This window comes from Parapedobacter flavus (assembly GCF_035818675.1).
Taxonomy (GTDB): domain Bacteria; phylum Bacteroidota; class Bacteroidia; order Sphingobacteriales; family Sphingobacteriaceae; genus Parapedobacter; species Parapedobacter flavus.
The window spans coordinates 748261-805931 of sequence record NZ_JAYKZZ010000001.1; the positions used below are offsets into that span (position 1 = coordinate 748261).

Sequence of the window (57671 nt, forward strand, 5' to 3'; positions counted from 1 at the left end):
CAGGATACATGGTGTGACTGAAGGTCGACTGGAGAACCGAGATATTACTTGGGAGACTTCACAGAAATTAAATCTGAGTGCGGAGATAGGCCTTTTTAATATGGCTAATCTTGTTGTGGATCTGTACAAAGAGCATCGACAAAATATCTTAATGACCCGGGCGCATACGCCGAATACGATGGGTGTAGCTGTTTTGCCGCAAGCGAATGTGGGCGAAGCAAAGAGTAAAGGTATAGATGTTTCCTTGGAGGCGAACAAAAATTTTTCCAGTGGCTGGTTTGTTTCCGGCCGGGGGAACTTCACCTACGCGGAAGGTGAATATGTCAAATATGAAGAACCGGATTACAGTGCGGTTCCTTGGCGATCCCGTGTGGGCTTACCTCTCGGGCAGCAGTTTGGTTTTGTGGCCGAACGCTTATTTGTCGATGATGAGGAAGTCTATAATTCACCACAGCAGTTTGACGAGGTATTAGGCGGCGACATCAAGTACAAGGATATTGATCAGGATGGTGTGATTACGAACCTGGATATGGTACCCATCGGTTATCCGACAATACCCCGGATGACCTATGGTTTTGGATTCTCATTGGGGTATAAAGGTGTAGATTTCTCTTCTTTCTTTCAGGGGTCGGCCAAATCTTCCTTTTGGATAGATGCAGCCGCAACAGCTCCTTTTGTTTCACAGGCTTTAGGACAGAAAAATCAGCTGCTCCAAGCCTATGTGGACGATCATTGGTCTGAAGATAATAGAAATTTGAAAGCACTTTGGCCACGATTGAGTGATATCGCCAGTACAAATAACACCAGAGTGAGTACTTGGTTTATGCGTAACGGGTCGTTTTTGCGTGTCAAACAGGTTGAATTGGGGTATACTTTCAAAGAAATTTTGACGCAAAGAGTTGGAATAGAGAAAATAAGAATATATATAAACGGAACCAATTTGTATAACTTTTCCAAGTTCAAGCTTTGGGATGTGGAAATGGGAGGTAACGGTTTAGGGTATCCCTTACAACAGGTGTACAATTTTGGAATTCAGTGTTCAATATAATTACGTGTCAGTTATGAGATCATCAATAAAAATAGTGTTACTTCTTATAGTAGGCATTTCGTTGCACAGTTGCCAAGAATACCTAGATATTGTTCCGGATAATGTTGCGACGATAGATCATGTGTACAAAGATCGTGTCAGTGCCGAGCGGGCTTTGGCAACTTGTTATAGTCAGATTCCCCGCAATGGAACACGTTATGATCCCGGATTTGCCGCCGGAGACGATCTCTGGATTCACCAATTTATTGATGGTGGTGTCCAGGAACGTTGGAGACAATATTACCGAGAGTTAGCGATTAATGGGAATAATGTGACGAGGCCGCTGTATAGTTATTGGCATAATATTGAAGGAGGGCGCCCATTATGGAAAGCCATTCGGGATTGTAATACATTTATTGCCAATGTGCACAAAGCAAGGGACTTGGATAGTCAGGAGCGGGAACAATGGATTGCAGAGGTAAAGACATTAAAAGCCTATTATCATTTCTATCTGATGCAACTCTATGGGCCCATTCCTATTGCAAGGGAAAATATAGCGGCCACTGCTCCTGAAGAAGCAACAAAGGTTTTTAGGGAGCCTATTGACGATGTGGTGGCTTATATTGTACAACTATTGGATGAAGCCATACCAAATTTGGATTTGGAGGTGGAGAACACGGTGGCTGATGCAGGCCGTATTACCAAAGCTGTTGCGGCAGCGATTAAGGCCAAAGTATTGGTTACAGCTGCGAGTCCGTTTTTCAACGGTAATCAGGATTATGCAGGCATGGTCGATAAGCGTGGAATTGCGCTGTTTAATACGGTCGAAGATCCCTACAAATGGACATTAGCGGCTGAGGCTGCCCAAGAAGCTATTGATATCGCACATGAGGCCGGGATTAAATTATATCATCATCAGACGACTTTAGGTGTCAGTGATGAGACGCTCGGAGTCATACAGGTAGGCCAGATTATAGCCGATAAGTTCAATGAGGAACGGATCTGGGGTTTATCCGATTTTAATAGCAGCAGCCCAAATCTCCAAGATCTTGGATTGGAATTGCGCACGATACCCCGGCTGCATGCTGACCATCAGAATATAGTATACCAGTGGTTTATACCAACGCTTAAGATGGCCGAATTGTTTTATTCGAACAATGGGGTGCCAATAGAAGAGGATGTGGATTATGCCTATGACGACCGTATGACCTTGACGTTTGTTCCGACAGATCAGGAAGCATACATGCAACCGGGTTACCGTACGATCGGTTTGCACCTGAACCGTGAGCCACGGTTTTACGGTTCCTTGGGTGTCGATGGCGGTTGGTGGTTTGGTTTGGGAAGAACGGATGAGGATGCACAGTGGCCTTTGAATCTCAGATTCGGATCCATGACTGGAGGTATGATCGGTAACCAACGTTATTCGACCACAGGTTATTATATCAAGAAGCTGTCAAATTATCTATCGGCATATACAGGTAAGGATAGGTATGTCGGTAAGCCTTTCGATTTTCCATTGTTTCGTCTGGCAGATCTGTATTTACTCTATGCAGAGGCATTGAACGAATCGTTGTCGGCACCTAATGCTAATGTATATCATTATATCGATCTTATCCGACAACGAGCCGGCCTAAATGGTGTTGTAGACTCATGGGCGCAGCACTCCCGGTTTCCTCAAAAACCAACTACAAAAGAAGGGATGCGGGAGATTATCCATCAGGAACGGAATATTGAATTAGCCTTTGAAGGGCAACGCTTTTGGGATCTGCGACGGTGGAAGAAATCAATCGAGTATATGAACCAACCTGTTCGGGGATGGAATATTCAAGGTGAAACGCCTCAGGAATTTTATCAGGTCATAACACACAACCGCAGTCAGTATACATTGCGGGATATCCTGTGGCCGATCATGCAGGATGAGATGTTGCGGAATACCAACCTGGTGCAGAATCCAGGGTGGTAAATAGGAAAATAGAAATCATATAATACCAATAACGATGAAAAAAAATATATTATACCTGATCTTGCCGCTCCTGATTTGGGGATGTGGAGAAGATTATATCGGCCAGTATGGGCTGGACGATGTTCCGCCAGGACCGGTGTCGGGAGCTTCAGTGGAGAATATTCCGGGCGGAAGTGTCATTAGCTATACCATACCGGATGATAAAGATTTTTCTTATGTCAAAGCTGTGTATACGATCAATGGCCAGACGAAAGAGCAAAAATCATCTGTCTTTAATCGGAAAATAGCATTGGATGGCTTTGGTAGATCTCAAGCTCAGCAAATTGAACTGATTGCTTATGATAAAAGCGAAAATGCCTCTACTCCGGTAAAAGTCGATATCCACCCATTAGACGCACCGGTATTTGGTCTGGTCGAGGATGTGACCGTCATCGATGATTTTGGAGGTATACATATCGAATGGCAGAATCCGCACGAATCGGAGGTGGTGTTGACTGTGCTGACGACTACAGATGAGTTTGGCGTAGAAGAGTGGTCGGAAGCGGATCGGTTTTACTCGGGTGCCCTGGAGGGAAGTGCCAATGTAAGGGGGTTCAGTCCTGATGAGCGCATTTTTGGGTTATATTTTAGGGATCGCTGGGATAATTTGTCCGATACGCTGTATGTAAATGCGACGCCGTTGTTTGAAGAGCAGCTGGACAAATCGAAATTTACCCGCTGGAATCCAACGGGAATACCCTATAATGCTTATCAGGCTGGCGAGTGGGCGATAGAAAACCTGTGGAATGGTACGATTGCACCGGGATCAGGAGGGTATGCCAGCTATACACACGATCAGACGTTCAATATGGGGCAATTGGCCAAGCTCAGTCGTTTCAAAATTAACAACAGACTAGAGCCTAACTTGCTCTATAACTTCGCACATCCGAAGAAGTTTCAGCTATGGGGGTCTGCTTCCCCGAATGTAAATGAGAATTTCGATACATGGATATTGTTAGGTGAGTTTGATTCCTTCAAGCCTTCTGGATTGCCTTTGGGCGAATTAAATGACGACGATCGGAATTATGGACATTACAACGGAGAAGAATGGAACTTTCCTCCCGGTCTCCCACCTGTACAATATATACGTTGGTATGTGATTGATACATGGGGCGGATCCCAAAATACGCAAGTGATGGAGATGACCTTCTGGGGAGAAGTTCAGGACTAAAATATACAAGATATGAGAACGATTATAACTAAATATATGTCATGGCTATGGATGGGTGTCTTTGCTATGCTCTTCTCCTGCGACAGCATGAATGACCTCCATGACGAATATCTGCAACGAGGAGAAATAACGTACTTGTCAAAAATAAATGAAGTCAAGATCCACCCGGGGGATAAAAGGGCAGAACTGGTGTTTTTGAATAATGATTCAAAAGCCAAAACCATGACGGTGTATTGGCGATCAAGAACAGACTCTGTTGTATATACCATTCCGGACAATAGTGTGGGGCAGGAACTCAAAATACAATTGCCAAACCTGCCTGAAGACTTTCTGACATTTGAGCTGGTAGCTACCACCTTAGACGGTAACAACAAGTCACTGCCTACTGAACTATCAACTAGGATATACGGAGATAAATATCGGGAGAGTCTAAATAATAGATTGATCGATGTCGCCACATACATCGAATCTTCCAATGAGCTTGATATCACCTGGAAGGGCGTTTTTGAAGGAGCGGTTAATATTGAGCTTGAATATGACGGGACAGATGGCGAGACCCGAGTGATCGAACTCCCCATAGAAGAAAGATCTATAGTCTATCTCAACAGGTTCGACGGGAATCTAAAGTATAGAACGGCGTACGTTCCTGCTGAGAATGCTTTAGATACATTTTATACGGCGTACGGCGATTTGGAATTCTCTGAAGTCATAGAAGGGTTGGTATTTAATGGTACGTCCAGCCAGTATGTGCTTATTCCTCATCATGCTGACTTTGATATCGCTGCCGGGGAGGCCATGACGGTGACATGTTGGGCACGGACTCCCACTATTGCCAAGACGCAGCGTATTTTCGCAAAACGTTATACCGTTGGCTATGGAGAGTATGGAAATACGGGTTATGGATTAGCATTTTTAGGAAACTCTGGAAATATTTATCCGGATTTGGTATACAAGGGCAGTACGCAGGCCATAAACGTGCCCGCTGCTTCTACAAATACATGGATGCATATTGCCGCAGTTTTTGATATAGCAAACAAACAAATGCGCGTGTATAAGGATGGCGTGCTTCTGGGGACAAGAACGCTCCCTGCCACGGTGTTGTCAACGGCCAATATCGCTGATCTGGGTATTGGGGGGCATAAATCATCGTCGGCAGATCGTGCTGGACAGTCTTTCACTGGTGAGATAGCGCGTTTGCGTTTCTATAAAAAGGCATTCAGTTCGGAAGAGATCGTAGGGGATATGTTGTCACCTCGGGTTACCGCGGAAACTCCCGGCCTGTTAGCCGCCTATAATATGGCAAAGGTACTGGGTAGTGGTACGGATCTGACGATTGCGGATATAAAAGGAAATCATCCGGCGGTATTGCATGGCTTTAGCAGACCGTAGAATGAATTGTAAAATAAAAAGTACGTATATGAAAGCTATTTTATTGAACTTGCTATGTATGTTTGTCCTTTTGGACGTGACATCATGTGCAAAGAAAACAGTAGATCCGGGCGTTAAGGAGAATGCGTTATCGATTAATTTGATATTACCGAATGTAGCAGCAGTCGGCTCTATAGTAAAAATACAGGGAAGTGGATTTGGTAGCAGTCCGGAAGGGATACAGGTAAAGTTTGGAGAGGTAATGGGCGAAGTGTTGGACCTGTCAGATGGTGTTATTTCGGTGAAAGTTCCGGAGTTGGCTGAGGGATCAAAGATCGATGTATCGGTCTTGCTAGGAAGTAATACCTCTAACGTAAAGTCCTTCCGTGTGCGAAAAATAGGAGAGGTTGTTCTCACACAAAAAGATACCGTAGAATGGATAGAAAATAAAAGCCCCAATATCGTTGCTATTAAAGCAGGCATACCGGCTTATGATGAGCAGGTGGTGAAGTATATCCGCAACGGGCAGCAATTGTTGGAGGTAGAATTGAGTGAGCCGGTTATTGTTGCAGAGGCTGACCGGGAATTGCCGTGGGGTTTTTTCAATTTCCCCAGTATACGACGCGCCGTGTCCGGTCAGATGTCTATCAGCTGGAGCATGAGCCCCGACAATGCCGAGAGTTACGGGCAGGCAACGACCGGTAATAGTGCTGTATCGGACGATGAGGGCAAAACATGGACACGCGTGGAGCGGGCCCCTACCGGCGGGGGAATCGTGTTAAGTAATGGTGATCGTATTACGATAACAACCCCTCCAGCCATTCCCTTAGCAGATCTTGAACTTCCTGCTCCTTTGGCCACGTTGCAGGACGGATCGAACTATGACCGTATTTTTCGGATTTACGACTACGATGATTTGCCTTTGCAGCTGCAAGGTACCTATCAGGCCCGAATCAAGAAAGGACAGACTTCCTGGGTTGCCGAACGGGGCACCTTGGTCCATCCCAATTTAGCACGCTACGCGGATGGAGATCTTTTTCCGGTGGTATGGTGGGGTGATATGGAAGAATTGTCCGATGGCATATACAGAGGGACATATCCTACTTTCGAGACAAAGCCAGGTGGAGGGGTAGATGCGTCCGGCGTAACCTTTTATAAATCTACGGATTATGGGTTAACATGGGTTAAACAAGGGAACATCCCTTATCAACCTGACCTGATGTTAGACCCGAATGGCAGTAAGCGTAATGCATTTGGATGGACCGAACCTGCATTTGTAGCGCTGGAGAACGGTACGTTTTTGTCGGTGTTACGCACACAGGATGGTTTTGGTGAAAGTCCCATGTACTTAAGTACCTCCACAGATAAAGGAATAAACTGGTCCACACCCAAGGCATTTACGGGTGCGGGTGTATTGCCAAGGCTTTTGGAGCTAGACAATGGTATCGTGGCATTAGCCTCCGGCAGGCCGGGTGTGCAGTTGCGTTTTATGCTGAATGATAATACCAACGATTGGTCTGAACCTTTTGAGATGTTACCATGGGTACCCAATGAGGTGTTCTCTTGTGGGTACACACAGTTTCTGAAAGTAGATGCCAATAGCTTTTTGGTCGTGTATTCGGATTTCTGGCACCGGAATCCGGAGGGCAACAGACGTAAGGCAATTAAGGTAAGAAGGGTGACAGTGAAAAGGATGTAAACTGCTTGTTCGTGTTTTTCCGCTCGGAGAGGGTCATTCGAAAATAAGGTTTAATAAGCCTAACAAGGTGCTTATGAAAGGGCTACAATTGACAGTTGCTTTAATGGGATTAATCTGGCAGCCAGATGTCTATGCACATATTCAGCAGGAGTCCATTCCGGTAGCCAGTAAAATTAAAGACGTGGTAATCTACGCAGATTCGATGTGCCCTAATGCCTTTCCGTCCGTTATCAAGAAGCCAGATGAGGAGCTTCTGGGGGAGCAAAGTCCATTATCAGACTTGCACTCGCTGTTGTACACAGAAAGGGAATGGATTAAAGTACACGTGGCTGAATTCTTGATTTGGAAAAACGAATATGTCGATGAGGTAAAAGCTGTTTTTTTGGAAGAAGCGCGTCAATTTGGAGACATTCCGAAATATCGCGTTGGTATTTGGCGGGTTTTGGCACAGGTAGCGCTAACATCGGAAGAACGGGAATCGTGGATAGGCAGAATTGTTGCGGTTTATAACAATCCATCCAGTGTCGATCGTCTCCATGCAATCGAGACACTCGCTAAACTCGGCGTACCTGTTGAGACGAGCCCTGAGTGGGTAGCAGGGATTACGGTCGATCATGTGGACGCGTTTACCATCTACAAACTGTGGAATGCTGCACATCATCCGGATGTGGAACCGGACCATGTTAGAGCGACCTGCCTACTGTTGTTGAATCAGTTAATTAATCAAGATAAGATCAATCTCATTCCAACGATCTCTTATGTGCTCCGCTATCTAAAACCATTTACGCTTAATGAATGGTTGCAGTTTCCAGATCTTCAGGTAATGATGTCGATGCCAGTCGTCGTACGCGCTAATTTACTAGCCACGGCATGGATGACGACCCCTCTCATTGGAGATCAACGGACTCATTCCATTAAAAATCAGCTGATGTCTATGGAAGGGGACCCGGCCGGATTGCCGCAACTGCTCCAGGGATTGGCGGAACAAGGTGACGTTGATGACCGAGAAATCTTATTTCGATTATATAATGAACTGAGAGATATCCATAAGGCTACATATGATGCAGATCTGCATGCAGTAGCAGCATATGCCTTGCTGAACTTGAAAATATCAGCGCCAGAATAATAACTAAACACATTGATGATGAAGACAAATGAATCACACGTTTTAGCGTATTCGGGCGGACCCGTTATTTCCTTGGTTACTACCACTGCATTTGAATTTAAACAATTAAGTATGATACAGCAAATTTTGGTTAAATTTTTAATATGTGTTTTTTCTTTTTTTGCATTAGACACGACAGTTGCTCAAGAACGTATGCCTTTGAGAAAAATAAAGGATATTGTGATTTATGAAGATTCGTTGTTTTATAACGCCTTTCCTTCCGTTATAAAGAATAAAAAAGAGTTTTTGTTAGCTTTCAGACGAGCTCCCAATCGTCGTATATTCGGTACGGAGAAGATTTCACATGTAGATCATAATAGCTATTTGGTTACGTTAAGGTCTAAAGACGGTGAACAATGGTCTGAATCCCCGGAGCTGCTGTATGCCCATCCATTTGGTGGGTCGCAAGATCCTTGTATGATACAACTGAAAGACGGTACATTGCTTTGTGCCAGCTATGGCTGGACAACTGTTGATAAAGGTTTAGAAGATCCGGAAAAGCCCTTTTTTAATGCAGGCGGTTTTACTTTTCTGGGTGGATATGTCTTGCGATCAACTGATAAAGGGAAGAGCTGGCAAGGTCCTTATTATCCACCCACCGTGCCTGATGAGCGACATTATAACCCCTTTGGACAGCCTATGTCTGCTTATAATCGCGGAGCGATGTACGAAACAAAAGACGGTCGTGTGTTGTGGGTAGTGGCGGCGCATGATCGTGCGGGTAAAACGTCTAATTACTTGCTGATCTCTTACGATAAGGGATTAACCTGGGAGTATTCAGGAGTGGTGGCTAAGGACGACAACATCTCGTTCAACGAAACATCGGTTTATGAAACGCCGAAAGGGGATATTGTGGCATTTATGCGCACGGGTGGGTATGATGATCAGGCCTGTATCGCGCGTTCTATCGATGGGGGGAAGACCTTCAAATGGGAAAGCATGGGATTTAAGGGGCACCCGTTGCACGCTTTGCAGTTGCCAGACAACAGGGTGTTGGTTGTCTACGGATACCGTCATAAACCTTACGGTATACGCGCGCGTATATTGAATGCAGAATGTACAGATTTTGCTACGGCTGAGGAATTTGTAATCCGGGATGACGGTGGGAATTGGGATATCGGTTACCCCTGGGCGGTGATGATGGACAAGAACAGAATTTTGGTCGCCTATTATTATAATCAAAACGATGGGCCGCGATACATTGCAGGTAGTATTCTGGAAGTGGAATCTCAAGAAGATAAATAAATATTACAGCGGAGTTATACTTTTTCCGATAAATACCATATGATAAGCAGATACTTAAAATATAGCGTATTGCTAGCGATGGCCGTCTTCCTTACAGGGTGTGAGAAGGGTCGTATACCGGATAATAAGGAGGAAGCCCTCCCGGATCAGGAAGGTGACCCAAAGGAAGAAGAGGTTACAGGCAAGTATACCAATCCAATTTTTGAACCGATATTGGCTGATCCGACGGTTGCCCGGGATCCAGCTACCGGAATTTTTTACGCAATTGGTACGTCAGACGATTGGGGTGACGGCGAAGGGCACCGGCTGATGCCGGTACTGAAGTCTACGGATTTGGTGAACTGGACAATAGTGGGCAATGCCTTTTTGTCCAAGCCAACATGGAAAACCGAGCGGGCAGCGGAAAGTTCGCTTTGGGCAGGAGACCTCGCCAGGGTCAATGGCATGTATCATCTTTATTATTCTTATTCCGCATGGGCAGACGCTAATCCTGCAATAGGCCTAGCTACGTCCCCCAGTCCATCGGTGCCATTTGCGGATCAGGGTAAGCTGTTTTTCTCCGGCGAGATTGGCGTGCCCAATTCCATCGACCCGCTGTATTGGGAAGAAGGAGAAAGAAAATATTTGTTTTGGGGGAGTTATAGTAATGCATTCAATCAGGGAACGTATGGTATAGAACTGTCGGCAGATGGCAAATCGGTTCCTGACCTTAGCAAAAAGTTTAAGATTGCCGCAGGAGATTTTGAAGGGGTCGTGCTGCACAAGCGGGACGGGTATTACTATTTCTTTGGGTCAAGAGGACACTGCTGCAATGGAGCAGCCAGTGACTACCATGTCAGGGTTGCCCGGTCCACGACACTCACAGGGCCTTATCTGGACAAAAACGGAAACGATATCCGGGAACGTGGAAGGGGAACAGTGTTTCTGCAGGGCAATGCGGTGTATGCCGGCCCCGGCCACAATGCACGCTTGATCACGGATGATGAGGGTACGGACTGGTTTATATACCACGCAATAGATAAAGAAAAGGAAAAAGTTTCCAGCGGAGCCTCCCGGCGGGTACTGATGCTTGACAAGGTAACATGGGCAGGTGGATGGCCTGTGATTGAAGGGGGCTCACCCAGTGTGACCGAAAGACCGGCACCGGTGTTCAAGAATAAATAAACAAGTCCACAAGGATACTGACCGTTGTAGAAAAACATCGGCAAATCGTAAAATCATATGGGGGATAGCTTGGACTATTCTTTTACCTTTGCTTTATGCATGTTTTCTTTTAGCGGTTCGGGGCGCTAACCAGCTTCAGGTGAATTGCCAAATAAGGGTTAGTTTATAATATGAGAAAGAGTAACGTACTAAATAAGTTGCGGGCTGGTGGCACCGTCAGTTGCTTCAAGGTAAACCTTAAAGATGCCCAGGTTAGTGAGATTGTCGCCCTCAGCGGATTCGACTGTGTATGGGTTGATCTGGAGCATATCGGGCAGGATTGGTCTACCATTGCAGCCCATGTTTGGGCCACCAAGGCACACCATGTTGATTTAATAGTTCGTGTGCCACGGGGTTCCTATAGTGATTACATCAAGCCTTTGGAGATGGATGCAACCGGTATTTTGGTGCCCCATATCATGGGGGTCGAAGACGCAAAGGAAGTCATCCACATGACCCGATTCCATCCCGTAGGCCGCAGGCCCATTGATGGTGGCAATGCTGACGGTGCTTACACCTCCATGGATTTTAACGAGTACCTAACATCAGCAAATAAAGAGCGCTTCATCGCACTGCAAATTGAAGACCCCGAGCCATTAGATGAACTGGAGGAGATTGCCCAATTGGATGGTTTTGATATGTTGTTTTTCGGGCCTGGCGATTTCAGCCAAGGCATCGGTGCCCCGGGCCAGTGGGATCATCCCTTGCTTATCGAAACGCGAAAGCGCGTGGCTGAAGTAGCGAATACGTATGGCAAATTTGCCGCTACTGTGGGGACGTTAGGCAATGTCGATGAGTTGAGGGATATGGGCTACCATTTTATTAGCGTAGGCGCCGATGTCGTGGGATTGGGCGAGTATTGCCGCAATATAGCCGATGTTATATCGCCAAAGTCCAAACATGCCGGCGGTTCGTCTTACTTAAGTAACCAATAGCCAATGCGTAAAAGACCACTGGGAAGCACCGGAATCCAAGTCTCGGAAATAGCCTTCGGTGGTGTCGAGATCGGGATGCCATACGGAATCGGGAAAAACGAAATGCCGCACCCGCAGGAGTCGATTGGACTACTCCGTGAAGCCTTCGCATCGGGCATCAATTTTTTCGATACCGCACGTTTGTATGGGCAAAGTGAGCAACTAATGGGAAAAGCTTTTTCGGGCATTCGTAACGATATCGTCTTATGCACGAAATGCGTCCATTTCAAGAAAGACGACGGTACGATCCCGAAAGTCAAGGAATTACATCGGATTGTGCATCAATCGCTACAGGAGAGCTTGGCGGCCTTACAGACCGACTACATCGATGTCTTTATGTTACACCTGGCCGATTTGGAAATCCTGTCGAATGAAGATGTCCTGCGAATTTTTTCCGATCTACGTACAAGCGGGTGTGTGCGAACAATAGGCGTATCGGTATATACCGCCGAAGAAACGCAATACGCCATCCATTCGGGTGCGTGGGATGTGATCCAACTACCATTTAATTTACTGAACCAGCAACATGGGCGCTACTTCCGCGATGCTTATGAATTAGGGATCGGTATAGTAGTGCGTTCCGCGCTTATGCAGGGGTTGTTGAGCGATGGTGTGAGCCCGTCACACGAAGCGTTGCAACCGGTCAACGAACGCATATTGCAGTACAGAGAAATAGCACGGGCTAATCAATGGGGCTTGGCAGAAATGGCTACGAAATTTGCGTTAGACGTCCCGCAGGTCTCCGCGGTGCTGGTGGGTATCGACCGTATGGATTATTTGCAAGAGGCATTGGCTGTTGCCAATGGAAAAGAGATGCCGGCAGCGTTGCATGGGGCGCTAGCAAGCCTGGCGTATGAAACCCCTGATTTTATTAATCTTCACCATTGGAAACAGCAAGGCTGGATTTAATACCGCAAACGATATGATGCTTCTACAGATTGACACACCGGGGTTGGCGCTATTAGACTGGGCGGTAATCGGTGCATATATTATGGGTATGCTCTGGATTGGTTGGCATTACAACAAGAAGAACAAAACCCAAGAGGATTATTTACTGGGTGGCCGGCGCATGAATCCCATAGCGGTTGGCATTTCATTATTTGCTACCCTATTGAGTACGTTAAGTTATTTAGCGTATCCTGGTGAAATGATTAAATACGGCCCAGGGATTTTCGTTGGGATGTTGGCTTTCCCATTAGTGTATTTTGTCGCCGGGTGGTGGCTGATCCCGCGTATCCGGCAGATGGGTGTGACCAGTGCATACGAGATACTAGAGAAGAAGCTGGGAGTTAAGGTGCGGATGCTGGCGACGTTTATGTTCCTGTGTTTGCGTTTCTTTTGGATGGCGACGATTATCTACGTGACGGTGGATCTTGCGTTGATGTCGGTCATACCTATCGATCGCATGTGGGTACCCGTAATTGGCATCATTATGATTTTGATTACCATTGTCTATACTGTTATGGGAGGATTGAGGGCAGTGGTGGTGACCGATGTGGTGCAGGCTTCCATTTTTCTGGGAGGCGCCTTGTTGAGTGTCATCGTTGTCATGGTGAGCTTGGAATCGCCTATGGCATTGATTCCCGAGAGCTGGCCCGCCCATTGGAGCGCACCGAAAATAGGTTTTGATTTACACGAACGGATTACGTTTGGCAACGCTATGTTGATGCTGTTCGTTTGGTATGTGGCTACAACAGGGTCGGATCAAATGGCCATACAGCGGTATATTTCTACGAAAGACCTCAAAACAGCGCGTCAATCCCTTCGGGTCTCCTTGTTTACCGATTTTACGGCAAAGTGTATTCTTGCTTTCGTTGGATTGGCGATGCTAGCCTATTTTTCACACCATACTGATCTTTTGCTTCCCGGAAAATCACTTGGAGAACAGGCCGACACCTTGTTCCCACGTTTTATCTTACTGGGGTTGCCTTCGGGAATCTCGGGCCTGGTTATTGCAGGATTATTAGCTGCGGCCATGTCAAGTATATCCTCGGGCCTCAACGCGGTTTCTTCGGTGATTTCCGAGGACCTAATCAATCGCTTTCGTAAAAAGCCAGAAAGCGAAACGAACAAACTCAGGCAGGTGAAAGCGCTGACGCTAGTGGCGGGGGTAGTAGTTCTGGTGTTGAGCTTGTTGATTGGTTATGTGCCGGGTAATTTATACGATGTGGTAATGAAAGTTGTTAATTTATTGGTTTGCCCGCTATTTGTATTGTTTTTTATGGCTTTGTTTATTCCGGTGGCCACCGAGTGGGGGACCTTCATCGGAGGCGTGGCAGCTGTTGCGGTTGCTGTGGCCATTGCCTATTTTGGGTGGTTAGGAATCACCGTGTTATGGATTGCTCCGAGTTCTTTTGTGGCAGGAGCGTTAGTTGGAATAGCCGCAAGTTACGTTAATCGTGTTCTTGTAAATGATCATCGTATAAAATGATAAAAATCGGCATAATCGGCATGAGTGTGGGAAACGCTCATCCTTATTCATGGTCGGCTATTATCAATGGGCAATATAATGGCGCGGAAATCGCTCGAGTCGGTTACCCAGCTGTCACGACATATCTCGATGCCAATCAAGATACCTTGGGAATACCCGGCGCCGAGGTTACGCACGTGTGGTGTCAAGAACGTGAGATCGCAGATAGCATCGCGCGTTCAGCTGGAATTGATACGATAGTCGGTCAATTGGCCGATATGGTCGGGGAGGTGGACGCGGTTATTTTGGCTCGCGACGATCCTGAAAACCACGTTACCATGGCCAAGCCCTTCATCGAGGCGGGGATACCGCTCTTCATCGATAAGCCCTTGGCCTATTCGCATGAAGACTTGGAGTGGTTTGCTTCAAAAGCGGCGATGGGCAAGTTTATCATGTCCTGCTCCTCCATGCGGTACGCCAATGAGTGTCGTATTGCCAAACAGGAATTGGGCTCGCTTGGTCCCGTCAAGCTCGTAATTGCCGTGGGCAAAAAGGACTGGAAGAAGTATGGTATTCATTTATTAGAGGCTGTATTTGGTGTGTTGGATGATCCCACAGTCGAAAGCGTACAGCATATCGGCGAGTTGGATCGAGAGATTGTCCATGTGCGTTTAGGTGGCGGTATCGATTTGTTGCTACACCTGTTTGATGCTATTTCGGGGACATTCCAGCTTACATTTTTCGGGAGCCAAGGATGGAGAAATGTAGATATACGCAACTCCTATTCCATGTTTAGGGACAATCTCATTGAATTTGTCAGGTCTGTTGAAGAAGGAAAGCCGCGGTTGGATTTTGAGAAGACCTACCGGTTAATGACAGTTATCATTGCAGCCAATGAAAGCCGGTTACAGGGAGGTAAACGAATATCATTACCAGCATGAACGTAAATGAATTATTGAGTTTAAAGGATAAGGTAATCCTTGTTACCGGTGGCTCCGGCAAATATGGTCAATGTATCGTGGAAGGATTGGCAGAAGCCGATGCGACGGTCATTACCACGTCACGGCGAATGGATAGCGCGGAAGAGACGGCCAGTTCGTTTCGATCTAGAGGCTTCAATGTCCATGCGATGACGGCTGATCAAGCACGGCCAGTAACCGTGCATGCATTGAAGAAGGAAATTATGGAGCGATTCGGGAAATTGGACGGCTTTGTTAATAATGCTGTATCGCGGCCGATGAAGGGTTATGATGCGCCGTTAGAGCAATTCGCCCAATCCATGGAAGAAAATGCCACGGGCATGTTCCATCTGCTGCGGGAAATGACGGCTTTAATTACACAGTCGGGTGGAGGCAGCGTCATTAATATCGCTTCTATGATGGGCATGAAAGGGCCGGATCTGTCTAATTATGACGACACGGACATGGGCAATCCACCACCAGATTACTTTTTTCATAACGCGGGACTCATCAACCTGACGCGCTACATGGCAAGAATACATGCAGGTAAAAATGTACGCTTCAATTGTATAAGCCCGGGTGGGTTATTCAACAACCAACCGGAGCAATTTCTTAAAAATTATTGCAAGAAAGTTCCGCTCGGCCGTATGGCCAATAAAGATGACATTAAAGGATTAGTGGTACTACTGGCATCCGAAGCAGGCGCCTATATCAATGGTGAAAATATCCTGATGGATGGCGGGTTGAATGCTTAATACGAAAACAATGCCGGATCATTGATATGACATCGATCAATTAATGGCGTTTGTGCCGTACAAGGGTATGTTGGTCATCCACGCTTCTTTTTTATAATCCGATAGCGAAATCCGTATGGCCGTTTTGGGCTTGTTCTTTTGACAAAAAAGCCTGAAACTGTTTGATTTTAGGTTTTCGCCCGCTTTCACCTCGATAGGAATAACTTCGTCGTTTTCGGTCTGTATCAAAAAATCAAGTTCGTATTTGCTGTTTTCAAAAGTATGGTAACAAATGGAAAGTGTTTCATTCTGGTTAAGTTGCTGAAATACAAATTGCTCTGCCAAAGCTCCTTTAAATTCGCAGAATATGGCATCGCCATCAGCAACGGTTTTAGCGTTCAACCGTGACATTGCCCCTAACAATCCAACGTCGTTATGAAAAAGCTTAAATGCCGATAATTCCTGGTAAGCAACCAAAGGTAAGGCCGCTTTTGACGTGTTATACACTTTGTGCAACAGCCCTGCATCCGTAAGCCATTGGATGGCTAGCTCAAAATCTTTTGCTCTTGCACCCTCTTTGATTACGCCGTAGATGAATTTTTTATTTTCTTTCGATAACTGGGCAGGCATACTATCCCAAACCATGTTGATACGAGGCAGGATTTCCTTTGGGGCGTGTTTTGAAAAATCGCTCCGATACGACATGATGATTTGGTTTTGGATACGACGTACACTTTGCCAGTCACGGTTTTCTGCAAAATCGCTTACAGCTTCGGGCATTCCACCCACAAACAGGTAATAGCGTAAATAATTGATGAGCTTTTGGTGGAAAAAACTTAGGCTCTCCAGATCTCTTTTTTCCAAAATTTCTGCCATTCCCGTTTCTTCCATTGCCAATAAAAACTCATGAAAATTCATCGGGCAGAGCTTCATGAAATCCACTTTCCCGACGGGAAAAGACTCGTCGGGATGAATATTTACGCCCAAAAGCGAGCCTGCTCCGATAATATGATATTCCGGAGCATCTTCATAAAAATATTTAAGTGCCGTAAGCCCTTTGGGAGCTGCCTGGATTTCATCGAAAACAATCAGTGTGTCTTCGGCGTTGATTTTAACGTTGCAATATGCATTCAACACCGTCATGATCCTACCGGCATCAAAGTCTATTTGAAAAAGGCTTTTCGGAGCGTTGGGATGTTCAAAATTGATATAGGCCAATTGCTTGTATTCCACTCGTCCAAATTGATGCAACAGATATGTCTTACCGACTTGTCTTGCACCCAACAAAACAAGAGGTTTCCTTTTTTTTGATAACTTCCATTTTATCAGCGATTTAATGTTATTTCTATGCATTTTTTCCGGCTATTTCCAATTCAAAAATACACTTTTCTCCCAATAATTAAATAAAAAAATACACTTTTCTCCTGTTTTTCTGATGATAATTTACGCTTTTCTCCAGCTAGCGTTGCCTGCATTGCGACGTCGACTTAGCATAATCCTACCACATTCCTGAAATATCCTACCGGCACCTCCAGTTCCACTTCATTACTTTTGCCGTACCGAAAATCCGTTTGCCTATTAAACGGACGAATACGAACGAAATGACAGATGAAGTATGGGTATTCAAGTAGAATACTTCGACCGATGGATTTTGGTTATCCTTGCCTTTTTTATAGGTGCCTTCATGGTACTTTACACCGGGCCGGAGGGATTCGGCGATGCCATCCGTGATGGGGATTTTTACAAAGCGGCCATCCCAAGCTGTCTGGTTGCCTACGTGGTACTGAACCTCGTGTCCCGGAGCTTTAAACAATTGGATCGCTCAAACCCGTGGCATACAAATTGGCCGCGTAGAGCTGTCCTGCAACTTTACTACGGTGTGGTCATCCCGTCACTCGTTCTGATGGGATTCTTTGCTATTTACTTCATCGAGCGGGGACAGTCTGATATCATTCCGAAGTATTACCGTATCGATTATCCGTTCGCTGTGGCGATGATGGTGGCCATCAACATCATCTACTTAAGCTATTTTCTGCAGAAATCCCGCGATGCCCAGCGGGCCATGCCAGAGCGGCAACGCGTGAACATACCGCATTGCAGCGGGATACGCTTATGAGGCAACAGGAAATTGGTGTCTCGCCGCTATGGAAAATCCCTTGGTGGGTGTGGCTTGGTGCAATCGGCGTGGTTATTTATCTCTTCCGGCGTTTGTGGATGAGGTAATCCACCGGCAGACAGCCTGTTCAGCAACCCTGGTTTCGGCCGGGGTTTGCTGTTTTAAAACTATGCAGACTCCAATACAAGCATTTTGCGGTATTCGCTCGGCGACATGCCTTTAAGCCGCTTGAACTGCCTGTTGAAGTTGGCTAGGTTGTTGAAGCCGCATTCATAAGCGATCGTAACCACATTGTCATCGCTATCCGCGAGCAACTTACACACATGGCCGATGCGGATCGTATTGAGGTATTCCACAAACGTCATCCGGTAGTGTTCCTTAAAGAAATTGCAGAAGGTGGTGATGGCCATGCTGGCCTCAGAAGCTACCTCGTTTAAGGTGATGTCGCGGTGGTAATTGCGCAGGATGTAATCGGTGATTTTGCTGAACCGATCGGAATAATAACCCTGTGTGTGCTGCATGTAGGTAGGGCTGGCGAGCGGCTCGTACTCGGTGCTGTGGGCGAGGATATCAAACATGGCGAAAAGCGACGATAGCCGGCTCAGACCGCTCTCCCCAATCATGCCATTCATCCGCCGGTTAATCTCTATTTTGGTTTTGCCGGTGATAACCAGCCCGCGCTTGGATAAGTCCAATATTTTTTTGAGTGGCTCCAGTTCCGGTAGGGAAAGGAAATTATCGCCCAGGAAATCTTCTACGAAATGCACAACAATAGCATCGGCTTCTTGCTGTGCGTTACCCTGTAAAAAAATGGCGTCGTTTATCCACACGTGGGGTAGGGAAGGTCCCATGAATACCAAATCGCCCTCATTGAAGTGGCCAATATGGTCACCTACCATACGCCGGCCGGTACTTTTGTTTACCAGCACAAACTCATACTCCGGGTGATAGTGCCACGGGCACGGGAAGTGCGTGCCGCGCTCTGTAAAGACGATAAACGATTTGTCAAACTCTTTAGGTAACCGGTATTCGACAGCTTTCATAATGCGGTGCGTATTGTTAGTGATGCTAATTTACCGTAATTTGATATGAAAAACAACTAGTTAGGTGATTTATCGTAAAATAGTATCGGTATTATGGAATTAGGTACCGTGCACCCGCTTGCTTCACGACCCTATTTTTATAAATTTCGTAAAATTCTGTACATTGCCGGTATTCCGAAAGCTATAAATTGATGACCGATGATGGATCAACTAGGTAAATTTGGGATGGACCGCAGGCAGTTTATCGCCGCCAATACCACGTTAGGTGCACTCCTTCTTCTGGGGAGGCTTCCTGCACCTCGAAGACTCCATTGCCCAGATTATCGAACGGGCGCCGTTGCTTTCGGGTTTCTTTTCGATCACGGCCTCAGAAAACCCTACGCATTGTTGGTCGCACGGTCAGGGCAACCAATGTCCGCGCTGCGGGCAACTGGGGGCGCCCAAGGTGGTTTCATCGCTTATTAATACCTATAACCGTGGGATAGCCAGGGGCTTTTCAGCGGCCGTCCACGCCAAATCAGTTGATGCCGACGCCAAACGGCCCCAGTTGATTATCTGGGATTGGGGGTGGCCCGGCGAATGGGCGCTGGCCATTATCCCACGCTTATCTACCGAACATACGTTGCTGATGAGTGTCAGCGAATGGGAATTGGAAATCGAGCGGGGTGGCGTGAAAAGCCAGGTCGGCGAGTATTCCATTTCTGCTGTAGGTCCTGGCCCCAGGGCGAAACGGCATTGGAAAATCGCGCGGGACCACGGCCTGAAAACCATGGCCAAGATTCAGGCCAACAACACCTGGGAGATCAGTGCTGTGCCTTATATACCAGCGGTTTATAATGTAGCCAAACATATAGAGCATCTTCGGGCCGAAGGTATAGAAGGAATGATGTTGAGCTGGACATTGGGCGGATACCCGTCCCCGAACTTGGAGGTTGTCTCACTGATGGGCAGCGATGGAAATCTTTCGGCGGACGATGCGATCCGAACGGTTGCCCACCACCGTTTCGGCAAAGCAGCAGGTGCGGTTGTCAACGCCTGTCAGCCAGCATTTCAGTAAGTTTCCCTACCATATCGGTGTGGTTTACAACGCCCCGCTGCAATGCGGCGCTTCCAACTTGCTGTGGCCCAAGCCCACGGGATATAAAGCGACGATGGTTGGGCTGCCCTACGATGACCTCGCCAGTTGGCGCTCCATCTATCCATCCACCGTTTTTGCGGGATTGCTCCGTGAAATGGGCAACGCCTTCGCCGCAATTGCCGATCGCTTGGCAGACGAGGGCGGCGCCTTGAAGCTGGACAAGCGAACGCGCACGGCGGTACATCGCGAATGCAACATTATCGAAACGATTTCCATTCATTACCGGAGCATAGCCAATCAGGTCGACTTTATCGAGCTGCGCGATGCGTTGGCAACGATAGCTCAAAATCGTGAAGCAGCGAAAACGAAGGTGGCCCGTGTGCTTACCGATGAAATAGCCCTGGCTAAGCGATTGGCCTTACTCCAAACCGGCGATTCGCGCTTGGGGTATGAGGCCTCCAACCATTATTTCTATACGCCAGCAGACCTGCGTGAGAAGGTGCTTAATTGCCGCTATCTGCTAGATAATTGGTTAATGGACGCCTAAAAAGGAGAGGCCAGCCGCATCAGCGGCTGGCCTCTTCCAGATTTTCTCAATCCGATTGATTAGTTTACCAACGAATCCAATGAGTCGATAGCAGCGTCACCGAGTGAATCGATAGAATCGGTAGTAGCTTCTACTTGCTCTTCGATTTCAGTTGCCAACGAATCAGCGGTGTTTTCACTTTCAGAAGTGGTGGTGTTGCAAGCAGCAAAAGCTACAACAGCGAACAATCCTAAAAAACCGAATTTGAATGCATTTTTCATGTTAATTTCTTTTTTGTGTTTAAAACAAACCTGTTTAATTACGTTTTAATACGTGGTACAGTAAAAGGTAACCCAATAAATGAAAAAAATATCGAGATAAAAAAGAATGCCTATCTTGTGAACCATGATAAACCTTGAGTTTAACCAAAATGAAGATCTGAATAAACAAGCGGTGTCTACACTCAGGCACCGGTTGAAGAACGTGTACCAAGGCGGCGGAGCCAAAGCTGCAGAAAAGCAAAAAGCCAAAGGGAAGATGTTGGCCCGCGAGCGGATAGCACATCTGCTCGATGCCGACCAGCCTTGGCTCGAAATCGGTGCTACAGCGGCCGACGGTATGTACACCGAACACGGCGGATGTCCGTCGGCGGGCGTGATTGCGGGCGTGGGCTACGTTTCCCGCCGCCAATGTGTGGTGGTGGCCAACGATGCCACCGTGAAGGCAGGGGCGTGGTTTCCGATGACGGCCAAGAAGAACCTGCGTGCACAGGAAATTGCCATGGAAAACCGTTTGCCCATCATTTACCTCGTAGACTCCGCGGGCGTGTACCTGCCCATGCAGGATGAGATTTTTCCCGATAAGGAGCATTTTGGGCGTATTTTCCGCAACAATGCGCGGATGAGCAGTGAGGGGATTGTACAACTTGCTGCCATTATGGGCTCTTGCGTTGCGGGGGGCGCTTATTTGCCTGTTATGAGCGATGAGGCCATGATTGTGGATGGTACGGGCTCGGTATTCTTGGCGGGGTCCTATCTGGTCAAATCGGCCGTCGGCGAGTCGGTAGATAACGAAACGCTGGGTGGTGCCACCACACACTGCGAGATATCGGGTGTAACGGACTACAAGCACCCGGACGATAAAACGTGTTTGGATGCCATCCGCCGAATCATGGATAAACTAGGCAAGCCGAAAGATGCCGGTTTCGACCGGATAAAGCCAGCCTCACCGAAGTTGGATGAACAAGAAATCTATGGCATATTGCCCGCGTCGCGCGAAAAGCCGTATGACATGAACGACATCATCCACCGGCTGGTGGATGGCTCCGATTTTGAGGAGTATAAGGCCGGGTATGGTCAGAGCATCGTCTGCGGCTTGGGCCGTGTGGAAGGATGGGCCGTGGGTATAGTAGCCAACCAACGTAAGGTGGTGAAAAGCAAGAAAGGGGAGATGCAGTTCGGTGGCGTAATCTATTCGGATGCTGCCGACAAGGCTACCCGGTTCATCATGAACTGCAACCAAAAGAAAATACCGTTGGTATTCCTGCAGGATGTAACAGGTTTCATGGTGGGTAGCCGGGCGGAGCACGGCGGCATCATTAAAGATGGCGCTAAAATGGTCAACGCCGTAGCCAATTCCGTAGTGCCCAAATTTACCATCATCGTCGGCAATTCCTACGGTGCGGGTAACTACGCCATGTGCGGAAAAGCGTACGATCCACGGCTTATTTTTGCGTGGCCATCGGCAAAGATTGCGGTCATGGGAGGCAGCCAGGCGGCGAAGACGCTGCTCCAAATCCAAACGGCTTCGTTAAAGAAAGCGGATACGGAAGTTGACACAAAACAACAGGACACACTGCTAAAGGAGATAACGGAGCGGTACAACGAACAGACAACACCCTACTACGCCGCGGCGCGCCTCTGGGTGGATGGTATTATCGACCCGCTGGATACGCGGAAAGTCATCGCGATGGGCATCGAGGCAGCCAATCAGGCGCCCATTGAAAGGCCGTTTAACGTAGGGGTTATTCAGACTTGAGATGTGAGACGATAGACAACAGACGATAGACAACAGAAAATAGACATCCCGAGAATGAAGTGAATCGGGACAGCAAAAAAAACAAAAAATTATGTTTTCAAAAATTAAAAAGGCATATCAGCTATTCAAGCGCATCGATTTCGAACAATTGGACAAGCTCTCGCAGAAAGTGGACCTGCCAAAAGTGATGGATGCGTTTGCCAAATTGGATGACAAGCAGTTCAATGGACTGATGAAAATGCTTCGCGGCGGACAGCCCAAGCGCGAACTGCCACCCATCAATGGCGACTTCTACGAGCTGCATATGCGGCTCAGCGAGGAAGACCGTGCACTGCAACTGAAAGTGCGCGATTTTATGGAACGCGAAATACGGCCGCTGGTCAACCACTATTGGTTGCGCGATGAGTTTCCCTTTGAGATCATCCCCAAGCTGGCAGAATTGAACGTCTGCGGCCTCACCTATGATGGCTACGGCTGCGCAGGTAAATCATCGCTGATGGAAGGGATCATCGCGATGGAAATTGCTCGTGTGGACGCGTCGGTAGCTACCTTCTTCGGTGTGCAAAGTGGCTTAGCCATGGGGTCGATCTATCTTTGCGGCTCCGATACGCAGAAAAAGGAATGGCTGCCTGCTATGCAGCAGATGAAACTGATTGGTGCCTTTGGCCTTACCGAACCCGAAGTGGGATCGGGCGCGGCGGGTGGACTTACCGTTACGGCCCGTAAAACGGAAAATGGGTGGCTGCTCAATGGCCAAAAGAAATGGATAGGAAATGCCACCTTTGCCGACGTCACCATCATCTGGGCCAAGGATGTGGCAGATGGCGAGGTGAAAGGATTTCTCGTGCGGAAAGGTACCCCCGGGTTTGAGGTGGAAAAGATAAAAGGAAAGATGGCTCTGCGGATTGTGCAGAATGGGCTGATTACGATGACCGACTGCCTTGTAGACGAAAATGACCGGTTGCAACATGCCAACACCTTTAAAGACACCGCCAAAGTGCTGCAGCTTACCCGGGCAGGTGTGGCTTGGATGGCGGTAGGCTGCGCAAGAGGCGCCTATGAGAATGCACTCGACTACACCCGCAAACGTAAGCAGTTCGGCAGGCCCATTGCATCGTTCCAGCTGATCCAAAACCACCTTGTGGAAATGTTATCTAACCTCACGGCCATGCAGACGTTGGTATACCGCCTGTCCGAATTGCAAGATGAAGGTATGCTGCGCGATGAGCATGCATCGCTGGCTAAAGTATTCTGCACACTCCGTACCCGCGATATCGTCAGCCAGGCCCGGGAGGTGATGGGCGGCAACGGCATCTTGCTGGAATACGATGTGGCGCGTTTCCTGGCCGATGCGGAAGCTATTTATTCCTATGAGGGAACCAAGGAAATCAATTCGCTGATTGTGGGTAGATCCATTACCGGCTTCAGTGCGTTTGTGTAAGTATCCATCCGATACAAAATAATAAAAAGAGTTTTTTATCTTTTATTGATACTTTGTATATTTGCACCGCAATTGGTTTGATAGATGTTTTCAAAAACTTGTGAATATGCCATCCGGGCGATGATTTTCGTCGCCAAGCGGTCTAAGGCCGGCGAGAAAGCCGGTATAAAGGAAATCAGCAAAGAAATTGATTCGCCGGAGTCGTTCATCGCCAAGATACTGCAAGATCTGAGTCGCAAGGGGCTGGTGCTGTCTACCAAGGGCCCCAACGGCGGCTTTTTTCTCGATGAACATTTACTCGAAGGCTCGTTGGCCGACATCGTAAAGTCAGTAGATGGCGAGAAGATTTTTTCGGGTTGCGGGCTAGGGCTGAAGCAATGTTCGGAAGCAAAACCATGTCCCATCCATTACCAGTTTAAGGTAATCCGCGAAGAAATACGCGGGATGCTCGAAGGGGCAAAGCTCGGTTCATTCACCGAGGAGTTGGAGAACAAATTGACGTTCCTGAAACCGGCCTGACAAGCGGGTTGGTTTTTTTTTGCATGTATAAAGGATAAAAGGTATTAATATATTTTAAAGTTGGGTATGGTAAGGATTTCGTTATTGTTTGCGCAGGAGATAATGCGCCCATTCAGCTTCACATTCAATCGCACAGAAGTGATCATCTTAATCTCACTGTTAGCGGTGGTCGTTCTATTGCTCTTTGCTATATGGCTGTTGCACCGTATCGAAACCATCAAACGGGTAGCCGACCGTAGGCATGCCGACGGACAGGGGGGATATAGCAAATACCTCCAGCAGTTGGACGCCCATCAACTTGGGCGACTCATCACGCTGATCCGCAACCGGAACAATAAACCCGCTGCTCGCGGTGGCGACACGCAGCGAAAAACGCTGCTCGTTCTACTCCTGTCGGCCTCAGCGCTGGCCTCGTGGGCACAACCCGCCGGTAACGGCGAAGGGGAATCGCTGTTGGGCCAAGCGGGCATCATCATCACCATCGTGCTGTTGCTCATTCCCATCCTGGTGGGTTTCATCATCATGGTCGGCAAAGCATCGCGCGTATTGAAACGGTACCGTAAAAAAATGGACATGGCCGAGGCCGATGAATTTGCAGCTTACCTGCGCGAAGTGGATGGCGAACAGGCCGAGCGTGAGCTGGTGGAACGGAAAAAGGCGCTTGATTATCGGTTGGACGATACAGAACTCTCCGGCCCCGAGGCAGCTGCCGACCGGCTAGGCATCATCAAAATCAGGGAAAACTCAGGGCTCCCCTTCGTTGCCGTAAAGAAAAAGGCGCAACGGCGGCCCAATATAGACCCCCAACTGAGCAAGTTGATTGTATGGTATCTCGTAGCCGCTACGTTTTGGCTGCTTTTCGGAACTACCGTAGGGCAATACCTGGGCATCAAGTTTGTCGCCCCCGATGCTGATCAGGTGAGCTGGTTGAGCTTCGGCCGCTTGCGGCCTGTACACACCAACGCCGTATTCTGGGGCTGGGCGTCGCTCGCCATGATCGGTTTGGGATACTACGTGGTACCCCGCGTAAGTAATGTGGCCATAGCCAGCTTAAAAATGGGCTGGTATTCATTTTACCTCATCAACATCGCCGTTATATTAGGTTCGCTGTCGCTCATGGCAGGCATCAATAACGGCGGCGGCGAATACCGCGAGTATATTTGGCCCATTATGCTGTTGTTTGGTGTCGGCCTGGTGCTTACGCTGATCAATTACCTCAAAACAGTGGCCAAGCGGACCACCCGCGAAATCTACATTTCCAATTGGTACATCATCTCTGCGGTAATTTTTGCTTTGGTGATCTCCATCGTAGCGTACGTGCCCTGGTGGCAAAAAGGACTGGGCGAAACGATCATCCAGGGGTATTACATGCACCAGGGGGTAGGCATGTGGTTCATGTTGTTCATGTTGGGGGTGGTGTATTATTTCTTGCCACAGCAACTCAATAGGCCCATATATTCCTATAGCTTGGGTATTCTGGCCTTCTGGACACAGATACTCTTCTATACGCTGATCGGTACCCACCATTTCGTGTTCAGCGCCATTCCATGGTGGTTGCAAACGGTAGCTATCGTGGGCAGCATGGGCATGGTTATTCCGGTAGCGGCCGGAACGGCCAACTTCCTGCTTACCTTTAAGGGCGGTTGGTATAAGGTGAAAGACAGTTATACCCTCCCGTTTTTCCTCATCGGTATCATCTTTTACTTTACGGGCTCGCTGCAGGGTACGGCGGAAGCCTTCCGCTATACCAACCTGTTGTGGCACTTCACCGATTTTACCGTGGCACACTCGCACCTCACCATGTATGGTATCATCTGCTTCTTCCTGTGGGCGGGTATATATGCGTTGGTGCCGAGATTAACCGGCAAGGAGGCACCCCAATCCACCGTAGGTGCTCACTTCTGGATGGCGTTGATCGGACTGATGTTCTACACCGTTCCGCTGATGTATGGCAGTACCCTGAAAGGCCTCATGTGGATGGAGGGGAGCCCCTTTATCGAAAGTGTAACGCTGATGATGCCGTATTGGCTCTGGCGCGCCATAGGGGGGAGCCTCATGTGGTTATCGCATTTGTTTTTCGCGTATAACATGTACAAAATGCTGTCGGTGGATAAAGAGACGCTGGATATCAGGGAAACGGCCATCCAGCATGCCGGTGAGGATTAATTCAGTAACTAGACATTCAGTATACTTCAGTAGGAAATGGAATTTTTTAACGATCATAGAAAACTATTTACGGCGGCGTTTTTGTTGTTCCTGGTGCTCACGCTGTTTGTAGCTATTTTGCCGGCACTGCATAACCAGCGGCAAAACGCACCTTTACCGGGGCATGAACCGCTGAGCGCTGCGGCCGAGAAAGGCAAGTCGATCTTTATCGCCAATGGCTGCGTAGCCTGCCATACCCAGCAGGTACGTAATGTGGATATGGACCGGCCGTGGGGGAAACGGCCAAGCGTAGCGGCAGATTATGCCGGTATTACACGCACCGACGTTTGGCGCAACACGGCCACGTTGATGGGTACTGAGCGTACGGGGCCCGACCTCACGGATGTCGGCAACCGCCAGCCCAGCTTGGAGTGGAACCTGGTGCACCTATATAACCCCCGTACGGTGGTAGAAGCCTCCATTATGCCCGCCTATCCTTGGTTATTTGAATACAAGCTATACCCAAAAGAAGATGATATAGTGGTCAATGTGCCAGCGGCGTTTCTCAAGCCAGGGAAAGGCAAAGTAGTGGCTACCGAAGAAGCTTTGCAACTGGTCGCCTATTTGCAGTCGCTCAAGCAGGTTCCGCTCCCCGATGGCCGGCCGTCGCCCGAGTTCCTCTATGCGCGGGAAGCGGCCAAAGCAGCAGCGGGTGATGAAGCCGGTGGACTGGACGGTGCGCTGTTGTATGCCACCCATTGCCAAAGCTGCCACCAGGCCAACGGCGAAGGGCTGCCGGGGGCCTTCCCATCGCTCAAAGAGAGCAGCGTTGTCAATGGTGATGATTTGGAGTTGTATGTAGATATTATCATGAACGGCTATGATGCACGCCCCGAGTTTGCCGCAATGCCGGGTATTGGCGCCATGATGGAGCTCAGCGCCGCTGAAATAGCAGCCATCATCAACCACGAACGGACCAGCTGGGGAAATAAGGGCTCGGAGGTAACCGAGGATGAGATTACGGAAATTTTGGATTTTCTGGCGAAGGATGCCAATGAATAGAAGAGAACCATGGAGAAGACAAGAAACCATTATGTGAGGCGGGCCGCCCTCACGCTCATGCTGACGGCGGCGGCGGCAGCCGGTTGGGCATGCCCCGTATGCGAAAAACAGCAACCGAAGGTGTTGCGGGGCGTTGCCCATGGGGCCGGACCCGATAACAATTGGGATTACCTTATTGTGGGGGTGATAACGGTTATCGTACTGATTACATTATATTATTCCATGAAATGGCTCGTGCGCCCCGGCGAGGATACGCCCAGTCATATCAAACGGAATGTTTTAGACCTTGATTGATATGGAAGGCAAGAGCAAGATACGCATTTTTCTGGATGACCATCCGCAACCGATAGCGGAGGTCATGTCGCCGATCAACTTCGAATTGGATACCAAGAAATTGGTAGATGGTCCCCACACGTTAACGATTGTAGGCAAAGATCCCACCGGTAAAGAAGGCATCCGTACCATCCCGTTTATTGTACGCAACGGCCCGGCGATTGATGTAGAAGGAATAACCGAAAACGCCATCGTTGATGGGGTAATTCCCATCATGGTCAACGCCTATGGCAAAGGTAACCAGCAATCGTTCCTCATTGAGGGCAGTGAAACGCCGCAGAGCATCCCCTCGTGGGTATGGGTATTGCTCATAGCGTTTGCCGGTTGGGCGTTGTTTTACCTTTTCCGGTACTTCGGCATGCCGTAACGATGAACGACATGCCCTAGCCTTAGCTTATTTTTTCCCCTTTGGCTTATTCTGCTGCTGGCGCATATAGTCTTCCATGCGCTGCTGGAATTTCGATTTCTTCTTTGCCTCCGGCTTTTTCTTGTTCCCCTCGATGATGGCCAGGATTTTATCGTCGTTAACCAGTTGGCGGATAACGAGCTGCTGCCCGAAAGTGAATACCGTAGACAAGAAATAATAGTAGTTCAGTCCGGCTGGGAAGCTGTTCAGTACGAAAAGGAAAATCAACGGCATGAAATAACCAATGTATTTCATCTGTGCATTGGCCGCGCCCGAGATGGAGTTGTTATACCATGTGGATACCAGTGTTACTACGGTCATCAGAATACACATCAAGCTGATATGGTCCACGCCGATAAGGGGCAATGGTGAAAACGTAATGATCGAATCGTAGGTGGATAGATCTTTAACCCATAGAAAGCTTTCGCCCCGTAGCTCGAAGAGGTTGGGGAAGAAAAAGAAAAACGCAATGGTAAACGGCATCTGTAAAATCATGGGGATACAGCCACCCAGTGGGTTCACGCCTGCCTGTTTATACAGTTTGAGGTATTCCTGCTGCAACAGCGTAGGGTTGTCTTGCCCTACTTTCTCCTTAATTTCGTCCATCTCCGGCTTCAGTACCCGCATTTTGGCCATGGATACGTACGACCGGTAGGTGAGCGGTGACAGTACCGATTTTAAGAGCAACGTAAGGATAAGGATAACCAGTCCGTAGCTCCAATTGAAGCTATCCAGGAAATTGAATACCGGTACGGTGATGAACCGATTGATCCATTTCATCGGCCCCCAGCCCATATCGATTTGCTTTTCCAAGCCATATCCGTGCGCTTTCAAAACCTTATACTGGTTGGGCCCGAAGAAGAAGTGCATGGGGTAGGTGTTGATGTCCTGCCGGCTGAAATCGAGATTGAGGTTGGCAGCAAACAGTTTTACGATGGCGGGGTCGGCACTCGTGTACACGTTTAATTTCCCGCCGTTGAAACCATTTTCTGAAACGAGCACGTTCGAGAAAAAATGCTGTTTGAAAGAGACCCAATCAAGCCGCTCGGCGAGGTTCTCTTCCTCATCTTCGGTGGTACTTAAATGGTCTATGTCTTGGTCGGCATGGGCATAATATAAAGTAGATCGCTGGCGCTCGCTGTCCATGTCTTTCTCCTTCTGCGTCAGTGCCGCTTCCCAATTGAGTACCAACTGTTTCTCTGTGGGCGCTACCACATCCTGCATGCCCTTGGTTACAATGGTGAAGCCAATGTTGTGGTCGCCGCCGCGTATCGAGTAAATGTAGTCGATGTATTTATCGGCAGCGTAGGCCAAACGGAAGGTCACCGATGCCGAGTCTTGGTCGGTTACTTGGATATCGTTGCCTTGTGTGGTAAAGTACAGGTCGTTGGTGATGATGTTTTTGCCAGCCGCCGAGAAGAATAGGCCAAATTTATTATGCTCGCCATCAAACAGCATCAGTGGCTGCCCATCGTAGGTTTTCTCGTCTTTCAGTTCCACCGATTTTATTCGGCCACCCTTGGTGCTGATGGCCGCTTTGATGTGTTCGTTTTCGAGCGTAATGATTCGCTCGCTGCCGGCGACGGCTTGGCCGAATGGTCCGTTTAGTACGGTAGAATCGATTTCGGGTGTTGTGGTTGCTAGGGTTGTTCCGGTCGTGTCGGTGGTATTCGGGGTTACATTTTCAATGCCGGCCCTGGCGCGGGCAAGCGAATCCTGCAACTGGCGCTCACGCTTTATTTCTTCGTCCGAAGGTTGCAACAAATAAAAAGAACCTGCAATGATGACAAAGATTAAAACCAGGCCTGTCAGTGTATTTCTATCCATTTCTAAATCTGCGCTGTTCGCTATTTCTGTTTTGCTGCTTTGCTATAGGTCAAAGAAGCGGCTACAAAGCTAACAAAAAGTGGGTGAGGATTTGCAACCGTTGATTTTAATTCTGGGTGGAACTGCCCTGCTACGAAGAAGGGATGGTTTTTGAGCTCCACAATTTCTACTAGGTTATTCTCTGGGTTAATGCCCGAGGCCACCATACCGGCTTCTGCATATTGGTTAAGGTAGTCGTTGTTAAATTCGTAACGGTGCCGATGGCGCTCCGATATTTTACTCTTACCATAGATGGCTGCCGCTTTGGTGCCCTTTTTGATTTCGCAGTCGTACGCACCCAAACGCATGGTGCCACCCATGTTCTTCACCTGCTTTTGCTCTTCCATCAAATGAATCACCGGATGTTTGGTTTTCGGGTCCATCTCTACGCTGTTGGCGTTTTTAAGTTTCAGCACATTCTGTCCAAACTCAACCACCGCGCATTGCATACCCAGGCAGATGCCGAAAAACGGGATGTTGTTTTCGCGTACATATTTTATAGCCGTTAGCTTACCATCCAGTCCGCGCTCGCCAAAGCCGGGAGCCACCAACACGCCCGATGCCTTCCTGAGCTTTTCTTGCACATTATCATCGTCGATGCTTTCGGCAGCGATGTATTTTACACGCACCTTGCACTCGTTCATGGCACCCGCATGGATAAAGGCTTCGTTGATGGATTTGTAAGCGTCGGGTAATTCGACGTATTTTCCGACCACTGCAATGGTTATTTCGGCAGTAGGGTTTTTGAGTTTGCCCAAGAACACCTTCCAGTTGGCCAGATCGGGTTCGTTCTTCGTAGAAAGTTTGAGCTTGGTGAGTGCTGTTTTGTCCAGTTGCTCTTTGAGCATCAGCAGCGGCACGTCGTAAATGGAGGGCGCATCGATCGATTCGATGACGGCATTGATATTCACATTACAGAAGAGCGCAAGTTTCTTACGGATTTCCGAATTGAGGTGGTGTTCCGTGCGGCAAACCAGTATATCCGGCTGAATACCGTATTCCAATAAGGTTTTAACCGAGTGCTGCGTGGGCTTGGTCTTGAGTTCACCTGCAGCGGCAAGGAAAGGCACCAGCGTAAGGTGGATCACCAACGAGTTGCTGCTGCCCAACTCCCAGCGCAATTGCCGCACTGCTTCAATAAAAGGCAGCGATTCGATATCGCCCACCGTACCGCCCAGTTCGGTTACCACAATGTCGTAGTCGCCGTTTTGGCCCAGCAGGCACATGCGCCGTTTTATCTCATCAGTGATATGCGGTACCACTTGTACCGTTTTGCCCAAATAAGCGCCTTCGCGTTCCTTGTCGATGACGTGTTGGTAAATGCGGCCGGTGGTTACGTTGTTGGCCTGTGAGGTAGCGGTGTTCAGGAACCGTTCGTAGTGGCCGAGGTCCAAATCGGTCTCCGCGCCATCTTCCGTAACGTAACATTCGCCGTGCTCATACGGGTTTAGCGTACCGGGATCAATGTTGATGTAGGGGTCGAACTTCTGGATGGTTACCTTGTAGCCCCGTGCTTGGAGAAGCTTGGCTAAGGAAGCCGAAATAATACCTTTCCCTAACGACGAGGTAACGCCGCCCGTAACAAAAATGTATTTAGTCATGACAAATTTTGGGTGTATGCTATTCGCGTTGTAAGCCAAAAAAAGCGTTAAGCATCACGTTTATGTACGGGATACAAAGGTATGCTTTTTTCCGAGATTATCGATAAAGATTTTCGGGTAACGTTCCCGATGGGCAAAATCTTTCAAATAAAAAAAGAAGCTTTCTTTTCTCGGAAAGCTTCTTCATATGCTTAAAACGCCCGGGGCGGTTAGAATCGCTTTGACTTGATACGTGCAGCTTTGCCCGTAAGGCCGCGCAGATAATACAATTTAGAGCGGCGCACTTTACCGTGGCTGTTTATTTCCACCTTCTCGATGTTTGGTGAGTTTATCGGGAAGATACGCTCTACACCGATGCCGTTTGAAATCTTACGTACCGTAAAGGTTTGGTTGGTGCCAATGCTATTGCGTTGGATGACAACCCCTTGATATACTTGGACGCGCTCTTTGTTTCCTTCGCGGATTTTATAGTGAACACTAACTGTATCCCCTGCCTTGAATGCGGGAACCTCATTTTTTGTTACCGCCTGATCTTCTACAAACTTTACTAAATCCATGATTCTGAGTAATTAATGCCGATTATTATCCCGTAAAAATCGAGCTGCAATATTAGCGATATTTTTTGGAATACGAAAGTTGTTTTTTTAAAAAAGAAATGTGATGTATTTTTTGGAAATACAATTTAATTTTTACCTTTGCAGACCTTCAGGGTTCGGGGTGTAGCGTAGCCCGGTTATCGCGCCTGCTTTGGGAGCAGGAGGTCGCAAGTTCGAATCTTGCCACCCCGACACAACAAAAATGGAAGTCCCCTGTCAACGGCGAGGGACTTTTTTATTTTATTAGGTCGTCGATGCCTTTCCCGGCTAGGATATTTTCGTAGTACTTCTCAATCCGCGCTTCGCGCGTTTTGGCTTGCTTGGCTTGCGAAAAGTAGAACAAATACCCCTTTTGCCGCCCCGGTGTGAGCGCATGGAATGCCTTGTTCAAGGCCTCGTCGTCGTCCAGCGCCCGTTGGAACTCCGTCGGCACGGGGTAGTCGGCCACTTTCTTCATTGGCACCTTCTTTCCGGACTTTTCAATCGCGATGGCCTCGTTGACGTAATCCGCAATCGCCGGAGCCAGCTCATGTATTTGCTGTACGCTGGTAAAGCGCAACTGCCGCGCAGCCTGTACATTTTCCGTTTGCTGTATCAGCAGTCCCTGCGCATCTTTCAGTAGCGAACCTTTGTGAAACAGCAAGGCGCAGTATTCCTTAAAACTGTGTATGAGCACAATGTTTTTATCATGGAAGGTATAGCAGGGATGCATCCATTTAAAATCTTCTTCGAGCAATTTGTTCGCGCACACAATCTCCCGTAAGGCATTCATTTCCTCGCTCCATTTCTGGTTCTTGTCAAAAAAACGTTCCGCTTGTTCATTCATCGTTTAAAATTCCTTCATGTCATTATATCGTTATTGGGCTGCATTTCCCGCCTTACCAATTTTAGTTTATATTTAGCACCAAAATAACCATTCTTTTATGATGAACGAAATATTATCGCAAAAAGCACGAACCACATTTCTTAGCGTCCTCATGCTGGCAAGCGTCATGGTGGTTTTCTTCGGGAAAACCGTGCTTGGCCAGGGGCCAACAACCCATCGCCCCCTGGGGGCTGGGGTTACAGCCCATCGCGGTAATTCGTCCGAATTCCCCGAAAATACCATCCCGGCTTTCCAAAGTGCGATAAGCCTTGGTGTCGACTGGGCCGAACTGGATGTCCATACCACCAAAGACGGTCGCTTGGTCGTACTACACGATGTTCGTACCGGTAGGGTTGGCGATAAAGATTTGCTGGTAGCCTCGCATACGTATGACGAATTGAAGGCCGTAGATGTGGCCACGGCATTCCGTAAAAAACACGGTTTAACCCTCCAGCAATGTCCGCCGCAAACCATACCCCTGCTCGAAGATGTGCTTCGGTTGTTCATAGGAAATAATCAGACCCGCATTTCTATCCAGCCTAAGGCCGATTGCGTCCAATCCGCCATCACCATCATCAAAAAGCTGAATATGGTTGATCGGGTAGGGTTCAATGATGGTAACCTCGCCTACATGTCGGAAGTGAAACGACTGGCTCCGGCAATCCGCGTATTCTGGGATCGGCCAGCCGATTCGGATATCGCGGCCGATATCCGTATAGCGAAAACCCATGGATTTGAAGCCCTGGTGCTTCAATACAAAGGGATCACGGCCGAGAAGGTACAGCAGGTAAAGGCCGCTGGACTGGAAATAGGCGCTTGGACGGTCAACGATACGGAAGTAATGAAAGCCCTTATCGGGCTCGGTGTTCAACGGTTATATACCGATGAGCCCCAAAAGCTGATGCTTCTGCACGAGCATCCCGAAACGGTTTTCGGCGAAGGGCTTTATATGGAGCATTTGCAGGGAACATGTGCAGACGAGACCGGCTACGCGTTTCTATAGAAAAACTACGGCCGTAACACCCATACGTTTAAATCATATACTTTGCATATTACCAACATACTATAAATAACAACATGGAGCAAAAAGCATATACACGCAAAGAATTCGTTAAAGGGATGGCCGTTGCTGCCGCCGGATTTATGATTGTTCCCCGGCATGTGCTGGGCGGTAAAGGTTTTCTAGCACCTAGCGATAAAGTAACGGTAGGTATTGTTGGTGCAGGCGGCAAAGGCCGGCAAAACACCGCAGCGTTGTTAAAATTGCCAGATGTGCAGGTTACCGCGATAGCAGACCCCGCAAGATACTGGGATTTGAAAGATTTCTATTATAAGTCGATCGCCGGCCGCGAACCGGTAAAGGAAATGATCGAAAGCCGCTACAGGTCGGCAAATGCCAACTTCAAGATCAGCGAGTACCTCGATTTCAGGGAAATGCTTGAGAAGGAATCTTCCCTTGATGCCATCATGTGTTCCACGCCCGACAATACGCACGCCTATGTGTCTATCCAAGCTATGCGTGCGGGTAAGCACGTGTATTGTGAAAAGCCGCTCACGCATAACATCTGGGAGGCACGCAAAGTGATGGAGGTTGCACGCGAAACCGGCTTGGCCACACAAATGGGCAACAGCCTGCATAGCGGGGATGGCATACGGCAAACTGTTGAATACCTGCGCGACGGCGCCATCGGGAAAGTGAAGGAAGCACATACCTGGGTGCCCGCTTCGCGGTGGAACCCGGGTTTAAAGGGCCTGCCCACAGGGCCTTCCACGGATGAACAGGCCATTGGTTGGGATCTGTGGTTGGGCCCCACGCTCTATATGCCCTGCCACAAGGAATACACGCCCGTAGCCTGGCGAGATTTTTGGGCGCTAGGTTGTGGCGCCTTGGGCGATTTCGGTTGCCACGACCTCGATCCATCGGTTTGGGCGTTCGACCTGCACGCGCCCGAGAGTGTAGAAATATTCCCTGCCGGCTACAGCGATGCCGATATCGCACCGTATGGCGAAATCGGCTATTACCATTTCGCCAAGCGGGGCAACCAGCCCGAATTCAAACAGGTCTGGTATTCCGGCGGTTTACAGCCCGCCCGTCCAGATGAATTGCCCGATGGCGTGGAACTGCCCAGCCGGGGTTCTCTTTTTATCGGCAAAAAGGGTGTTCTCGTAACCGGGGCGGGCGGTTCGAACCCGCAGATCTTCCCCGAAAAGCGGGGCGCGAAGTACGATCCGCCGAAGCCGAGCATCCCCCGGTCAAATGGACACTATCGCGATTGGGTCGACGCCATCAAAGGTGGCCCGGCCGCAAGTGCGAATTTTGAATACGGAGCCCGCCTTACGGAAATCACCCTTCTCGGGGTGCTATCACTCCGGCTGGGTGGAAAGAAGATTTATTGGGATAGTGAAAACATGCGGGCGAAGGGCCTGCCCGAAGCAGACCAATACCTGCGGGAGCCCGTTCGACCGGGGTGGGAGATGGTCTAGCGCGTTGACGATTTCACAGTTTCGCGCGTATGCGCCGGTATAGCCAGGCGAGGGCAAGCAGCGCAACGGCAGTGACCAGCCATACCCATCCATAACGCGGTACAACCGCCGGGTGGCGTTCGAGCTCCCGCTGTGTTTTTTCATAAGCGCTGTGCGAGTCGCTGTGTTGCTCGGCTTCGACTGCCGATGCAGTCATTTCCGATGTGGCTACGCTGTCTGCCTCGACGTGGTACGATACGGCCCAATGTTTTACCGTAACTTTTTCCGCTCCGCCGGTGTACCCGCTATCCGGGTGGTAACGGAAAGTGCCCCGCGGCACGATTTCTACTTCAGCCAATCGACCCTGCAACGAATGGGTAAAACGTACCTGCGCCAGTTGCCTACTCGTGGTATCGTGCACCGCGATGCGATGCTGTTGTTCGGTTGCGATGCTGGCGGTGTTCTTCGTCCGATTTCGATGTGTGCTGCAAGCGACGAGCGCTAGGCAAGCAACTGATATTATATCTTTTCTCATGATGGTACCTGTTAATTGTTGTTATTGAAAGGAGTTATAAAAAAGGAGGCCGCCGCAGCGACCTCCTGGATTCGATTTACAGCTTCATGGCTGGGTTATTGCGCCCAATACGGTTCGGGCGTAGTCCAGTCGCTCATGCCTACTTTGTTGCGTGCCCGCACGCGGATGAAATACTGTTCGCCCGGGGTAAGGGGGGCGATGATGTTGCCCGTTCCTGTAGGGGTGTCAAAGATTTCGTCCGACCACAGGGGCAGTCCGTCCATGTCTTTCGCGCTCGTGTACTGGTACTCGCAAAACAGCGCTTCCGCTGGCTTATCGAAGGTCAGGCTGGCCTGGCCACTTTGTCGCCAAGACCGTACCGTTACGAGCTCGGGCTTACCGGGTGCTCCGGTTGGTTTAGGGAGGCTGTTGGGTCGGAAGCCGCTACTCAGTACCACCGATAGTGATCCGTTGGCTACCGTACTGACGTAAAATGCCAAACGTTTGAGCAAACCCTCAAGTACCTCGCGGGCGTCTCTTTTGAGGCTGTTGTCCAGTTGGCTACCCCGCTTGGCTACATGCAGCCGTGCGGCATATTCGTCGTGTGCGGCCTGTACTTCGGCGAGGGTCGGTGAGGGCTCGGTAAAGTTGGTATTGCTCTCCATCGCACCCAGTACTGTTGCTGAAAGATCCAGCATCTCGTTGTCTTTAAGGTCTTTAAAGCCACCTCTGGCTACTCGTTTAATCATGTTTTTTTTGTTTTTAGCGTATTCGCTTAATTAATTAATTTGGGCTATCGCCCGTTCATTCGTTCACAACCTCCGTTGCCCACCTCGCCACAGCATGGATTGTATCCACCAGCCGCCGTTTGCGCACCACGGCGTTGTCGGTGTTCCCTTCTACGGTGATGCACCATTTGCCATCCCATACATCTACAAAACCACAGTGGCCGATGCGTTTTTTGGAAGCGATGTAGATGCCGAATACATCGCCGGGCCTAGGCGTTGCGATAGTGGCTTCTTTTGTCCAAACGATGTTATACGCGGGGAATAGCGCTGCTGCCCAGGCGTTCCGTGGCTTGGCGTATCCAACCTGACCATGCACCCACGATACAAATGCGGCACACCACTCGTAGCCCTCCGGTAGGCCGCAGTAGCCGAGGTATTCCGCCACGCGGGGCCCATCGTTGTTGCCCGTGGCCTCTTTAACGCCCACCTCGCTGCGGTACGTTTTCTTCAGGACTAGAGGATCGCCAAGAGCAAGGCCACGGATCCCCAAAACAAGGAAGCATAGCAGGCCAAGAAAACGCATGCGTGTTGCCATGGTGTCATTTCGTTAGCGGGTTCAATAAAAATACTGCCGGATAATCGGTATGCCCAGCGATATAACCGTAGGGCAAGTGCGCGGGCCGCCATATGGAAACCCAGTAGACCGATAGCGGCGAGCAAGAAGAGGCTCACCGTGCCCACATCTACCACTGCCGCGGTAGGGTCTGCCAGCCGAAGCAGTGGCCCGGCGAAAAGTAAAGTGGCTACCAGCGCGGTAAGTAATCCGGCCAGCGGCCATAGTCCCGGTGGGCGGTTAGCGGGTTGCGCGCGTTCATGCAACAGGTCGACGTAATCTTCGTTGGGCATGATTTTCCGTAGCCGGGGCTTTGCAGGCTGGTTCGGTGACCCGGCGGACCACCCATGTTGTTTAATTGTTCGTTGTGTGTTCATCATGTTGTTTTTTTTGCATTTCTGCGTTTCTAATTTTTGTTTACACCACAAACATAGCGGGCTGGGGGTACTGTTTAAAATGTGCGGACAAGTACGGACAGTGTAGAGACAAGTACGGACACTACTGTCTAAAAAACGGTAAATCCACGGCCGCAGATAACACATACGCGGCCGTGGGTCGCTCAATGCCGTTCGCTAATTGGCCATCAACGATTGCCGATGGCACGCCCCCGCCGGGGAAACAGAACACACGGTTATGGATGGCTCATCCGCGGTCGTTGATGGCTTACCCATGGCCGTTGATGGCTTTTCCACGGCCATGGATGCGGAAGCCTTGTATAGCGCTGGGCCATATTCAATCGTTGGTGCTGCATTCCCGTCGGGGAAACCAAACCCAGGATTGGTGATGCCGTACCGGTGATGATGGATACCAACCCCCCGTGCGGGGAGCTGTCGTCGATGAAGGAGGAAATGAAATCCCTGCCGGGGAAAGCGCATTGCCGTTCGGGGATGAGGCATCCATGTACGGAGATTAGCCATTCCCGCACATGGACGGCAAAAAAAGAGCCGCCCATACCGGGCGGCCCTGAAAGCGTACACCTAAGTGAGTTAGGCGGCGCGGGGTGCTTGCCGACCACTTCCCAGCGGCACGAGCTTGCGGTAGGGGAGTTTAGATTCCACGTGCCAGCGGTGCAAGTTAATCACGTTAAGCCGATCGAAGTAGTCTCGGTTGCCCACACGGAGCACGGCGTGAAGAAGCTTTCCCCGCACGTGTTTGTAGAATGTGCTTCGGCTAATACCCAACTGCTGGAGGGCAAAGGTGATGTCTACCAGGTCTGGCAGATCCATTTCTTGGGTTTTGTCCCTACCGAAATGTTCTTCCAAGAGGCGGCGGATTTCACGCAGCTCGCGCAGGGCATGTTCTTCTGTTAATACATTTTTCATACATAAAAGGTTAAAAAGTTATTTATGTTGCCCAATATCAGTAGATTACATTAAACGGATGCGTGAACAACTTCACACTTTGTACCGTTTCTTGTTAGAAGTTGTGCATCTCGATGACTTTCGGGCGGTTCTTGCAGATGATTTCGCGGCTAAAGCCACCGAGGATATCGCCAATCGTCTGGTCGGGCACCGTCATCACACACTCGGGGTATATGGCATACAGCCACAGCATCCGCTCCGTTACGGTGCGGCGGGCCCTCAGCATGGCCAGGTGGTTAATCCGCTCCACTGCGACATCCGCCCGGCACCGTTGGTCGAAATGGCCAAACTCGGCGTAGGTTTGTAAGAAGTATACATAGCGTTGGTACGGTAGGCGCAGCAATTCGGCATCACAAGCCACTTCAATATCTGTGGGCATGTTTTCCGTGTATGGTGTGGCAGTGACCGGCAGCACGAAATTGCCCGAATGGTAGAGGTAAAGCGCCTTGCGTGTATGTAGGTCGCCGTTGTCAACCGTTGCATAGGCTACGGCTAAGCCGCTGACAAAAAAATAAATCCATTCAGCAGGTTCGCCGGCCGTCTGGAGCACTGTGCGCCGCGGCGCGGTTACCGGTTCGAGGCTGGCCAACAATTCGGTGTTCAATTCGCTGGGTACGACCATGTCTGGCCCGATACACTGGATCAAAGCTGACCATAGGGTGGGATATTTCCTTTCCATGTCATTCGATGATTTCGGTGGATGCTTGGGGGGCTTCCATACCCGAGCGTGCGAGTATATCCATCTCGGGACAATGCTTTCGGAGCCATCGGGTACTGCGATACCCATTCATGGCGGGCATATGGATGTCTGTATGTTGATTATTTTTAATTTTATTGATCATGATGATATCGAAGGGGTTAACAGACGAAATTAATGAACCTAAAAGGCTATGCTTTAGCCGCATGGCTAAAAAGTTGGTGAACCGGTGGCCAAAAATAAGACTATATGCTACGCCACGCTATACGTTTTAGCTATAAATTCAATAGATATAGGCTATAATTTTTAAAATTTAATTAAGTTTGGGGCTGGGGAGGAACATAGCCATTAAATACCTTAAACAATCTAATCACGGAACACAGCTCTTCGGCGCATTCAGTGTCGCTAATCCGCTTAAGCGGCTATCGTTGCATGTGGCGTTTTGGTGCGTCATTGCAACGCTATCTTACCTTACCTATAGCCGTGTAGGTGGTGATTGCGTATGGATTTTCGTTGTGAAGGAAATGATGACAGGCATGACCCTCTTCTATGCGGGATCGTGGTTTATTTCCAGAGGTGTGCGGATAAACGAATATCGGCTCGGTGGCTTTTATGCCATCGGATATATTTGGTGGGTTTCCATGACTTTTCTGGTTTGCTATATCGTACGACATACGTTTGAAATGGAAGACAGGCGTTTTGAAACCTACATTAATTTTGTGCTAGAAGGTGGTTATTTCAGCTTGTTTACCTTTAAGAAGTCTTCAGAATTGGTTCTCGATTACATTTATATCATTACCTTGACCATCGGCCCGAAACTGGTCCGGTCTTACGCAGACCAGTCCAAGGAGAAAGTACAGATGGAGCGCGACCAACTAGCGGTTCAATTGAATTTTCTCAAATCAGAGTCGTCGCTTCACTTCTTATTCAATACATTAAACAGCATTCACCTGCTGGTGTCTAAGGGTGATGAGCGGGCACCCAATGCCATTCTCCAATTATCGACGACGATGCGTTATGTGCTCTATGAAGCGAAAGACGAGAAACTACCGCTCAAAAAAGAAGTTCAATTCATCCAGCACTACGTTTCCTTAATGAAAATGCGGTATGGCGACCATGTTTCGATTTCATTAACGATTGATGACGACAAAGAACCTTACCGGGTTGTACCCATGTTGCTCATGCCATTCATCGAAAATGCATTTAAGCATGGACCCGAACGAAGCCGCAAGCAAGCATGGGTGCAGATCGAATTGGCCGTTGCCGACGGGATGCTTCGGCTCAACGTGGGTAACCACGTCAACCGGGCCGCGGAGAAACCGCCGCTTGGTGGGCTTGGTACTGCAAACGTAATGAAACAGCTGAAATTATATTATCCAAACCGGCACTCGCTACAAATCCGGGAAACGGAAACCGAATATCACATTATTTTAGAAATTCATTTATAAACTGACCATGTACAATTGCATTATCATAGAAGATGACGGGTTGGCGCGCGAGGCGTTAGCAGCACACATTGATCGCATACCTTTTCTTAAGCTGGTGGGAGCCTACGAAAGCCCGTTAGCGTTGAAGGGGGCTAGCGACCGTATCGACCTGGTGTTTTCCGACATTCACATGCCGGAATTGGATGGTATTTCTTATCTCAAAAGCTTGATCAACCCACCCCTGTTCATTTTTGTAACCGGTAACGCCAATTACGGCGCCGAGAGCTATGACTTAGACGTGTTGGATTTTGTGGTTAAACCTTTTGATTTCGAGCGTATCATGAAAGCGGCCAACAAGGCGAAGGCCGTTTTAGACCTGAAACATGGGGCAACGAAAAGCCCGGACTATTTAATTGTAAAGGATCGAAGCAAGTACATCATTGTTCCTTACAACGAAATCTGTTTTATACAGGCACAAAAGGATTATGTGACGATTGAAACAACGGAAGGCACCTATACGCTATGGGGTATGTTGGGGGATGTCGGGAAGGAACTACCGACCGATTGTTTCCTACGGGTGCACAAATCCTATATCGTAAATGTTGAGTTTGTAAAATCGATTTCGGCTAAAAAAATCGTCATGAAAGGTAACCTGCGGGAAATCCCTATAGGTGATACGTTCAAAAACGAATTACGCCGTCATTTTGGTATTGATTAGCACGATAGCATTTGGTAAGGAAATGATATAAAATCAGCTCCATTTCCCGTTGCTCCGTATGGAAATGACGGTTTACAAACATATGCGATAACGATGCGGCAATTTGTGGGGTAATCCAAGGCTTCGCATCCAATGCTTTTAGTGCATCAAACCGTTTGCCAAGCGGCGCGCTCTTGTCTACGTGTCGGAGACTTGCGTGGAATTGGCGTTCAATGACCAAGCGGTTTTCTCTGAATTTTTTATCCAGATTCAATTTGAGACTTTTGGCACTACCAAACTCACGGAAGAAGCTTTCCGACCAACTCATTACCCATTTCAGTTTGTCTGCCGGTTGCAGACCAAAAGATTCCAGCAAATCGTCTATCGCAATCATGGCATAGACCAGCCTGTTGCGTTCACTAGCATCGGTGGCGGACTGTGGCAGCCACGCTAGCGTAGCTTCACTATCCAAGTGGAATACCGTTTCGCAAGCGGTAATCGCCGTGCCGCCGTAACGTTCGAGTTCGCGTTCGTAGGTATCATACTGGATGCGGTAAATCAGGCCCTGATCCACGGCCGGTGCGAAAAATTGGCTGGCGCAGTCGGAAAATCCCTGCCACGGGAGCTGACCATCCTTTGGTCGGAGCAGTATACGGATACGCAGGTGGTGCTCCGGATCGGCGTACCGGGTAAAAAACCACTTATTGAGCCACCCGGCTTGTTTCAGCTGCGTAAGGAAACCATTTACCTGGCCGGTTAGCACGCGATCGCACTCACCGGGGCCCATATAGAGCTTTAAGTACACCCATTCGCTCCCCGGAGGGAACGACCGTCTGACGGTTGGAGGCGGCGCAGGGGGTTTGCTCGGTAAGGGGAGTTGTCCGTTAGTTTTAAAAGGTATGATCACTTCGTTGTAAAACGGATTTCCGCACCGGCCCTTCACGGGGCTGTTGCCTTGCGTAGCCAGATTTTCATATAAGATGACGGGCGCACTTTTTAGGTGTTTTATCAGTATCTCAGCCGCGGCAAAATGTGCAAGGTCGAGCAATAGCTCATTGTCGCCTTCGGTAAGGAGCACTTCAGCCGGCAGGTTGTGCCGGCTGCGCAGTTCGGCCACAGCAACCAGTGGCTGCTGTTGGAAGAACAATGGGTCTGGGGGTGCCGGAATGCGCCATCTGGCCCGCTTCAATACCACATGTTTATAAGTAATCCTAGGGAGGAAATCGTATGCGCTGTATGCTCCCCAATCCCAGTTGATGGAAAACGAGTGACTTTGGTGCTGGAGGTCGCATAGAAAGCGATACAATGAAGTGCCCGTCCGGTAGTTGTGGGCACAGCTCAGCCGCGGTACGATTACCTTATCGAGTTTTTCAGACCGTAAGATTACCCGGCTGTTCACTACAGAGACAAATAGATCGGCAACCGGAATGCTGCTTTCGTCGGCGGTGGCACCGTGTCCGGCAAGCACCAGCTCATGCTTCCGCAGTGCCGGCCGTAGCATTATGTTGCCCATCCGGTCGTCCGGTATGAAGACGATTTCAGCCAGGCATATATCGGGCGACGCTTGATCTTCCATTTCTGCGCATTGCCGGAGCTTCGTTTCCAACTGCTCGTCTAAATGGCAAAAACGAGCGAGGAGGGGAAGTGCGGAGCGCACGGAAGCGGTCTGTAAACGGAAAAGGAAGTCACCCCGATCAAGTGCCGTGGTACTCGGGGCAAGGAATTGGCCCATAATGTAGCCCGTTGTCGCGCTATCTAATTGTTCTGGCGGTGTCACCTTCGCTAGCGAACGCACATCCTCTGCGGACAATTCGATAACCGGCGTGTGGGTCGGATCTATCGTGCCTTGGCGCATCATGATGTGGAGCAGGTTATCCGCAAGTTGGTCGCCTGTGCGGGGGGCATTCAAACCGAGATTTTGCAGCAAACTGCTGCCCGAACGGTAAGCACTGCGTGTATCGCCATAGCCGATGCCGCGATCGGGATCTAAAGCTTCCAGCAGGCGGACCTCCTTGGTGTCGTATCGAAGAGTAAATCGCCGGCAGAAGTCGGTGAGTTCCGCAGGGATCCGGTTGTGAGCCAGCGGCATCAACTCACCGATTTCTTGGGTCAGCCGCCGGGCGGTTTGCCACGACAGCTGGTTACGGTCGGTCCCGATGGCAAGGTCGGCCTGTATGGGCATGCCTTTGAATCCCTGCCGGGCAGCGGGCGGGATAGCTGCGATTACTTCATGGGCCGAATCCAGGGATGGGGCAAAACATCCTCTGCTATCGGTAGGTATGCCGAAGGTGGCCGCAACGGCATCTGCCGTGGGTTTTTTCCCGGTTGCTACCGGTTCGGTATTGGGCACCAAAAGCTGGCGGTCTACCAATTGGTTTATATAATTTTCCGCTTGGATTTCATTCAGCCCCATTTGCGTAAGGAACGTCCAGGTGGCACGGTATGTACGGGTCTCGCGGGTGTACGGAATCACATGGTCCAGCAGGATGTTCCGCTTCATCCGTATCCAATGGGCGTGTCGGTTGCCGTTATCGAGGCGGTAACCCATGTAGCGGTAGTGGTCCTCAAACACGATTAAGCTGTTGGTTAACCGATACGCGATGCGTTTTCGGATATCGGTATGGTTATGGGCCCACCGGGTGAGGTGTGCCGAAAAGGCCATATCCAGCCGGAGTGCGGGCGTACTGGTGCCCGACAGTGTGAAGTCCGATGGTCCGGCAGCCATACGGCCTAGTGCTACCCCGGCAAACAAGCCGAAGGGCGTGGCCCGGGCTGCCATCCGCACCAGGTACTTATAGAGGGTGGTTGAAAGTTTGGGCTGCAGGCTCGGCGGCCCTTCTTCCAGAAATTTCATGAGTTCGCGGTGCAGGGGTCCGCTGGTTACGGCCACGGCATGCTGCAAGGCCGGTTCTTGGAAGCAGGTATTGAGGTAGTTGGCCAGCGCTTCAGGGGTGCGGTTGGCATTCAATTCATTGATGGTATTAGCGGCGAGCCGTGGCGTGCGCAGCATAAAAAAATCGAGCGGTTCTATGGTCATGACTTACGGTCTAAGTCGTTCAATGATACGGTCTATGCAATCGTTAAAGTGTTCATAAGAAACAGGTTTGGGCAGCTCATCGACCACCGTTGGCGGTAGTGCGCGGTTGAATAAGGCAAGGGGGATGGCCGAAACAACGACCACAATTACCGTTGGGGGGATGAGACCGAAGTGGAAATCCGAAGGCGAGCCTTGGGGAATAACCAAGTCGAGGAACGCGATGTCGGGTTGGGTTGCGCTTAGCGCATCCGGTACTTCGTAGAGTTCCTGAACAACCCCCACAAGCGTCAATTCTTTTCGGCGGCCGACATAGTCTGCCATCAATTCGATGGCAGACCAGTCGTCCTCGATAATCAAACAGCGGTGGGCACCCATCTGCGGTTTCAGCCGTCGGTTGTCATTGTGGTGGTTATCGTAGTGGCGCAAACCCATCCCGATAGGTTTTTTCGGGATTCGATCTGGTCCTCGTGTTCCATACTGCAGACGACCTCGGTGTCGAGCGTGAGCAGCTGCTCAAGTTGTGCAATGTTGATTTTTTCCATGATTTTATTTTTTATTGATTCATGGTACGAAGATGCAACACGGAAATAACGACAAAAAATAAACCCGATGAACCAACGATTGACCCAGATGAACGGCGGTATTCAACCGATGATATCGCCCATTTGGAACATGGGCAAATACATGGCGATGAGAATGACACCGACCAGCAGTCCGAGGAAGATGATGATAAGTGGTTCCAGAAGCGATGCGATGGTTGCCGATTGGTAAGCCACCTCTTCATTATACTGGTCGGCTACCTTGTTAAAGAAGTCGGCCAAACGATTCACTTCTTCACCGACTTTTACCAAGGAAACCAGTTTGGCATCATACAAGGGAAATGCCGCCAAGCTGCTATGTAAGGTATGGCCATGCATTACGCTGGCTTCGACCGCGATCAGCGATTGCTCGATGGGATAGAACCCCACCATCTGCCGGCAGAGCTGTAGGGCCCGTATCAACGGTATGCGGGCACCCGTAAGGAGGGCCATAGACGTGCAGAACCGAGCGAGGTAGACTTTTCTGACCATCGGTCCGAATACCGGCAGGTGCAACCAAAACCACGCCGTCCACCGGCGGTTCCACTCCTTATCGCGGCGGGCGTACAGCCACCCACCCAGTGCGATGGCGGCAACGGCGGCCAAGGGTGCATACGTACGGGACGCCTCCGAGAACGATACGATGAGCTGGGTAATCGGTGGCAATGCGCTGCCGGAACGCGCGAAGATATCTGCAAATAGGGGCACGATGAAATTCAGCATAAAGAAGATGGCGCCAAACGAGGTGAGCATAACGATGACCGGATAGGTTAGCGCACTGGTGAGCTGTCGGCGCTGTTGCAGGCGTTTACGGAAAAAGGCCGCCAGGTCTTGCAGCACCGCAGCGATTTTTCCGGTTTCCTCACCGATCTGCACGCTATAGTATTCGTAGGGTGTAAAAGGCGTGTGCCGTTGCATCGCCGTAGATAAAGCAGAGCCCTGTACAACGGCCTGTTGGAGCTGCCGCAGCATGGTGGCCTGTTTATCGCCTTGCTGCTGGCCGATGATGATATCCAACGCTGCCTTGAGATCGACCCCCGCCTGTAGCAGCGTACCGAACTCGTGATAAAAAGCCTCTTTGTGCTTGTCGCCAAATATCGAAAATAGGGTGATATCGCGCGTAAGCCAGCTCGCCGGCTTGTCTTTTTGGCGTGGCATGTCGGGCGCTGTCTTTTTCAGCTTTCGGATGGGGATACCGTTGTTCATGGAGTCGTGGTCGAATCGGTTAAATACATTAAGGCGGCCATATCGTAGGTTTTTCGAATAAACACGGGGGTAGCGCGGTTGTTTCTTGTTACGTACATGCTACACGCATCAACGACTCCCCGCGGTGTTTCCTGGCGGCTGTTTAAGAACCAATAAGCCAAGCTGTCTATCTGGACCCGGAACGTATCGGTAAGATGACCAATCCGGCGGATGCATAAGGAATCGACATTCAGATAATATACTGAAGTGTCCGCCCTTCGGAAAACCAACCCGTCGGGGAAGCGCCGGATTTCGGACGAACGATCCGTGTCGGTTTGCAATGCATGATACAAACGGTCCATTTCGCCCGATGCCGCGAGCTGGGCCGTAAGCGTTCCGCTTTGGCGGTTTACCCACCGCATTGCAGTAAAAATAAACGAGATAACCAATGCGGTAAGTACCAGGGCCACCATCGTTTCGATGACGGTGAAAGCGGGAATCCGTCTGTTTAGTCGTTCCATTCGTTATTGATGATGATTTCGCGGTACACCGTTTCTTCGGCGGTGCCGGGGCGGTGCGCCCGGTACACCAGCAACAACAACAAGGTATCGCCTTGGTAATTGGACACTTCTTTGTCAACCTGCACCCCGCGGCCTATTTCAAATTGAGCGGGCAGGAAGTTGCCCTCCTGTTTGGCACGTTGAGCCAACGCTTTCAGTTCCAGTTGCAGGTCGCGCGCATTGGCGGGCTGTTTGAGCACTATTTTGGCAAATAAGGTGGCGGCGGTGGCGGTTACCAATGTGACGATAACCAAAGCCACCAATACCTCCACTAGGGTAGATGCGTGCAGCCGCTTGTGTATAATGAGATTATTGGTCTTCATAGCCTGTTGACTTAGGATTGTGATTGTCTATCGATAAGGCGATGCGGCCCAGTCTGCCCCGATTGAGCAGTGGGCTGCCCGCGTAATGAGGAGAACGTGTGGTCATGTCCATGACGCCCCCGAGTATAAAATTATCGTAAAGACTAGACGCAGTTTGCAGGGTAAATCTCCGGCACAAGGTCGTGCCGTTCACCCGTCCCTGCAGTTCCAGTAGCCCATCGGCATAGACCTGTCCATGCACGGTGGCTTCTTTGGCAAGGACCAGTTTGGCTAGCAATTGCTCGCTACCGGGGAAATAGGTAAACACGATTCCGTTAAACACACTCGCACTGTCGACGCGTAAATACGGTTGGAACTCGGTAAAGAGGCTATCCGTTGGGATGTGGATTACGCCCAAGGCCGAGGGATAGTCAAACCGGCAATCGCTGCCCACCACGAGCGAATCACGGGCGAACGCCTGAAGGCGACCGTGGAAGCCCGGCTCGAATCGGATGTGGGGGGCGAACAACAAAGCATTGTTGAGCTTGGCATTGGCCGTTACGGTGATAACCTGGTTGGCTACGACGATGGTGTCTTCGCCGGGGAAAAACAGGTCGATGGTCAGGCTGTCTACCCGGTTGCCGTCCGATTGCAGGTAATTGTTCAACCAGTCGATGACGGTGGTGTCTACCGCGGGGAGCATGTCCGCGCTATTATATATCGTGCCCTCATGTATGACCTCTTCGTAGGCAAAAGCTTCGTTTTCGATATATGATTTCCGGGTACCCGCCTCGGGCAGGAAGACGTCGCCGCGGATGAACGTTTTACCCGATACCGAAAGCGGCAGGTGTTCGTCGGCGAGGTACAAGGCGAACCGTTCGTTGGGCGTGGGCACTTTTCCCATCAGAAACGTACGTTGCAGCGTGTCGGCACCCTCATAGGCCCATGCGGTGGCCCAATCGAAAACCCCCCATGGCTGGCAGGCCAGTATCACCGAATCGCGGTCGCCGTCGAATAAATTAAGTGCCAACGTATCTGTTGGCGTGGTGTGGTAGCCGGTAAGGAGCAGGTTGGTTGCCGAAGCCAAGTTCTGCTGGAGGCGTTCCTGGCGCATGTTGTTGGCTGCATACTGCCGATGGTATTGCAGCAGCAGCAAAAGCCCGGCAGTGCCCATGGCGATGACTGTGGCCAGCACTATGGCAAGTAGCAAGGCACCTCCGCGCAGGTATGTGGGTATTTTCTTCATGGGTTTGAGCAAATATGGTAAAACCGTTGGCCCTATTTTCAATCGATTGAAAATTATAGCCTTAGGCTATTAAAATTATAGCTAAAACGGATGTGCCCTTCAAGCATTGCTCCGTAATATTGCAGGTATAATCGTGTAAACTTAATAGCTAATGATATGAAAAGACCCTTTAAAGTAAAATCGCTCATCGTGGCAACCATCGTTATGTTAGGTGGTGCGCTGTACACACAGGCACAGGTTAAAGTGATTGCTAACGGGAATGTGGGGATTGGTGTGACCACGCCGACCAACAAATTCCAGATGAACGGCCTGGCGGCCGACTTCATCAATTCGTCGCAGTTGCGGTTGGGTGTGTTTTCGTCGGATCCACGCATCCAGTCGTCTTCGAGCAAAGTGGTGTTTTACAACATGGCCAATACAGGTCATGTTGCGGTTCATGTTTCCAATGTGATCACCTCTTCAGACGAGCGATTGAAAGCCAATATAAGCGGGATCAGTGGCAACGCCCTTGATCTGGTGAAGCAGCTGCGGCCGGTCACCTATAATTTTAAATCGGGCAGCGACAAACAGCTGCATGCGGGTTTTCTAGCGCAGGAACTCGAGAAAGTGATTCCACATGTGGTCAGCCGGGACGATTCGGTTGGTATACGGGGTGTCGCTTATCAGGAAATCATACCCTACCTGGTGGAGGCCATCAAGGAGCAGCAGACGATCATCGATGGGCTGAAATCCCGTCTGGATAGGGTGGATGTGGTCGCAGTGAAGGAGGAGGAATAGCGAATGAAGCACTTATCTTACCGGGGAGAGATGAACCGCAAACTTTTGGAGAAAGTGGAGGAACTCAGCCTGTGCGTCATTGAATTGAAGAAGGAAATGGATGCATTGAAGAACCAATCGAGAAATAATAATTGATTTGCTGACTATGAAGAAGATATTTGCCATTGCGATCTTGATTCAGTGTGTGTTTTATATACGCGCACAGCCTCCATTGGGCCTTCCATCGCCCAATAATGCGTTCCTTGGGCAAGGAGGCAGCGATGCGGAAGTAGGTGTGGACCTCTATACCGGTACCGCACAAATAAATATTCCTATAGCAACGGCACAAGGCAAGGATTTGTCTATTCCGGTATCGCTGAATTACGTGGGCGGACGGGGTATCCGCGTGCAAGATTATGCCTCAAATGTAGGCCTAGGGTGGCAGCTTGCAGCGGGTGGTAATATCTCCCGGGTGGTCAGGGGATTACCTGATGAACATAACCAAGGCTACTTGGGCAATCATACGACTTCCCATGAATGGGGTAAGAAAGTGGCGGATTGGGCCAATAACAATACCCCGCTACCCGATGAACTAACGGGAGGGCCGTGGCTTGACCCACCCACGGCCGACGGTGAGCCCGATCTTTTTGTGGTAAAAACGCCCTTTTTCAGTGTGCAATTTGTGTTAGATGAAAATGGGGAAGCTGTTTTTTCAAATAATACCGGATTGAAGATCATCCCGCACATCTTTCACGACACGCCAACGTCGCCGGAGGGATATGGTTTTACGGTAGTGGATGGGCAGGGAAATCGTTACTGTTTCGGTGGGGCTGCATCGTCGTTTACTGAATCCGTTACAAGTAAGCTACTGGCGGCAAACCGCACGTATGTTTCAACTTGGTATCTGCATCGGATCATTACCTATAATGATAAGGAGACCATCCTATTTAGCTATATATCGTCTCCCGCCAACATGGCGTTGAAGCACCATCATTCCTCCATAACTGGGAATGGCTCGGGTTCTTGGCAGCCAGCCGAACATGAAACATCCACCACGACCGTATCCCAGCCCAGGCAGCTTTCGGAAATCCAAACGTCAGTTTCCCGGATCATGTTTTCCTATGCGTTTGACCGGACTGACCTGACAAATGCGGCGCGGCTTACTGCGATAGCCGTGAGCGCCAGAACCGGTACGACGGCAACGAAATTGCTGCGTACCTACAGGTTTGAATATGGGTATTTCGGTATGCCATCATCGGATCCCGAGCGGCTGCGGCTGAGACTGGACGGGATCAACGTTGAGGGAAATGGTGAACTAGCCGGACAGCTTATACCGTACCGGGAGTTTGAGTACTACACTGGTTATCAGCTTCCGGTCAGGGACACGGACCAGTTTGACTATTGGGGTTACTACCGGATTATTTCGGGGGATCCGCTGAAGAACCCGGGTTTGCGAACACCGAACCTTAATCAAACGAAAGCGGGCATCTTGGTCTCGATTGGCGCGCTTGGAGGAGCTGAAACGGAACTCAATTATGAATTGAACAGTTGCCTGTACTCGTTATCCAGCAATATCGCGGTGGGCGGACTACGGGTGAAGTCCATTGTCCGGCGTGACCCGGGCAACCAGACGTTGACCACAACCTACAATTATAATGATGGCCAGGGGAGGTCCAACGGCCGTATCCGGACATTCTCGTATGACAACCTGACCATCTCCAATGCGGCTAATACCTTGGTGAAGAATTTTTCGGAATCCGTATCCAACATCTATGATCTGAACGGCACCTTTATCGGATATCGGGCTGTTAAGACCATTTCACCGAGCGGGGGCTATACCGTCGCACGGTTCAATAGTTTTTCGGATTTCCCGGACGATATGAGCAACTGGGACAGTAACCCAAGCGGGTCTACCAGACCTCCGAATATCAGCTCATCCATTAACCTGGCTTATAAACGGGGCGTACCGCAATCGTATACCGTATACGACGCAAATGGCGACAAACTGACCGTTGATAGTTTCGTATATGTTTCGCAAACGACCCCCCTGCAACGCAAGGCATTCGCCTGGCAAAAAGTGGCATGGGGGATGACCATTCCGAATCAAAGCGCTGGTTTTGTCGTATCTTACCACTACTGGACAAATGTGGAGAACTTCCGGGTGGTGCAAGCCATCAAGCGGGTGTATGACCAGGCCAACCCGGGGGTATATGCAGAAGCCACAGCCGGTTATCAGTATTCGCCGAACGGTTATTTTTTGGTGAGGTCGCCTGCGCGCTATGACTCACAGAATAGGTTCCATGAGACGGTTACATATTACAGTGCAGACCCGGTGGCACCAGTAATCATGCCCGATTATGAGGCCAATTTGTCGATGCGGCAGGCCAACATGCTGACAGCAATCAGAACAACGGAGACCACCGTCAACGGCAAGGCTGAGAAGACAGAAAATACGTATAGGCGAGTGCCCGGCACCTCTCCAGTGAAGGTACGTTTAGTCGCCAGCGAAACCTTCAGCGACGGCGTATCGGTTGGCCGGAGCACATTTACGTATGACAGTAAGGAAAACCTGGTGACTACCCAGCCCGATCACGGCATGCCAACCACCGTATTATACAGCTACAATAACACGTACCCCATTGCCGAAATCCAGAACGCGGACTACGCCACGGTGGTAACCGCGCTTGGTGGCCCTGCGGCGGTGGACAACTTTGCGGCCAGCTTTGCCCCCACGGCCGCCCAGGTTACCGCCTTTCTAGCTCCATTGCGAACAGCGTCCTCCCTGTCGGCGGCGTTGGTGACAACCCGGGCTTATGAACCGGGTGTGGGGGTGATACAGGAGGCCGATCCGCGGGGCAAGGTACTTTCATATGAATACGATGGTTTGCAGCGCCTGTTGCTGATCCGGGATCATAACGGAAAGATTGCGGAAGAGTATAAATATAACTATCGAATCGACTGATTGACACATAACACGGGAAATCATGAAACAACCCATTGTTTTTCATCTGGCAGCGGCCGCGATCGTATGCCTGTGTTTTGGCCGCGTACGGGCGCAGGGCACAAACCCGGTATTCAATACCTATAGTGGCCAATCGGAGCTGTATGGTACACAGAGTGTCACGCTGGCACCCGGGTTTGAGGTGCCCGTCGGATTTGCTGTACACATATATGTTGGGGCTCCCCCTGCCAGCACCAATCCTTTTTCGAACGACCGGAATTACGTGTTGACGACCACCTATTTGCTGCCGGCGACTGACCCGATTGCGGATCCCACGCTAAACCAGGCTAGCCGCCAGATTACCTATTTCGATGGGCTTGGCAGACCCGCGCAGCAGGTGGCAATAAAAAGTTCGCCAGGCCTTAAAGACGTCGTTGTGCCCATCACCTACGACATACACGGAAGGAACTCAACCGGGTATCTGCCCTACGCAACAAATAGTGGCGGAAACGGGTATTTCAAAACCAACGCTGTATCCGAACAACAGGCTTTTTATAACGCTACCGGGCAAACGGGCAAACCGGTAATTAGTCACGCCTATGCACAAACTATTTTCGAGGCCTCGCCGCTAAACAGGGTGTTGGAGCAAGGGTCGCCCGGTGCACATTGGCAACCGCAAAGCGGAAGCATCCCCAACTCGGGTCATACGGTGAAAACGCTGGTAACCCTCAACACCACCGATGTGGTGCGATATAATGTGACCCTTTCGACCACGAACGAACCTACGCCAGAGCACAACGGCAATTATGCTGCCAAGCAATTATATGTCAGTATTGTGAGAGACGAAAACTGGAAATCAGCTGACGGCAAAGCAGGTACTACGGAAGAATATACCGATAAAGACGGACGTGTCGTATTGCTTCGCACGTACAATAAGAATGGATCAACCGTGGTGACACTCTCCACTTACTACGTCTATGACGATTTTGGAAGAATTACCTATGTGTTGCCCCCGGGTACGAACCCTGACGGATCCAGTGTGCCATCGACGGCAACGATTGCCAGCCTGGGCTACAAATACCGATATGACAAGATGGGGCGTAAGGTGGAGCAAACGCTGCCCGGCAAAGGAGTGGAATACTTCGTCTACAATAAGCGCCACCAACTCGTAGCTTCGCAAGATGCTAATCAACGGGCACGCCACGAATGGATGGTGAACAAGTATGATGCACATGGGCGGCTGGTCATCACCGGTTTATGGAATAATAACAATACAGCCATTACGCGCACCGCTTTGCAAACACAGGTGGATGGATATACGACACTTTGGGAAAGCCGGAATACGAGCACCACTACCCATGGATACACGAATGCCGCATGGCCTACGAACGTATCGACCTATTACTTGGTCAATTACTACGACACCTACAATATACCGGGGTTGCCTTCGAACTATGCCTACCAGACTTATGGAGGTAATGTGAAAATTGCCAAGGCACCGGGCTTGCTAACCGGACGCAAAACATGGACGTTGAACAGCCCAGCTACCGTACTTTGGGCAGTAACTTACTATGACATCGATGCGCAGGTTATCCAAACCCATGTAGGCAATCACCTTGGGGGAAAAGATGTGGTGAGTAGTACCTATGATTTTACCGGCCAATTAGCCACCGGTCGCCGGGTACACACGGGCCCTTCGAGCCAAACCGTCACGGTAACCAACAGCTACTCATACGACCATGCCGGCAGGCTGGTCGATGTAAAACAGAAAACCGGTGCTGACCCGGAGATCACGTTGGCACACCACACGTACAACGAGCTTGGTCAGCTCATTGACAAGAAGCTGCACCTGAAGGCAGGGCAGACGAAATACCTGCAAAGTGTAGACTACCGTTATAATGCCCGCGGTTGGCTTACTTCCGTAAATGACCCCAATCTAGCGGCCAATAATACGTTAAATAAAGACGACGCCACCAGCGGTGCGGATTTATATGGAATGGCCATTGATTATGAAAATGCGGCAGTGGCACCTCAATACAATGGCAACATAGCGGGTATACGGTGGAAGACCAAGGCTGCATCGGGTATGACTCCCGCACCGCCGCAGCTCGGTTACCGCTTCGGCTATGATGCCATCGGGCAGATGACCACTGCCCTGTCATCCACAAATGGCACCTGGGACGGAAACCATAGCGAGCACATCCGCTACACCAATACGGGCAACATCGACCGCATCGGACGCTGGGCCCGGACGGGTAGCGCCAAACGGCAGATCGATAGCCTGGTGTTTACATACAGCGGTTATCGCCATACACGCATTGATGACATCAGTACACAGGCCACCACCTATAAAGCGATGGGCTTCAACGATGGGGTGCAGCAGGCCAATGAATACACCTACGATACGAACGGTAATGCGACGAAGGACCTCAATAAAGGGGTCACAACGATTAGTTACAACGTATTCAACCTGCCCGAGGTGATTACCTTCACGAGCAGTCCGGTGAAGAAAATCACATACCTGTACGACCGTACGGGGAAGAAGCTGCAGCGGAAATATACGAACGGTAGCACGGTAGAGACGACAGACTATGTTGCAGGTATCCAGTATGAGCAGGGCGTGCTGGCTTATGTGCAAACCGGTGAAGGAAGGGCACGCCGCAATGGAACGTCCAATAATTACTTTTATGAGTACGCACTTACGGATCACCTGGGTAGCACGCGTGTGATGTTCGATGCTAATCCCTCGGACAACAACCAAACCACGGCGCGGGTTATCCAGCAGACGGCATACTATCCCTACGGTATGGCGATGTACGGTGACCCGGCCAATGGGCTACATCTTTCATTTGTGTCGGGAACGAAGAACCATTATCTTTATAGCGGTAAGGAGTTGCAGGAACAGGGCGGGCTGAACTGGTACGACCATGGGGCACGGTTCTACGATCCATCGATTGGACGGTGGAATGTGATGGACCCTGCGAGTCAGTTCAGCAACCCGTATTTAGCGATGGGGAATACCCCGGTGATCTACGTCGATCCGGACGGGGAGTGGGTACATATCGCGATCGGCGCCGTGGTGGGTGGTGTTGTCAATACAATCACCCATTGGGATGAGGTAGCCAAGGGCGGGTTCTGGGAAGGCGCGAAGGCCTTTGGTGTTGGAGCCGTTGCGGGTGCATTGGGTGCGGCAACGGGTGGCGCCGCAGTGGGAGGAGCCCTGACTCTGTCGACAACCTCGGTTGCCGGTGGGGTTGTGATGGGCAGTGTTGGTGCCGTGTACAACGACATGGCGCTTGGCGTCGGTAACATGATTGCCTTCGGTGATCCCTATGAGCTTTCGCTGAAGCGGTTGGGTACGACAGCTTTTTTTGGCGGAATCACTGGCGGTGCGGCGGCTGGCAGCTCCAACCTGATCCGGGGTGCGAATTTCTGGACAGGAGCGAAGGCAACATCGAGTGTTTCACACATGGTGAAAGACGGGATTGTGAACCAACAGGGTAAACTGACTTCCCAATCCCGAAAGGTGTATGTGAATGAGGTAGGTAAGGGGGGAACTGCCCCGAAAGGTTGGATAACACAAGCAAGTAAAAAAGGTGGTGGCACTGTTTTTAAAGACCCAAGTAACCCACACAACATAATTAGGCAAATGCCAGGAAACCCAAATAGTCCAAATGTACTACAGCAAAATCCTTATGTGAAATTTATGAAAGATGGCAAGTTCTATGATGTAAATGGAAAAGTTCTTCCGAATGGTAATGTTCCAGGAGCTCATATTCCATTAAATCAATTTGATATAAATAAGATGCCAAAATTTTAGATTAATGGATAAAATAATCGAGAGTATATACAGAATGATAATTGAATTGTCTGATTTGAGCTTACAACGAAAGCTGTGGTTAAATGAAGACAATGACACGAGGTTAATTTCTTCTTATACCGAATTGATGTGTTCGTTATTTGATGATTTTAATTTTGATGATTTTATTGATAATAAAGCTTCTAAAATAGGATTGTCTAATGCCGCCATTTTTGAATTGAATAACTTAAGAAAGTTGTTAAATAACTATAATGAAAAAGATTCGGATGAAGAAATAATAAAGGACCCTAAATGGAAAAAAGTCGTTGAACGCGCTAAAATAGCAATACGCGAATGGGATAAATCGTAGTTGACGCTAAGGGGAGTACGAGCTTTGTTAAAGCCTCTAAGCTTAGGTTCTACTGGACGATCGGGTATAGGAAAATATACTGGAAAGCCATTTTGCCCATATTTTGGCGGTTGCGTAGGGTATGACCACCGGCTTCCGTCGCGAATTGACCACCCGTATAGGATAAATGAATACCTCGTTAAACAGGCTTTTACAACGCTTTGGATTAATATGATGGTAGTCACCACGGTCATATCGAATGATCATCAAACTTCGGAATCGGGTTTTGACCTTCGTGTTTTCTTCGTGCCTGGCCGATAGGGAACCTAGCATGAATCGGTGAGAAAACGATAGTAATTTATTGAAATTAAACGGTTATTAGATACTTTTTACAAACTGAAAAATTAAATTAAGATGAGCCTTGCCCTAAAAAGACGTATTTGCCCACTCATGCTGCTTGTCGTTGTTATTGTTACCGCTGGTTATGCTCAGAATAGGGAGAAGCATTTTGTATTGGAACTGCCAACCGCAGTGGTTTCACATAGCTTTTATAAGATAATTGATTTCCTGGACTCCCGGACCGATACCAGTAATTTAGGTTTGGTACAGAAAGGCGTGCTGAACGCTCCTGCTCGGGTGGTCGCTGAGCCAGCGCTTGGGCTACAACTCGCTAACGCACTTGCCGCTCTTACGGATTCGACCGCTGGGGACGGGCGGCTCCTTGTGCAGCTAAGGCATATGCAGTTTGCCGAATTAAGTGGTTCGTTTACTGAAAAAGGACATTGCTACATGCGGGTGTCACTTTATACTGAGCAGGATGACCGCTA

The 57671-nt window shown here is 49.6% G+C and carries 54 protein-coding genes and 1 tRNA gene (2 of these 55 only partly in view); 33 read left to right on the forward strand and 22 right to left on the reverse strand.

Translation table 11 applies throughout. The features are described from left to right. The 13 genes from U9S71_RS03020 to U9S71_RS03080 all read left to right on the forward strand — a co-directional run. Window positions 1-1048, forward strand: the final stretch of a protein-coding gene (locus U9S71_RS03020; protein WP_326325135.1) for a SusC/RagA family TonB-linked outer membrane protein. The gene continues 2081 nt to the left of window position 1, outside the view; the window shows 1048 of its 3129 coding nt (coding positions 2082-3129); its start codon lies beyond the left edge, outside the window; its stop codon occupies window positions 1046-1048. Window positions 1049-1061: 13 nt separating this feature from the next. Further along, complete coding sequence (locus tag U9S71_RS03025) at window positions 1062-2990, forward strand: RagB/SusD family nutrient uptake outer membrane protein (protein WP_326325136.1); 1929 nt, start codon at window positions 1062-1064, stop codon at window positions 2988-2990. Window positions 2991-3024: 34 nt separating this feature from the next. After that, window positions 3025-4200, forward strand: a complete 1176-nt coding sequence (locus U9S71_RS03030) for a DUF5000 domain-containing lipoprotein (RefSeq protein WP_326325137.1) — start codon at window positions 3025-3027, stop codon at window positions 4198-4200. 12 nt (window positions 4201-4212) lie between these two features. Next, on the forward strand, window positions 4213-5589 hold the full coding sequence (locus U9S71_RS03035) for a DUF4998 domain-containing protein (RefSeq protein WP_326325139.1): 1377 nt from the start codon (window positions 4213-4215) through the stop codon (window positions 5587-5589). 28 nt (window positions 5590-5617) lie between these two features. After that, window positions 5618-7267: an IPT/TIG domain-containing protein gene (locus U9S71_RS03040; RefSeq protein WP_326325141.1), complete on the forward strand. Its 1650-nt coding sequence runs from the start codon at window positions 5618-5620 to the stop codon at window positions 7265-7267. A 73-nt stretch (window positions 7268-7340) separates the two neighbouring features. Next, window positions 7341-8393, forward strand: a complete 1053-nt coding sequence (locus U9S71_RS03045) for a hypothetical protein (RefSeq protein WP_326325143.1) — start codon at window positions 7341-7343, stop codon at window positions 8391-8393. Window positions 8394-8408: 15 nt separating this feature from the next. Further along, window positions 8409-9677 carry a sialidase family protein gene (locus U9S71_RS03050; RefSeq protein ID WP_326325145.1) on the forward strand — a complete coding sequence of 423 codons (1269 nt, stop codon included), beginning with the start codon at window positions 8409-8411 and terminating at the stop codon, window positions 9675-9677. A gap of 39 nt (window positions 9678-9716) precedes the next feature. Further along, a complete protein-coding gene (locus U9S71_RS03055; protein WP_326325146.1) occupies window positions 9717-10841 on the forward strand; it encodes a family 43 glycosylhydrolase in 1125 nt (374 codons plus the stop codon). Window positions 10842-11011: 170 nt separating this feature from the next. Then, window positions 11012-11815 carry an HpcH/HpaI aldolase family protein gene (locus U9S71_RS03060; RefSeq protein WP_326325147.1) on the forward strand — a complete coding sequence of 268 codons (804 nt, stop codon included), beginning with the start codon at window positions 11012-11014 and terminating at the stop codon, window positions 11813-11815. A 3-nt stretch (window positions 11816-11818) separates the two neighbouring features. Next, the gene (locus U9S71_RS03065; RefSeq protein ID WP_326325149.1) at window positions 11819-12763 is read left to right on the forward strand and encodes an aldo/keto reductase; all 945 of its coding nucleotides are present in this window, start codon (window positions 11819-11821) and stop codon (window positions 12761-12763) included. Between the two features lie 13 nt (window positions 12764-12776). After that, entirely contained in the window at window positions 12777-14285 is a 1509-nt protein-coding gene (locus tag U9S71_RS03070; RefSeq protein WP_326325150.1) for a sodium:solute symporter family transporter, read from the forward strand. 20 nt (window positions 14286-14305) lie between these two features. Further along, window positions 14306-15205 carry a Gfo/Idh/MocA family protein gene (locus U9S71_RS03075; protein WP_326325152.1) on the forward strand — a complete coding sequence of 300 codons (900 nt, stop codon included), beginning with the start codon at window positions 14306-14308 and terminating at the stop codon, window positions 15203-15205. After that, window positions 15202-15978, forward strand: coding sequence for an SDR family oxidoreductase (locus tag U9S71_RS03080; protein ID WP_326325153.1), 777 nt, complete (start codon window positions 15202-15204; stop codon window positions 15976-15978). The genes U9S71_RS03075 and U9S71_RS03080 overlap by 4 nt, the downstream gene beginning before the upstream one ends. Before the next feature lie 36 nt (window positions 15979-16014). On the opposite strand, the gene U9S71_RS03085 is transcribed toward U9S71_RS03080, so the two are convergent. Next, a complete protein-coding gene (locus U9S71_RS03085) occupies window positions 16015-17310 on the reverse strand; it encodes an ATP-binding protein (protein WP_326325155.1) in 1296 nt (431 codons plus the stop codon). 262 nt (window positions 17311-17572) lie between these two features. Here U9S71_RS03085 and U9S71_RS03090 point away from each other — a divergent pair, with 262 nt between their 5' ends. After that, window positions 17573-18073: a hypothetical protein gene (locus U9S71_RS03090; protein WP_326325157.1), complete on the forward strand. Its 501-nt coding sequence runs from the start codon at window positions 17573-17575 to the stop codon at window positions 18071-18073. Window positions 18074-18240: 167 nt separating this feature from the next. Here U9S71_RS03090 and U9S71_RS03095 read toward each other — a convergent pair whose 3' ends face one another. Then, on the reverse strand, window positions 18241-19116 hold the full coding sequence (locus tag U9S71_RS03095; protein WP_326325158.1) for an AraC family transcriptional regulator: 876 nt from the start codon (window positions 19114-19116) through the stop codon (window positions 18241-18243). A 265-nt stretch (window positions 19117-19381) separates the two neighbouring features. Here U9S71_RS03095 and U9S71_RS03100 point away from each other — a divergent pair, with 265 nt between their 5' ends. Together U9S71_RS03100 and U9S71_RS03105 are read left to right on the forward strand one after the other, a co-directional pair. Beyond that, window positions 19382-20173, forward strand: a complete 792-nt coding sequence (locus U9S71_RS03100; RefSeq protein ID WP_326325159.1) for a hypothetical protein — start codon at window positions 19382-19384, stop codon at window positions 20171-20173. Beyond that, window positions 20142-20741 (forward strand): hypothetical protein, encoded by a 600-nt coding sequence (locus U9S71_RS03105; RefSeq protein ID WP_326325160.1) that lies wholly within the window; start codon window positions 20142-20144, stop codon window positions 20739-20741. The genes U9S71_RS03100 and U9S71_RS03105 overlap by 32 nt, the downstream gene beginning before the upstream one ends. A 59-nt stretch (window positions 20742-20800) precedes the next feature. On the opposite strand, the gene U9S71_RS03110 is transcribed toward U9S71_RS03105, so the two are convergent. After that, window positions 20801-21001, reverse strand: coding sequence for a hypothetical protein (locus tag U9S71_RS03110; RefSeq protein WP_326325161.1), 201 nt, complete (start codon window positions 20999-21001; stop codon window positions 20801-20803). Between the two features lie 127 nt (window positions 21002-21128). Here U9S71_RS03110 and U9S71_RS03115 point away from each other — a divergent pair, with 127 nt between their 5' ends. The 7 genes from U9S71_RS03115 (at window position 21129) to U9S71_RS03145 (ending at window position 28624) form a co-directional block, all read left to right on the forward strand. Beyond that, window positions 21129-22757, forward strand: a complete 1629-nt coding sequence (locus tag U9S71_RS03115) for an acyl-CoA carboxylase subunit beta (protein ID WP_326325292.1) — start codon at window positions 21129-21131, stop codon at window positions 22755-22757. Between the two features lie 91 nt (window positions 22758-22848). Then, entirely contained in the window at window positions 22849-24198 is a 1350-nt protein-coding gene (locus U9S71_RS03120) for an acyl-CoA dehydrogenase family protein (protein ID WP_326325163.1), read from the forward strand. 84 nt (window positions 24199-24282) lie between these two features. Further along, a complete protein-coding gene (locus U9S71_RS03125; protein ID WP_326325165.1) occupies window positions 24283-24717 on the forward strand; it encodes an RrF2 family transcriptional regulator in 435 nt (144 codons plus the stop codon). A 66-nt stretch (window positions 24718-24783) separates the two neighbouring features. Continuing rightward, window positions 24784-26883 (forward strand): cbb3-type cytochrome c oxidase subunit I, encoded by a 2100-nt coding sequence (locus U9S71_RS03130; protein WP_326325166.1) that lies wholly within the window; start codon window positions 24784-24786, stop codon window positions 26881-26883. A 36-nt stretch (window positions 26884-26919) separates the two neighbouring features. Beyond that, window positions 26920-27924 carry a cytochrome c gene (locus U9S71_RS03135; protein ID WP_326325167.1) on the forward strand — a complete coding sequence of 335 codons (1005 nt, stop codon included), beginning with the start codon at window positions 26920-26922 and terminating at the stop codon, window positions 27922-27924. Window positions 27925-27933: 9 nt separating this feature from the next. Next, complete coding sequence (locus tag U9S71_RS03140; RefSeq protein WP_326325168.1) at window positions 27934-28218, forward strand: hypothetical protein; 285 nt, start codon at window positions 27934-27936, stop codon at window positions 28216-28218. A 1-nt stretch (window position 28219) separates the two neighbouring features. Next, window positions 28220-28624: a cytochrome C gene (locus tag U9S71_RS03145; protein WP_326325169.1), complete on the forward strand. Its 405-nt coding sequence runs from the start codon at window positions 28220-28222 to the stop codon at window positions 28622-28624. Window positions 28625-28651: 27 nt separating this feature from the next. On the opposite strand, the gene yidC is transcribed toward U9S71_RS03145, so the two are convergent. The 3 genes from yidC to rplS form a co-directional block, all read right to left on the reverse strand. Beyond that, window positions 28652-30490 carry a membrane protein insertase YidC gene (gene yidC / locus U9S71_RS03150; RefSeq protein ID WP_326325170.1) on the reverse strand — a complete coding sequence of 613 codons (1839 nt, stop codon included), beginning with the start codon at window positions 30488-30490 and terminating at the stop codon, window positions 28652-28654. A gap of 20 nt (window positions 30491-30510) precedes the next feature. Then, entirely contained in the window at window positions 30511-32130 is a 1620-nt protein-coding gene (gene pyrG / locus U9S71_RS03155) for a CTP synthase (RefSeq protein ID WP_326325172.1), read from the reverse strand. A 209-nt stretch (window positions 32131-32339) separates the two neighbouring features. Further along, entirely contained in the window at window positions 32340-32687 is a 348-nt protein-coding gene (rplS, locus tag U9S71_RS03160; protein WP_436410298.1) for a 50S ribosomal protein L19, read from the reverse strand. 156 nt (window positions 32688-32843) lie between these two features. On the opposite strand from rplS, the gene U9S71_RS03165 reads away from it, so the two are divergent. Next, window positions 32844-32918: transfer RNA gene (locus tag U9S71_RS03165), tRNA-Pro, on the forward strand. A 43-nt stretch (window positions 32919-32961) separates the two neighbouring features. Here the strand turns inward: U9S71_RS03165 and U9S71_RS03170 are convergent. Next, window positions 32962-33552, reverse strand: coding sequence for a YdeI/OmpD-associated family protein (locus U9S71_RS03170; RefSeq protein WP_326325174.1), 591 nt, complete (start codon window positions 33550-33552; stop codon window positions 32962-32964). 97 nt (window positions 33553-33649) lie between these two features. Here U9S71_RS03170 and U9S71_RS03175 point away from each other — a divergent pair, with 97 nt between their 5' ends. Both U9S71_RS03175 and U9S71_RS03180 read left to right on the forward strand, forming a co-directional pair. Further along, window positions 33650-34594: a glycerophosphodiester phosphodiesterase gene (locus U9S71_RS03175; RefSeq protein ID WP_326325175.1), complete on the forward strand. Its 945-nt coding sequence runs from the start codon at window positions 33650-33652 to the stop codon at window positions 34592-34594. 74 nt (window positions 34595-34668) lie between these two features. Then, window positions 34669-36075: a Gfo/Idh/MocA family protein gene (locus U9S71_RS03180; RefSeq protein ID WP_326325177.1), complete on the forward strand. Its 1407-nt coding sequence runs from the start codon at window positions 34669-34671 to the stop codon at window positions 36073-36075. Window positions 36076-36088: 13 nt separating this feature from the next. On the opposite strand, the gene U9S71_RS03185 is transcribed toward U9S71_RS03180, so the two are convergent. The 8 genes from U9S71_RS03185 to U9S71_RS03220 form a co-directional block, all read right to left on the reverse strand. Further along, entirely contained in the window at window positions 36089-36589 is a 501-nt protein-coding gene (locus U9S71_RS03185; protein WP_326325178.1) for a hypothetical protein, read from the reverse strand. Window positions 36590-36684: 95 nt separating this feature from the next. Beyond that, complete coding sequence (locus U9S71_RS03190) at window positions 36685-37317, reverse strand: fibronectin type III domain-containing protein (RefSeq protein WP_326325179.1); 633 nt, start codon at window positions 37315-37317, stop codon at window positions 36685-36687. Between the two features lie 55 nt (window positions 37318-37372). Beyond that, window positions 37373-37891 (reverse strand): CHAP domain-containing protein, encoded by a 519-nt coding sequence (locus U9S71_RS03195; protein ID WP_326325180.1) that lies wholly within the window; start codon window positions 37889-37891, stop codon window positions 37373-37375. Next, window positions 37810-38289: a hypothetical protein gene (locus tag U9S71_RS03200; RefSeq protein WP_326325181.1), complete on the reverse strand. Its 480-nt coding sequence runs from the start codon at window positions 38287-38289 to the stop codon at window positions 37810-37812. Before U9S71_RS03200 ends, U9S71_RS03195 begins: the two co-directional genes overlap by 82 nt. A gap of 192 nt (window positions 38290-38481) precedes the next feature. Beyond that, window positions 38482-38805, reverse strand: a complete 324-nt coding sequence (locus U9S71_RS03205) for a hypothetical protein (RefSeq protein ID WP_326325182.1) — start codon at window positions 38803-38805, stop codon at window positions 38482-38484. A gap of 90 nt (window positions 38806-38895) precedes the next feature. Further along, on the reverse strand, window positions 38896-39231 hold the full coding sequence (locus U9S71_RS03210) for a hypothetical protein (protein ID WP_326325183.1): 336 nt from the start codon (window positions 39229-39231) through the stop codon (window positions 38896-38898). Between the two features lie 94 nt (window positions 39232-39325). Beyond that, window positions 39326-39949 carry a Crp/Fnr family transcriptional regulator gene (locus U9S71_RS03215; RefSeq protein ID WP_326325185.1) on the reverse strand — a complete coding sequence of 208 codons (624 nt, stop codon included), beginning with the start codon at window positions 39947-39949 and terminating at the stop codon, window positions 39326-39328. A 1-nt stretch (window position 39950) separates the two neighbouring features. Next, a complete protein-coding gene (locus U9S71_RS03220) occupies window positions 39951-40112 on the reverse strand; it encodes a response regulator (protein ID WP_326325186.1) in 162 nt (53 codons plus the stop codon). A gap of 178 nt (window positions 40113-40290) precedes the next feature. On the opposite strand from U9S71_RS03220, the gene U9S71_RS03225 reads away from it, so the two are divergent. Continuing rightward, window positions 40291-41415, forward strand: a complete 1125-nt coding sequence (locus U9S71_RS03225; protein ID WP_326325187.1) for a sensor histidine kinase — start codon at window positions 40291-40293, stop codon at window positions 41413-41415. Between the two features lie 7 nt (window positions 41416-41422). Continuing rightward, window positions 41423-42112, forward strand: a complete 690-nt coding sequence (locus U9S71_RS03230; RefSeq protein WP_326325188.1) for a LytR/AlgR family response regulator transcription factor — start codon at window positions 41423-41425, stop codon at window positions 42110-42112. Here U9S71_RS03230 and U9S71_RS03235 read toward each other — a convergent pair. The 7 genes from U9S71_RS03235 to U9S71_RS03265 all read right to left on the reverse strand — a co-directional run bounded on the left by U9S71_RS03235 (window position 42075) and on the right by U9S71_RS03265 (window position 48999). Continuing rightward, window positions 42075-45128: a lantibiotic dehydratase gene (locus U9S71_RS03235; protein ID WP_326325190.1), complete on the reverse strand. Its 3054-nt coding sequence runs from the start codon at window positions 45126-45128 to the stop codon at window positions 42075-42077. The two genes, U9S71_RS03230 and U9S71_RS03235, sit on opposite strands and share 38 nt — an antisense overlap. A 3-nt stretch (window positions 45129-45131) precedes the next feature. After that, on the reverse strand, window positions 45132-45560 hold the full coding sequence (locus U9S71_RS03240) for a response regulator (RefSeq protein ID WP_326325191.1): 429 nt from the start codon (window positions 45558-45560) through the stop codon (window positions 45132-45134). Then, window positions 45512-45670: a hypothetical protein gene (locus U9S71_RS03245; RefSeq protein WP_326325193.1), complete on the reverse strand. Its 159-nt coding sequence runs from the start codon at window positions 45668-45670 to the stop codon at window positions 45512-45514. The genes U9S71_RS03240 and U9S71_RS03245 overlap by 49 nt, the downstream gene beginning before the upstream one ends. 102 nt (window positions 45671-45772) lie before the next feature. After that, window positions 45773-46912: a type II secretion system F family protein gene (locus U9S71_RS03250; RefSeq protein WP_326325195.1), complete on the reverse strand. Its 1140-nt coding sequence runs from the start codon at window positions 46910-46912 to the stop codon at window positions 45773-45775. Beyond that, window positions 46909-47412, reverse strand: coding sequence for a PulJ/GspJ family protein (locus U9S71_RS03255; RefSeq protein ID WP_326325197.1), 504 nt, complete (start codon window positions 47410-47412; stop codon window positions 46909-46911). Before U9S71_RS03255 ends, U9S71_RS03250 begins: the two co-directional genes overlap by 4 nt. Beyond that, entirely contained in the window at window positions 47400-47774 is a 375-nt protein-coding gene (locus U9S71_RS03260; protein WP_326325199.1) for a pilus assembly FimT family protein, read from the reverse strand. Before U9S71_RS03260 ends, U9S71_RS03255 begins: the two co-directional genes overlap by 13 nt. Further along, complete coding sequence (locus tag U9S71_RS03265; protein WP_326325201.1) at window positions 47761-48999, reverse strand: hypothetical protein; 1239 nt, start codon at window positions 48997-48999, stop codon at window positions 47761-47763. Before U9S71_RS03265 ends, U9S71_RS03260 begins: the two co-directional genes overlap by 14 nt. 156 nt (window positions 49000-49155) lie before the next feature. On the opposite strand from U9S71_RS03265, the gene U9S71_RS03270 reads away from it, so the two are divergent. The 5 genes from U9S71_RS03270 to U9S71_RS03290 form a co-directional block, all read left to right on the forward strand. After that, window positions 49156-49776 (forward strand): tail fiber domain-containing protein, encoded by a 621-nt coding sequence (locus tag U9S71_RS03270; protein ID WP_326325203.1) that lies wholly within the window; start codon window positions 49156-49158, stop codon window positions 49774-49776. Window positions 49777-49921: 145 nt separating this feature from the next. Beyond that, window positions 49922-52717: an RHS repeat domain-containing protein gene (locus tag U9S71_RS03275; protein ID WP_326325205.1), complete on the forward strand. Its 2796-nt coding sequence runs from the start codon at window positions 49922-49924 to the stop codon at window positions 52715-52717. 22 nt (window positions 52718-52739) lie between these two features. Then, window positions 52740-56516 carry a DUF6443 domain-containing protein gene (locus tag U9S71_RS03280; protein ID WP_326325206.1) on the forward strand — a complete coding sequence of 1259 codons (3777 nt, stop codon included), beginning with the start codon at window positions 52740-52742 and terminating at the stop codon, window positions 56514-56516. A 4-nt stretch (window positions 56517-56520) separates the two neighbouring features. Continuing rightward, a complete protein-coding gene (locus U9S71_RS03285; RefSeq protein ID WP_326325207.1) occupies window positions 56521-56865 on the forward strand; it encodes a hypothetical protein in 345 nt (114 codons plus the stop codon). Between the two features lie 393 nt (window positions 56866-57258). Next, window positions 57259-57671: the beginning of a hypothetical protein gene (locus tag U9S71_RS03290; protein ID WP_326325209.1), read on the forward strand. It continues 628 nt past the right edge of the window; only the first 413 of its 1041 coding nucleotides appear in the window; its start codon is at window positions 57259-57261; the stop codon falls past the right edge of the window.

Coding starts and splice junctions, on each gene's coding strand:
- U9S71_RS03110 (WP_326325161.1), bottom strand. CDS start 21,001: ATGAAAAATGCATTCAAATTCGGTTTTTTAGGATTGTTCGCTGTTGTA.
- U9S71_RS03070 (WP_326325150.1), top strand. CDS start 12,777: ATGATGCTTCTACAGATTGACACACCGGGGTTGGCGCTATTAGACTGG.
- U9S71_RS03130 (WP_326325166.1), top strand. CDS start 24,784: ATGGTAAGGATTTCGTTATTGTTTGCGCAGGAGATAATGCGCCCATTC.
- U9S71_RS03065 (WP_326325149.1), top strand. CDS start 11,819: ATGCGTAAAAGACCACTGGGAAGCACCGGAATCCAAGTCTCGGAAATA.
- U9S71_RS03215 (WP_326325185.1), bottom strand. CDS start 39,949: ATGGAAAGGAAATATCCCACCCTATGGTCAGCTTTGATCCAGTGTATC.
- U9S71_RS03255 (WP_326325197.1), bottom strand. CDS start 47,412: ATGGAACGACTAAACAGACGGATTCCCGCTTTCACCGTCATCGAAACG.
- U9S71_RS03245 (WP_326325193.1), bottom strand. CDS start 45,670: ATGGAAAAAATCAACATTGCACAACTTGAGCAGCTGCTCACGCTCGAC.
- U9S71_RS03235 (WP_326325190.1), bottom strand. CDS start 45,128: ATGACCATAGAACCGCTCGATTTTTTTATGCTGCGCACGCCACGGCTC.
- U9S71_RS03270 (WP_326325203.1), top strand. CDS start 49,156: ATGAAAAGACCCTTTAAAGTAAAATCGCTCATCGTGGCAACCATCGTT.
- U9S71_RS03095 (WP_326325158.1), bottom strand. CDS start 19,116: ATGAAAGCTGTCGAATACCGGTTACCTAAAGAGTTTGACAAATCGTTT.
- U9S71_RS03250 (WP_326325195.1), bottom strand. CDS start 46,912: ATGAACAACGGTATCCCCATCCGAAAGCTGAAAAAGACAGCGCCCGAC.
- U9S71_RS03265 (WP_326325201.1), bottom strand. CDS start 48,999: ATGAAGAAAATACCCACATACCTGCGCGGAGGTGCCTTGCTACTTGCC.
- U9S71_RS03240 (WP_326325191.1), bottom strand. CDS start 45,560: ATGGGTTTGCGCCACTACGATAACCACCACAATGACAACCGACGGCTG.
- pyrG (WP_326325172.1), bottom strand. CDS start 32,130: ATGACTAAATACATTTTTGTTACGGGCGGCGTTACCTCGTCGTTAGGG.
- U9S71_RS03190 (WP_326325179.1), bottom strand. CDS start 37,317: ATGATTAAACGAGTAGCCAGAGGTGGCTTTAAAGACCTTAAAGACAAC.
- U9S71_RS03185 (WP_326325178.1), bottom strand. CDS start 36,589: ATGAGAAAAGATATAATATCAGTTGCTTGCCTAGCGCTCGTCGCTTGC.
- U9S71_RS03135 (WP_326325167.1), top strand. CDS start 26,920: ATGGAATTTTTTAACGATCATAGAAAACTATTTACGGCGGCGTTTTTG.
- U9S71_RS03175 (WP_326325175.1), top strand. CDS start 33,650: ATGATGAACGAAATATTATCGCAAAAAGCACGAACCACATTTCTTAGC.
- U9S71_RS03180 (WP_326325177.1), top strand. CDS start 34,669: ATGGAGCAAAAAGCATATACACGCAAAGAATTCGTTAAAGGGATGGCC.
- U9S71_RS03035 (WP_326325139.1), top strand. CDS start 4,213: ATGAGAACGATTATAACTAAATATATGTCATGGCTATGGATGGGTGTC.
- U9S71_RS03285 (WP_326325207.1), top strand. CDS start 56,521: ATGGATAAAATAATCGAGAGTATATACAGAATGATAATTGAATTGTCT.
- U9S71_RS03125 (WP_326325165.1), top strand. CDS start 24,283: ATGTTTTCAAAAACTTGTGAATATGCCATCCGGGCGATGATTTTCGTC.
- U9S71_RS03025 (WP_326325136.1), top strand. CDS start 1,062: ATGAGATCATCAATAAAAATAGTGTTACTTCTTATAGTAGGCATTTCG.
- U9S71_RS03210 (WP_326325183.1), bottom strand. CDS start 39,231: ATGAAAAATGTATTAACAGAAGAACATGCCCTGCGCGAGCTGCGTGAA.
- U9S71_RS03195 (WP_326325180.1), bottom strand. CDS start 37,891: ATGGCAACACGCATGCGTTTTCTTGGCCTGCTATGCTTCCTTGTTTTG.
- U9S71_RS03220 (WP_326325186.1), bottom strand. CDS start 40,112: ATGATCAATAAAATTAAAAATAATCAACATACAGACATCCATATGCCC.
- U9S71_RS03030 (WP_326325137.1), top strand. CDS start 3,025: ATGAAAAAAAATATATTATACCTGATCTTGCCGCTCCTGATTTGGGGA.
- U9S71_RS03170 (WP_326325174.1), bottom strand. CDS start 33,552: ATGAATGAACAAGCGGAACGTTTTTTTGACAAGAACCAGAAATGGAGC.
- U9S71_RS03090 (WP_326325157.1), top strand. CDS start 17,573: ATGGGTATTCAAGTAGAATACTTCGACCGATGGATTTTGGTTATCCTT.
- U9S71_RS03055 (WP_326325146.1), top strand. CDS start 9,717: ATGATAAGCAGATACTTAAAATATAGCGTATTGCTAGCGATGGCCGTC.
- U9S71_RS03275 (WP_326325205.1), top strand. CDS start 49,922: ATGAAGAAGATATTTGCCATTGCGATCTTGATTCAGTGTGTGTTTTAT.
- rplS (WP_436410298.1), bottom strand. CDS start 32,687: ATGGATTTAGTAAAGTTTGTAGAAGATCAGGCGGTAACAAAAAATGAG.
- U9S71_RS03040 (WP_326325141.1), top strand. CDS start 5,618: ATGAAAGCTATTTTATTGAACTTGCTATGTATGTTTGTCCTTTTGGAC.
- U9S71_RS03280 (WP_326325206.1), top strand. CDS start 52,740: ATGAAACAACCCATTGTTTTTCATCTGGCAGCGGCCGCGATCGTATGC.
- U9S71_RS03050 (WP_326325145.1), top strand. CDS start 8,409: ATGATGAAGACAAATGAATCACACGTTTTAGCGTATTCGGGCGGACCC.
- U9S71_RS03060 (WP_326325147.1), top strand. CDS start 11,012: ATGAGAAAGAGTAACGTACTAAATAAGTTGCGGGCTGGTGGCACCGTC.
- U9S71_RS03200 (WP_326325181.1), bottom strand. CDS start 38,289: ATGATGAACACACAACGAACAATTAAACAACATGGGTGGTCCGCCGGG.
- yidC (WP_326325170.1), bottom strand. CDS start 30,490: ATGGATAGAAATACACTGACAGGCCTGGTTTTAATCTTTGTCATCATT.
- U9S71_RS03080 (WP_326325153.1), top strand. CDS start 15,202: ATGAACGTAAATGAATTATTGAGTTTAAAGGATAAGGTAATCCTTGTT.
- U9S71_RS03145 (WP_326325169.1), top strand. CDS start 28,220: ATGGAAGGCAAGAGCAAGATACGCATTTTTCTGGATGACCATCCGCAA.
- U9S71_RS03205 (WP_326325182.1), bottom strand. CDS start 38,805: ATGCCTCATCCCCGAACGGCAATGCGCTTTCCCCGGCAGGGATTTCAT.
- U9S71_RS03085 (WP_326325155.1), bottom strand. CDS start 17,310: ATGCATAGAAATAACATTAAATCGCTGATAAAATGGAAGTTATCAAAA.
- U9S71_RS03230 (WP_326325188.1), top strand. CDS start 41,423: ATGTACAATTGCATTATCATAGAAGATGACGGGTTGGCGCGCGAGGCG.
- U9S71_RS03045 (WP_326325143.1), top strand. CDS start 7,341: ATGAAAGGGCTACAATTGACAGTTGCTTTAATGGGATTAATCTGGCAG.
- U9S71_RS03120 (WP_326325163.1), top strand. CDS start 22,849: ATGTTTTCAAAAATTAAAAAGGCATATCAGCTATTCAAGCGCATCGAT.
- U9S71_RS03140 (WP_326325168.1), top strand. CDS start 27,934: ATGGAGAAGACAAGAAACCATTATGTGAGGCGGGCCGCCCTCACGCTC.
- U9S71_RS03075 (WP_326325152.1), top strand. CDS start 14,306: ATGAGTGTGGGAAACGCTCATCCTTATTCATGGTCGGCTATTATCAAT.
- U9S71_RS03260 (WP_326325199.1), bottom strand. CDS start 47,774: ATGAAGACCAATAATCTCATTATACACAAGCGGCTGCACGCATCTACC.